The 57,671-nt window shown below is 48.9% G+C and carries 46 protein-coding genes and 1 tRNA gene (2 of these 47 cut by a window edge); 14 read left to right on the top strand and 33 right to left on the bottom strand.

The window, feature by feature from the left end; translation table 11 throughout:
* From ACYVFD_RS24680 to corA, 6 genes are all read right to left on the bottom strand, one after another.
* On the bottom strand, nt 1-436 hold the beginning of the coding sequence (locus ACYVFD_RS24680) for a sugar ABC transporter substrate-binding protein (RefSeq protein WP_461093177.1). Its footprint begins 512 nt before the window's first position; the window shows 436 of its 948 coding nt (coding positions 1-436); the start codon lies at nt 434-436; its stop codon lies beyond the left edge, outside the window.
* 34 nt (nt 437-470) lie between these two features.
* Entirely contained in the window at nt 471-1,460 is a 990-nt protein-coding gene (locus ACYVFD_RS24675) for an ABC transporter permease (RefSeq protein WP_461093176.1), read from the bottom strand.
* 23 nt (nt 1,461-1,483) lie between these two features.
* A complete protein-coding gene (locus ACYVFD_RS24670) occupies nt 1,484-2,983 on the bottom strand; it encodes a sugar ABC transporter ATP-binding protein (protein ID WP_461093175.1) in 1,500 nt (499 codons plus the stop codon).
* Between the two features lie 38 nt (nt 2,984-3,021).
* On the bottom strand, nt 3,022-4,083 hold the full coding sequence (locus ACYVFD_RS24665; RefSeq protein ID WP_461093174.1) for an aldose 1-epimerase family protein: 1,062 nt from the start codon (nt 4,081-4,083) through the stop codon (nt 3,022-3,024).
* A 540-nt stretch (nt 4,084-4,623) separates the two neighbouring features.
* Nucleotides 4,624-7,128: a bifunctional UDP-N-acetylmuramoyl-tripeptide:D-alanyl-D-alanine ligase/alanine racemase gene (locus tag ACYVFD_RS24660; RefSeq protein ID WP_461093173.1), complete on the bottom strand. Its 2,505-nt coding sequence runs from the start codon at nt 7,126-7,128 to the stop codon at nt 4,624-4,626.
* A gap of 87 nt (nt 7,129-7,215) precedes the next feature.
* Complete coding sequence (gene corA / locus ACYVFD_RS24655; protein ID WP_461093172.1) at nt 7,216-8,364, bottom strand: magnesium/cobalt transporter CorA; 1,149 nt, start codon at nt 8,362-8,364, stop codon at nt 7,216-7,218.
* A gap of 105 nt (nt 8,365-8,469) precedes the next feature.
* On the opposite strand from corA, the gene ACYVFD_RS24650 reads away from it, so the two are divergent.
* Entirely contained in the window at nt 8,470-9,663 is a 1,194-nt protein-coding gene (locus tag ACYVFD_RS24650; RefSeq protein ID WP_461093171.1) for a hypothetical protein, read from the top strand.
* Nucleotides 9,664-9,860: 197 nt separating this feature from the next.
* On the opposite strand, the gene ACYVFD_RS24645 is transcribed toward ACYVFD_RS24650, so the two are convergent.
* The 3 genes from ACYVFD_RS24645 to ACYVFD_RS24635 all read right to left on the bottom strand — a co-directional run bounded on the left by ACYVFD_RS24645 (nt 9,861) and on the right by ACYVFD_RS24635 (nt 13,259).
* A complete protein-coding gene (locus tag ACYVFD_RS24645) occupies nt 9,861-11,297 on the bottom strand; it encodes a S41 family peptidase (protein WP_461093170.1) in 1,437 nt (478 codons plus the stop codon).
* Between the two features lie 101 nt (nt 11,298-11,398).
* A complete protein-coding gene (locus ACYVFD_RS24640) occupies nt 11,399-12,229 on the bottom strand; it encodes a LytR/AlgR family response regulator transcription factor (RefSeq protein WP_461093169.1) in 831 nt (276 codons plus the stop codon).
* Nucleotides 12,210-13,259 carry a sensor histidine kinase gene (locus ACYVFD_RS24635; protein WP_461093168.1) on the bottom strand — a complete coding sequence of 350 codons (1,050 nt, stop codon included), beginning with the start codon at nt 13,257-13,259 and terminating at the stop codon, nt 12,210-12,212. The genes ACYVFD_RS24640 and ACYVFD_RS24635 overlap by 20 nt, the downstream gene beginning before the upstream one ends.
* 166 nt (nt 13,260-13,425) lie before the next feature.
* On the opposite strand from ACYVFD_RS24635, the gene ACYVFD_RS24630 reads away from it, so the two are divergent.
* The gene (locus ACYVFD_RS24630; RefSeq protein ID WP_461093167.1) at nt 13,426-14,052 is read left to right on the top strand and encodes a DNA-3-methyladenine glycosylase family protein; all 627 of its coding nucleotides are present in this window, start codon (nt 13,426-13,428) and stop codon (nt 14,050-14,052) included.
* A 69-nt stretch (nt 14,053-14,121) separates the two neighbouring features.
* Here the strand turns inward: ACYVFD_RS24630 and ACYVFD_RS24625 are convergent, their stop codons facing one another.
* From ACYVFD_RS24625 to ACYVFD_RS24610, 4 genes are all read right to left on the bottom strand, one after another.
* Nucleotides 14,122-14,934, bottom strand: a complete 813-nt coding sequence (locus ACYVFD_RS24625) for an SDR family NAD(P)-dependent oxidoreductase (RefSeq protein ID WP_461093166.1) — start codon at nt 14,932-14,934, stop codon at nt 14,122-14,124.
* Between the two features lie 104 nt (nt 14,935-15,038).
* On the bottom strand, nt 15,039-15,422 hold the full coding sequence (locus tag ACYVFD_RS24620) for a hypothetical protein (RefSeq protein ID WP_461093165.1): 384 nt from the start codon (nt 15,420-15,422) through the stop codon (nt 15,039-15,041).
* A gap of 52 nt (nt 15,423-15,474) precedes the next feature.
* On the bottom strand, nt 15,475-18,795 hold the full coding sequence (locus ACYVFD_RS24615) for a glycosyl hydrolase (protein ID WP_461093164.1): 3,321 nt from the start codon (nt 18,793-18,795) through the stop codon (nt 15,475-15,477).
* A gap of 91 nt (nt 18,796-18,886) precedes the next feature.
* A complete protein-coding gene (locus tag ACYVFD_RS24610; RefSeq protein ID WP_461093163.1) occupies nt 18,887-22,333 on the bottom strand; it encodes a ThuA domain-containing protein in 3,447 nt (1,148 codons plus the stop codon).
* A 144-nt stretch (nt 22,334-22,477) separates the two neighbouring features.
* On the opposite strand from ACYVFD_RS24610, the gene uidA reads away from it, so the two are divergent.
* Both uidA and ACYVFD_RS24600 read left to right on the top strand, forming a co-directional pair.
* Nucleotides 22,478-24,343: a beta-glucuronidase gene (uidA, locus tag ACYVFD_RS24605; protein WP_461093162.1), complete on the top strand. Its 1,866-nt coding sequence runs from the start codon at nt 22,478-22,480 to the stop codon at nt 24,341-24,343.
* Between the two features lie 127 nt (nt 24,344-24,470).
* A complete protein-coding gene (locus ACYVFD_RS24600) occupies nt 24,471-25,196 on the top strand; it encodes an NUDIX hydrolase (protein ID WP_461093161.1) in 726 nt (241 codons plus the stop codon).
* Nucleotides 25,197-25,261: 65 nt separating this feature from the next.
* On the opposite strand, the gene ACYVFD_RS24595 is transcribed toward ACYVFD_RS24600, so the two are convergent.
* From ACYVFD_RS24595 to purL, 7 genes are all read right to left on the bottom strand, one after another.
* Nucleotides 25,262-25,711: a hypothetical protein gene (locus ACYVFD_RS24595; protein ID WP_461093160.1), complete on the bottom strand. Its 450-nt coding sequence runs from the start codon at nt 25,709-25,711 to the stop codon at nt 25,262-25,264.
* A 148-nt stretch (nt 25,712-25,859) separates the two neighbouring features.
* Entirely contained in the window at nt 25,860-27,254 is a 1,395-nt protein-coding gene (locus tag ACYVFD_RS24590) for a DUF4403 family protein (RefSeq protein ID WP_461093159.1), read from the bottom strand.
* Between the two features lie 52 nt (nt 27,255-27,306).
* Nucleotides 27,307-27,465, bottom strand: coding sequence for a FeoB-associated Cys-rich membrane protein (locus ACYVFD_RS24585; protein ID WP_461093158.1), 159 nt, complete (start codon nt 27,463-27,465; stop codon nt 27,307-27,309).
* 96 nt (nt 27,466-27,561) lie between these two features.
* On the bottom strand, nt 27,562-28,098 hold the full coding sequence (locus ACYVFD_RS24580) for a YfiT family bacillithiol transferase (protein ID WP_461093157.1): 537 nt from the start codon (nt 28,096-28,098) through the stop codon (nt 27,562-27,564).
* Nucleotides 28,099-28,331: 233 nt separating this feature from the next.
* Nucleotides 28,332-29,132 carry an inositol monophosphatase family protein gene (locus ACYVFD_RS24575; RefSeq protein ID WP_461093156.1) on the bottom strand — a complete coding sequence of 267 codons (801 nt, stop codon included), beginning with the start codon at nt 29,130-29,132 and terminating at the stop codon, nt 28,332-28,334.
* Between the two features lie 70 nt (nt 29,133-29,202).
* The gene (locus tag ACYVFD_RS24570; protein ID WP_461093155.1) at nt 29,203-29,814 is read right to left on the bottom strand and encodes a Uma2 family endonuclease; all 612 of its coding nucleotides are present in this window, start codon (nt 29,812-29,814) and stop codon (nt 29,203-29,205) included.
* 20 nt (nt 29,815-29,834) lie between these two features.
* On the bottom strand, nt 29,835-32,078 hold the full coding sequence (purL, locus tag ACYVFD_RS24565; protein ID WP_461093154.1) for a phosphoribosylformylglycinamidine synthase subunit PurL: 2,244 nt from the start codon (nt 32,076-32,078) through the stop codon (nt 29,835-29,837).
* A gap of 175 nt (nt 32,079-32,253) precedes the next feature.
* Here purL and ACYVFD_RS24560 point away from each other — a divergent pair.
* From ACYVFD_RS24560 to ACYVFD_RS24545, 4 genes are all read left to right on the top strand, one after another.
* Nucleotides 32,254-32,338, top strand: a tRNA-Ser gene (locus ACYVFD_RS24560).
* A gap of 53 nt (nt 32,339-32,391) precedes the next feature.
* The gene (locus ACYVFD_RS24555; RefSeq protein WP_461093153.1) at nt 32,392-32,625 is read left to right on the top strand and encodes a DUF433 domain-containing protein; all 234 of its coding nucleotides are present in this window, start codon (nt 32,392-32,394) and stop codon (nt 32,623-32,625) included.
* Complete coding sequence (locus tag ACYVFD_RS24550; RefSeq protein WP_461093152.1) at nt 32,622-32,975, top strand: DUF5615 family PIN-like protein; 354 nt, start codon at nt 32,622-32,624, stop codon at nt 32,973-32,975. The genes ACYVFD_RS24555 and ACYVFD_RS24550 overlap by 4 nt, the downstream gene beginning before the upstream one ends.
* A 285-nt stretch (nt 32,976-33,260) precedes the next feature.
* Nucleotides 33,261-34,853, top strand: coding sequence for an ATP-dependent nuclease (locus ACYVFD_RS24545; protein ID WP_461093151.1), 1,593 nt, complete (start codon nt 33,261-33,263; stop codon nt 34,851-34,853).
* A gap of 392 nt (nt 34,854-35,245) precedes the next feature.
* On the opposite strand, the gene ACYVFD_RS24540 is transcribed toward ACYVFD_RS24545, so the two are convergent.
* Both ACYVFD_RS24540 and ACYVFD_RS24535 read right to left on the bottom strand, forming a co-directional pair.
* Nucleotides 35,246-35,515, bottom strand: coding sequence for a hypothetical protein (locus ACYVFD_RS24540; protein WP_461093150.1), 270 nt, complete (start codon nt 35,513-35,515; stop codon nt 35,246-35,248).
* 208 nt (nt 35,516-35,723) lie between these two features.
* On the bottom strand, nt 35,724-36,092 hold the full coding sequence (locus ACYVFD_RS24535) for a VOC family protein (RefSeq protein ID WP_461093149.1): 369 nt from the start codon (nt 36,090-36,092) through the stop codon (nt 35,724-35,726).
* 98 nt (nt 36,093-36,190) lie between these two features.
* On the opposite strand from ACYVFD_RS24535, the gene ACYVFD_RS24530 reads away from it, so the two are divergent.
* From ACYVFD_RS24530 to ACYVFD_RS24520, 3 genes are all read left to right on the top strand, one after another.
* Complete coding sequence (locus ACYVFD_RS24530) at nt 36,191-36,790, top strand: MarR family winged helix-turn-helix transcriptional regulator (RefSeq protein WP_461093148.1); 600 nt, start codon at nt 36,191-36,193, stop codon at nt 36,788-36,790.
* A 186-nt stretch (nt 36,791-36,976) separates the two neighbouring features.
* A complete protein-coding gene (locus ACYVFD_RS24525) occupies nt 36,977-37,984 on the top strand; it encodes an SDR family oxidoreductase (protein WP_461093147.1) in 1,008 nt (335 codons plus the stop codon).
* An 11-nt stretch (nt 37,985-37,995) separates the two neighbouring features.
* Entirely contained in the window at nt 37,996-38,778 is a 783-nt protein-coding gene (locus ACYVFD_RS24520) for a DUF2490 domain-containing protein (RefSeq protein ID WP_461093146.1), read from the top strand.
* A gap of 220 nt (nt 38,779-38,998) precedes the next feature.
* Here the strand turns inward: ACYVFD_RS24520 and ACYVFD_RS24515 are convergent, their stop codons facing one another.
* Complete coding sequence (locus ACYVFD_RS24515; RefSeq protein WP_461093145.1) at nt 38,999-39,823, bottom strand: class I SAM-dependent methyltransferase; 825 nt, start codon at nt 39,821-39,823, stop codon at nt 38,999-39,001.
* A gap of 784 nt (nt 39,824-40,607) precedes the next feature.
* Between ACYVFD_RS24515 and ACYVFD_RS24510 the strand changes: the two genes are divergently transcribed.
* Nucleotides 40,608-41,402, top strand: a complete 795-nt coding sequence (locus tag ACYVFD_RS24510) for a hypothetical protein (protein WP_461093144.1) — start codon at nt 40,608-40,610, stop codon at nt 41,400-41,402.
* Between the two features lie 21 nt (nt 41,403-41,423).
* On the opposite strand, the gene ACYVFD_RS24505 is transcribed toward ACYVFD_RS24510, so the two are convergent.
* The 3 genes from ACYVFD_RS24505 to ACYVFD_RS24495 are packed head-to-tail and all read right to left on the bottom strand — an operon-like array spanning nt 41,424 to nt 42,141.
* Entirely contained in the window at nt 41,424-41,585 is a 162-nt protein-coding gene (locus tag ACYVFD_RS24505) for a nuclear transport factor 2 family protein (RefSeq protein ID WP_461093143.1), read from the bottom strand.
* Between the two features lie 14 nt (nt 41,586-41,599).
* Entirely contained in the window at nt 41,600-41,776 is a 177-nt protein-coding gene (locus ACYVFD_RS24500; RefSeq protein WP_461093142.1) for a hypothetical protein, read from the bottom strand.
* 47 nt (nt 41,777-41,823) lie between these two features.
* Nucleotides 41,824-42,141: a hypothetical protein gene (locus tag ACYVFD_RS24495; RefSeq protein ID WP_461093141.1), complete on the bottom strand. Its 318-nt coding sequence runs from the start codon at nt 42,139-42,141 to the stop codon at nt 41,824-41,826.
* A gap of 410 nt (nt 42,142-42,551) precedes the next feature.
* Here ACYVFD_RS24495 and ACYVFD_RS24490 point away from each other — a divergent pair, with 410 nt between their 5' ends.
* Nucleotides 42,552-46,757 carry a hybrid sensor histidine kinase/response regulator gene (locus tag ACYVFD_RS24490; protein ID WP_461093140.1) on the top strand — a complete coding sequence of 1,402 codons (4,206 nt, stop codon included), beginning with the start codon at nt 42,552-42,554 and terminating at the stop codon, nt 46,755-46,757.
* A 158-nt stretch (nt 46,758-46,915) separates the two neighbouring features.
* Here the strand turns inward: ACYVFD_RS24490 and ACYVFD_RS24485 are convergent, their stop codons facing one another.
* A complete protein-coding gene (locus ACYVFD_RS24485; RefSeq protein WP_461093139.1) occupies nt 46,916-47,617 on the bottom strand; it encodes an SDR family NAD(P)-dependent oxidoreductase in 702 nt (233 codons plus the stop codon).
* A 400-nt stretch (nt 47,618-48,017) separates the two neighbouring features.
* Between ACYVFD_RS24485 and ACYVFD_RS24480 the strand changes: the two genes are divergently transcribed.
* Nucleotides 48,018-49,700 (top strand): YceI family protein, encoded by a 1,683-nt coding sequence (locus tag ACYVFD_RS24480; protein ID WP_461093138.1) that lies wholly within the window; start codon nt 48,018-48,020, stop codon nt 49,698-49,700.
* Here ACYVFD_RS24480 and ACYVFD_RS24475 read toward each other — a convergent pair.
* The 6 genes from ACYVFD_RS24475 to ACYVFD_RS24450 form a co-directional block, all read right to left on the bottom strand.
* Entirely contained in the window at nt 49,669-50,277 is a 609-nt protein-coding gene (locus tag ACYVFD_RS24475) for a hypothetical protein (protein WP_461093137.1), read from the bottom strand. The two genes, ACYVFD_RS24480 and ACYVFD_RS24475, sit on opposite strands and share 32 nt — an antisense overlap.
* Nucleotides 50,274-51,560 carry an MFS transporter gene (locus ACYVFD_RS24470; RefSeq protein ID WP_461093136.1) on the bottom strand — a complete coding sequence of 429 codons (1,287 nt, stop codon included), beginning with the start codon at nt 51,558-51,560 and terminating at the stop codon, nt 50,274-50,276. The genes ACYVFD_RS24475 and ACYVFD_RS24470 overlap by 4 nt, the downstream gene beginning before the upstream one ends.
* A 4-nt stretch (nt 51,561-51,564) precedes the next feature.
* Nucleotides 51,565-52,680 (bottom strand): Kelch repeat-containing protein, encoded by a 1,116-nt coding sequence (locus ACYVFD_RS24465; protein ID WP_461093135.1) that lies wholly within the window; start codon nt 52,678-52,680, stop codon nt 51,565-51,567.
* A 36-nt stretch (nt 52,681-52,716) separates the two neighbouring features.
* Nucleotides 52,717-53,649, bottom strand: coding sequence for a dihydrodipicolinate synthase family protein (locus tag ACYVFD_RS24460; RefSeq protein WP_461093134.1), 933 nt, complete (start codon nt 53,647-53,649; stop codon nt 52,717-52,719).
* 263 nt (nt 53,650-53,912) lie between these two features.
* Nucleotides 53,913-55,316, bottom strand: a complete 1,404-nt coding sequence (locus tag ACYVFD_RS24455; protein WP_461093133.1) for a RagB/SusD family nutrient uptake outer membrane protein — start codon at nt 55,314-55,316, stop codon at nt 53,913-53,915.
* 18 nt (nt 55,317-55,334) lie between these two features.
* Nucleotides 55,335-57,671 carry the 3' portion of a SusC/RagA family TonB-linked outer membrane protein gene (locus tag ACYVFD_RS24450; protein ID WP_461093132.1) on the bottom strand. It continues 1,008 nt past the right edge of the window, so only the last 2,337 of its 3,345 coding nucleotides appear in the window; its start codon lies off the right edge, out of view; the stop codon is at nt 55,335-55,337.

The following is a 57,671-nucleotide window of genomic DNA, read 5'->3' as shown; positions in this document are numbered from 1 at the left end:
CAATCCGGGCCGACTCCACATCGTCGGACCCGACAAAGGCCGATGGCTTGGTACTGGTCTCCGAATTGACGTTGATAATCGGGATATTAGCGGCTAATGCTTTAGCGACGGCGGGTGAACTGGCCTCTACTTCGCAGGGATTCATAATGATCGCGTCGACATGCTGAGCGATGAAGCTTTCGACCTGTTCCACTTGCTTCAGGGCCGACCGTTCGGCATCGACTGTAATTAAATCAACCCCATCAGCTTCGGCCTTCTTCGCCATTTCATCGTGGACATTGACGATAAACTCATTCTGCATACTGAGCATCGTGGCACCAATGACTAGCTTTTTTCCTTCACTCCCCTGACCTTTTTCGCTCGTAGACGATTGATTACAGGCCCATAAAAGGCTAACCAGGCTGAGTGCAATTGCTATTGACGAAATCTGTTTCATCGTAAGTTAGGCTACGTATTCGTAAGGTTCAGAATTAACGACTCGGTTGATTGATACTGTCCAGCACAACAGCGCCGATGATAATGATGCCCATCACCACCTGCTGGTAATAGGATGTTACGTTGAGCAAATCAAGGCCGTTGCTGATTACCCCGATCAGGAGTGCACCCAATAGAGTTCCCGTCATGGTGCCCGTTCCGCCCGAGGTACTGGTACCACCGATGATGGCTGCCGCAATAGCATCGAGTTCAAAACCTGCGCCCGCATTCGGCTGCCCCGTGGTGATGCGCGAGGTCAGCAAAATACCAGCCAGAGCCGCCAGGCCACCACTAAGCATATAAACAGCCATTTTTATGGTGCTCAACTCAATACCAGAGGCACGGGCTGCCTGTTCGTTGCCTCCTACGGCATACATGTAACGGCCTAACACAGTTTTTCTAAGTACGACAGTACAGGCAATAAAGGCTATAATCAGAATGATAATCAACGTAGGTACGCCCAGAATTTTACCTCCACCAATATAATTGAACGTATCGGACAGATTAGAAACCGGACGGCCCTTGCTTAAGATCAGGGCTAGTCCACGCCCAATGGTCATAGTTCCTAGCGTTACGATAAACGGCGGCACCTTACTGCGGGTCACAACAAACCCATTGAAAGCGCCGAAGAGCAGACCTGCCAATAGCCCAACCCCTATCGGCACGATTACCGGATAGCTGTCAGGATGGGCAAATAGGGCAGCTACCACGCCAGTAACAGCCACAATCGACCCAATCGACAAATCGATACCGCCCGTAATGATGACGAATGTAACCCCAAATGCCAGCAGCGCGTTGATGGAAACCTGCGTCACAATGATCATCAGGTTCTGAATAGTCAGAAACCGTGGGGTAACCAGGGAAAGTGCCAGACAAATAGCCACAAATGCGATCAGTAGGCCGTACTTGCGAACTTCCTGAAGACGTACCAGTAATTTGTATGACCCGCTATCCTTATCGAAATAGCTGTTGAGGTTATTTTCCATGTAAACGTATAAAAGGTGGGCAATCAAACCTGCATCGCATACTGCATTATCGTTTCCTGAGAAGCCTCCTGGGCCGACAACTCGGCCGTCTTCTTTCCCTTCGCCATCACCAGTATTCGGTCACTTAGTCCAAGGAGTTCGGGTAACTCGGACGAGATCAGGATAATGGCTTTACCCGCTTCTTTCAACTGACGAATGAGTTTATATATTTCGGCCTTGGCCCCAATATCGATACCTCGGGTTGGTTCATCAAGAATAATGATTGATGGCGATGAAAGCAATAGTTTGCCGATGACTACTTTTTGTTGATTTCCTCCGCTCAGAAACGTCACGAATTGCTCAGGGCCGGACGCTTTTATTTGCAGATCACGAATCATATCAACTGCGGCCACAGATTCGCTATCGGCCCGGATTATTCCCCCTTTTGCGTGAGCTGATAAGTTGGCTAGTGTAATATTCTCGCGCACCGATAGTCGGGGAATAAACCCGAACCCTTTCCGGTCTTCGCTCACGTAACCAATTCCATGTCGAATGGCCTGGCGTGGTGATTTGATAGTGACAGGCTTGCCCTCGATATAAATTTGGCCACTGTCGGGTTGATCCAGGCCAAAAATAGTCCGGGCAACTTCGGTTCGGCCAGCACCCATCAATCCACCGATACCCAATACCTCGCCTTCATGCACCGCAAAACTGATATTGACAAACTCCCCATGCCGACATAACTGACTCACCGACAGAACCTCTTTACCCCGATGGGACACCGAAGCCGGAAATAAGCTTTCTATTTTCCGGCCAACCATCATTGTAATCAGGGTGTCCATATCCAGTTCAGCAGCAGGTCGGGTACCAATGTATTTTCCGTCACGCAGTACCGAAATGGTATTGGCCAGGGCGGCTATTTCCTCCATCTTGTGCGAAATGTAAATAATGGCTACGCCTTTGGCCGTGAGGTCTTTTATCAGCCTGAAAAGTGTGGCGACTTCCTTATCCGACAGGGCCGAAGTTGGCTCGTCCATAATGATCACCTTCGCCTTATTGGAAATAGCCTTCGCAATTTCGACCATCTGGGTTTGCGCTACGCTCAGGTGTTTCATTTTAACAGTAGGGTCGATATTCATATCCATCTCCTGAAGCAGATCCCTTGCCCGTTCGCTGAGATTTCGATCATTCAGCCAGCTAAATAAGCGGCCGTTCATTTCCCGTCCCAGGAAAATATTCTGGGCAACGGTAAGTTCCGGGACAATCAGCATTTCCTGGTGAATCATCGAGATGCCTTTTTTCATGACGTCCCGAACATGGCCAGCCGTCAGCGCATTGCCTTCGAAAATAATGTCTCCTGAATCGGCGGGTAGCAGGCCAATCAGGATTTTCATTAAGGTCGACTTCCCGGCCCCATTCTCACCCATCAGGGCATGTACTTCTCCTTTACGCACGTCTAACTGAACCTGATCGAGCGCTTTTACGCCAGAAAACGATTTTGTCAAACCTCGTACCTGAAGAATGTAGTCAGAATTGGGGTTCATAGGGTTGATAATCCTATCCTAATGATGTTTTCATTAGTTTATTCGAATCGGTTTAAAAATTCCTTAATCTGATCGGGTTGGACCAGCACTTCCAGTTCTAGTGTGTATGACCGTTTTTCGCCAGGTTCTAAAAAAATCAGCGTTTGTTGCTCCCGCGCTTTTGCCTGACCAATTGGCGGGTGGGTACTGGGTTCCATACCCGTTACATATTCGCCTTTTCCCCAGTGCTGCCAGTTGATCAGCCAGGGCAACTCGGCTTTCTGAAACCGCATCGCTACGGCTATACCCAACTTAGGGTTGTACAGCCCGGCTGAGCACTGTCCTGCCGGATCGGGCGTAGCATCAATAAACGCAACGGCTTCGCCCGTACCGCTATGGTTATCGAGCGGTGCCGGGCAGGTTCGAAAATCGTATCCATCCTGGAAGATTTCGCCATTCATACCACCCTCACGGGCCTGCCATTGCCCCTTCCAGATCAGCTTTGTTCCTTCGTCGACTAGTGGCCAGCCAAAGTTGACATGGTAGAGCAGCATATGGGGAGCTGGTGTATTCGCCCGGTTTACAACTTCATCATGAATACGGATAACGGGCTGGCCTAGTGTTCCCGATATGGTTCTTGTCAGCTCCAGACTGGGGCCAAACACCCTAGTTTCCATCATCCGTCCGGTAATGCTCATATCCAGTTTACCCATAACCGGATCGGGCTGACTGATCGATTCAATAGTAGCCGGAATATTGCTGATCTGCCCATGTAATCCCCGTTCACCATAAGCATCCTGTTCGGGTCCACCCACATGAGAGAGGCCGCAGGTAGTTAGCAAGCCACCGTTGAAGGTTCGCAACCAATCCAACCCTCGTTCGGTAAATGGCTGGGGTGTTGTTATGCCGGAGTGACTTAGCCAGGCCAGACTATGCTGATTATAAAACGCATCGGCAATATCCATAGCCCGGTCGAGAACCAGTTTATACCGGAGGCCGGTTCCGGTATTGATCCAGGCAATTCGGGTACCCAGACCCGAGCCATTATCAAGCACTGAGGTCTCGATACCACCAATCTGTGCGGGGTTCGAGACTTTATTATACCAGGGTTGTGGTATCAAAACGAATGGTAGTTAAGGTGTAAGCGACGTTGAAACGAATAATCATAACGATCATACTTACGAAATGCCAATAGCGTAAATGAACCACCTGGCATTAGTAGGCATGATAGGTAACTGTTCTACTAAGAGGATTCAATCTGATTATTCTACTGAGAATTAAGTGAGGGCAAACAGAGGATTAACCCGGCTCTTTCCTGCAAGACACTCACCGTCAGCACTAAGCAGAGATGGCCGTCTCGGCCAAACGAGCAGATTTTAGCCGATCTGTATGCTGAAATCGTGATGGTATGAATTCCCTATCTCACATAAACCGAAAAAGCCCGTTCGAAGGGCTTTCATGGACATCGAGTGTACGAATCGTACCAGTGAAGCCGTTTAAGCTTTCTAACTTACGGTAAACTGGATCGTTTTTTTGTCATTCCGACGATAGGAGGAATCTCAGGCTTGATTAGTGAGGAAGTTTGAGATTCCTCCTATCGTCGGAATGACAAAAAAACGATCATTTTCAGTTTATTCTAAAAGACACAAACAGCCTCATTATCAGTTTCCTTCCTTGAAAAATACCCGCTTAACCCGTTCGCTGATCCCCGTCAGTATTTCATAAGGAATTGTTTCCATCTGCTGAGCGAGGTCAGTTATGGGAAGTTCAGTACCAAAGATTGTGACTTCATCACCTTCGTTTGCCTGCGCCTTCGTCACATCGATCATGGTCATATCCATACACACGTTACCGACGGTTGGGCAGCGGGTTCCATTGACCCATACTTCTCCCCGACCGTTACCCAGCCGCCGGTCAAATCCGTCGGCATACCCAATCGCAATGGTCGCAATATGGGCATCATGATCCAGTACGCCACGACGACTATAGCCGATTGATTCGCCCGCCCGTACCGTTTTGATCTGGCTGATCACCGACCGCAGGGTTCCTACCGTCTGCAAGGCTGACTGATCGGTACCACTCGCTTCCACCCCATACAGGCCAATCCCCAACCGGACCATATCCAGTCGATAGTCGGGGAAACGAACGATGCCTGCCGAATTCAACAGATGGCGGGCAGGTCGGTAACCTAATTCGGCCTCCAATGCTTCGGTACAGCGTAAAAAGGTTTCGTATTGCCGCTTCGAGAACGAATTGAACTGGGCATCATCCGATCCTACCAAATGACTGAACACGGTTGCCACCTGCATAGCTGGATGTTGCTTAATATACTGGCCGACGGTAGCTATCTCCCCTTCCAGAAATCCCAGCCGATGCATTCCGGTGTCGATTTTTAAGTGTATGGGGCAGAGGGCAGAGGGCAGAGGGGAGTGTCCAGGTTCTTTTTCCCCCTGTCCTCTGCCTTCTGCAAGCCATTGACCCCATTCCCGCAACAGACGCATGCTGTAGATCTCGGGCTCAAGCTGGTATTCGAGCAGAGTTGAAAAGGTTTCGGGAGCCGGATTCATGACCATAATCGGCAAATGAACACCCTGTTGCCGGAGCGATACCCCTTCATCCGCGTAGGCTACTCCCAGGTAATCGACCCGGTGAAACTGGAGCAACTGAGCCACTTCGGCACTGCCACTTCCGTAGGCAAACGCTTTCACCATGACCATGATTTTGGTGTCGGCGCCAACTTTTCCCCGGTAAAAATTCAGGTTATGCGTCAGGGCATCCAGGTTGATTTCGAGCACTGTGCCATGTACCTTTCGCTCCAGACGGGCCACAATTCGTTCGAAAGAGAAGGGTCTAGCCCCTTTTACCAATACCGTGCTGTCGCGCAGATCATAAAATGGAAACTGGGAGAGAAAGGCATTCGTGTCTGGATAAAATCGACTATTGTCGGCAAAAAATGGTGCATTTCGGCTAACGACCGGACCGATCCCGACAAACTGGGATACCCCGTGCGTTTGCATCAAGTTACCCACCAACGCATAGAGTTCATTTTCGGGTTGGCCCGACTGCAACACATCCGACAGAATGACGACACGACGGGTACGGGTACTTTGTTGATTCAGATACTGTAACGCCAGTTGCAATCCGGCCACGTCGTTGTTGTATGAATCATCGATCAGAATGCTATTGTTGATACCCTCTTTTTGCTCCAGCCGCATCGAAACGGGCCGAAGTCGATTCAGGCGAAGCTGTAGCTCATCAACTGACCAGGTCCGTAACTGGAGCATCGTGACCAGGCAATGAATCAGGTTTTCGACCGAAGCCGGATCGGTAAACGGCAGCCTTAGCGTAAGCGTCTGGTCAGCTTTTGTCAGATGCAGCTGATCGGCCTGGACGGTTGCCTGATAGACAGCTTTCCGACCTGTCAATGACCAGGTAATCAGTCGCATATCGGGGTTTACGGCTTTCAACAACATGTTTACCTCTTCATCAATTTCGGAATAATCCGCCGAATAGATCAGGGTTTCGGCATGGATAAACAGTCGAAGTTTCTCGGCAATCTTTTGTTTCCGGGTTCGGAATCCTTCATCGTGTGCGGTACCGATATTGGTAAAGATGCCGATCGTTGGATGAATAATAGTTTCCAACGCTTTCATTTCGTGTGCTTTAGAGATACCGGCCTCAAAAACCCCCAGGGTGTGGTTTTCGGCCAGTTCATGCACCGACAGGGGTACACCTAGCTGGGAGTTATAACTCTTCGGGCTTTTGGCAATGACAAATCCCTGACTCGATGAGCCACCTTCGAGTAACTGTGCCAGCCATTCTTTCACAATGGTTTTGCCGTTGCTGCCTGTTATTCCAATAACCGGAATGTGAAATTGCCGCCGATGCTCGGCAGCCAGCGTTTGCAGCGTTTGCAGGCTACTGTCGACCTCCACAAACGTTGCTTCGGCATAAGCGAGCCATTCGGCCCGGCGCTCGGGTGTTAAAGCCGACCGCTCGACCACGAACTGACGAACACCTTTCTGGTATAATTCACCGATGTAATCGTGCCCATCGTGATGTTCACCCTGAATGGCAAAAAAAACGGCATCTACAGCGCTGCCCGTCACCTGCCTCGAATCGGTTAGCCACTGTTTATTGGTCAATTGAAATAACTTCGTTTTCATACTTTTTTACTAATTCGGTCATCGTCAGAGATAGATTAATCCGCATAATGCTTCTGACTATATACGACCATCTAATGACCTATTTGACTACATCCAGCCACGTCGTCGGAAATAGACGACCATACCAATCGTAACGGTTATCATAACACCCCACACCACAAAATACCCATTTCGTGAATGTAGTTCAGGCATATTGTCGAAATTCATACCATACACGCCTACGATGAACGTTAACGGCATGAAAACGGATGAAATAACGGTCAGCGTTTTCATGACAGTGTTCATGCGGTTGCTCACAATGGAATAATAGACGTCCATCATGCCCGAAATCAATTCGCGATAGGAATCCAGCGTTTCAATAACCTGAGTCATATGGTCGGCCAGGTCGCGCAGGTAAGGCAATGTATTATGCTGAATCAGGTCGGATTCTTCCCGCAACAAGGTGTTGGCAATATCGCGCACAGGATAAATGGTCCGCCGGATTATCGAAAGTTCTCGCTTGAGGGTGTAGAGGAAACCCAATGTTTGCTGCGAAACACGCTCCTGTACAAGCTGTTCCTCCAGTTCGTCCATCTTTTCCCCAATTCGTTCGGTAATCAGGAAATAATGGTCTACGATAACGTCCATGAGCGCATACAGCAGGTAATCGGCTCCGTTGCGTCGGGTTTTGCCCGAGGAAGCCTTAATGCGCTCAATGACGGGGTCAAAAATATCTTTCGTTCGCTCTTCCTGAAACGAAATCAGGTAATTCTTGCCCAACACCAGGCTCACATGCTCGACATCGATCTCCTGCTTTTGCCGACTATGATGCAGCATTTTCAGGGTTATAAACACGACTGGGCTAATTGGGCTTTTCAGTTTAACCCCATCGCTATTCTGTTTGTCCCCATCACCGTTGGTCGTCTGGGCATCGTAGGTGTCGATTTTGGGCTTCTGATCCGTATTCAATACATCTTCGAGCAATAACGGATGTAAATGATACTGTTGCCCCAGAGCGGCCACCACCTTTGGTTCGTGAATACCATCGACATCAATCCAGTTGATATAGGGTGTTGCCAAACCCGGTAGTCGGCAGGCGCTCAGCTTGCTGTTCTCATCAATCTGATAGTCAGTGGCATTGTATTCAATACGCTTGATTTTTGTCGCGTGTTCAATTTCAACGCCTACATAGGTAAGCGTTCCCGGCGATGTGCCCAGCAATTTTTCAGCCGAACGGTTGCGTCGACGTTTCGACATAGATTTTTCAGACAGCTCTCCAAACGGTCAGCTTTATTTTGGTGTCAAAGATAAACCAACTACTCACTGCGTTGTCAACTGTTTAAAAATTCGTACTTTACCGTTATGCTACGCCCTTTTCTGTTTCTCCTGATCGCGGCCTTCGTTGCTGCCTGTAGCAGTGGCAAAACGGCGTTTCGGCATGGCCATTATGATCTGGCGGTTCAACGAGCATCGCACCGGCTTCTGCAACGACCTGGCCTGAGTAAACGCGGCCATCGACTGGCCGCTGATGTCATCAAACAAGGCTTTCTAAAAGCTTACGAGCAGCACCAGTCTACCATACGAAAACTTTCCGGACTGACGAATCCTGATGCCTTTCGCTGGGAACAGGTATATAAAGAATATGAACAGCTACAATCTCTGACCGACAATGCCCGTCGGGCGTATAACTCCTCCTGCGCGGGCTGTGCAGACTGGCTGGCTTCGTACCCGGTTTCTTACCAGACCCAACAGAGCTATACGCGCCAACTGGCAGCCGCCGATCGGTATGACGTAGCAGAACAGGCGTTTGCCTATCGGGAAGAGAACCGCTTAGCCGCAAAGGATGCTTACCTGAATTATTTGAAAGCCATCGAATGGGTACCTGATTACCGACAGGCTCGGGCCAAAGCCGCCGAAGCGCTCGACTTTGCCATCCTTCGGGTCGTTATTGACCCTCTGAGCCCATCGCGTGAATTAAGCCGAAGCGATAATCAGGAGTTGAAGGAGCTGGTTTTCAGGAAAGTTAGCCAGAACACAGAGCCGTCAAAATTTGTGCGCCTTTATCCGATCAATGAGTTGGCTGTCGAGCTGATACTGGGCGATGGTTTCCCGATCCATCAGGCCGTGCAAATGCAGGTTACCGATTATAGGCCTTACCGCGAAGACGTTACAGCATCGTCGACTACGGTGTATAGCAACCAGTTGTATAAAGTGGGCGAAAAGAAAATCAACGACTCGACCAAAGTTGACATCATGCAGAAAGTGAGCGGTACGTTAACCACTCACCTACGCACAATAACCAGTAGACTTAGCTTAGGGATGCGGGCCATCGACGCGCAAACCGGGAAGGTGATTTGGGAAGACCCCATTAGCGAAAGTCGTAGCTGGCAAACCGAATGGCAAGAATTTTCAGGTGACAATCGGGCCCTGAATGGCCAGTCGCTAAAAAGTGCCGACCCTTTTCCACCCTCACGCTGGCAACTGTACAGCAGCATGCGGGATGAACTAGTCGATGATATAGCCCGACAATTACAGACACGCTATCGGCGAGATTAACTAACCGCCTACGTGATTCCACTTTTGTCAGCGCTGCTTTCTGGCTCTTTCTGTGATTCCTGTGGTGTCAGATGTGAGCATCTGACACCGTGAGGTTTCTCAAAACCTAGTGTATCGTTCGGTTTTGAGAAACCTCACGGTGTCGGTTTTAGAAACCGACACCACGCTAATCTATTCGTTTATTATCCCTATTTAGTTCATTCCACTTTCGTCAGCGCAGGTTTCTGGTTCTGGATGTATTTTAAGGCATAGTCCATAATTCGGTCCCGCTGTGTTAGTATATCCTCCACCGTAGGCTCTACCAGATGGTCGGGAATGATACCCCGATCGGTGTAGGGATACGCTGACACATTAGCCATGTTGAACCCAAACATGCCGATACCCAGGTCAATTTTTGAGTTTGGCAATTGCGTAATGGCAAATATCCCGCTGCTGTTCAGCTTATACCCTCCCCCGCTTTCCTGTCCGATAAATACCGCCCGCTTGTCGGCATGGATTCTGGCCGATAGTTCCGTCGTTACCGAAAAACTAGTGCCGTTGAGTAGGACATACAATTTACCGGCATAGGCACCCGCTTTGGGTTTGGTCGTATGTAATCCCTTGTGATGGGTAAACACATACGCATCACCCCGTTTTTTGACGACCATAAACTTGGCCATTCGGTAAAGTTTCGAGGACCAGGCTGGAAATGAAAAGCCTTTTTTCTGCCGCACGCTAATATGATCGTAGTACCGGAAGGGATGCTGGGCCAGATAACTGTACAGTTCAACACCCCACGATTCCTCTCCGCCTTCATTATTGCGCAGGTCAAGCACCAGATGCTGGATACCCTGCCGCTTAATTTCCCGAAACGACTCCGCCAGAAACGCCTTGTAATCCTGTTCTTTTTTAGCTCCCCAAAACCGTTCGATAGTCATTACGGCGGTCTGCTTATCGGGGAACGTTAGGCGATATGGCAATTGTGGTTTGCCTTTGTGTTGCTCGACATACGTTTTAATCGTTTGTTCCGTAACGGGGGCCAGGGTTACGGTTTGCGTTTCAGAGCCGAGTCGGTAAGCAACGTCGAAGGTGTCGGGCGCTCCGATAAACGTGGCGTAATAGCCAGAGAAGAAGTTGTTCAGGTCTTCCAGCTTACCCCCGATGCGATCTCCGTCAGCATAGGTCATATTGGGCAACAGGGTTTGAACGATACGCGCCATTGACTTTCCATTAATCGACATCACTTCCGCTCCGTTTGGCACCGAACCGGTCCCATAATTACCAACAATCCAGGCTTTTTCGCCAAGGAAATACAATTTAAGAGGAAACAACTTGTCGGTAGAAAACGGATAATGTTCATCCCGGCCCGACACGATCCATTTGATATGTCCATCCCGCAGCGCAACCAGTAAAGGAACCATAGTCACGTAAAACGCCTGCTGCGTCATGGGGCTATGCAACTGCGAAGCCGTAGCGGCAAACAGGGAATCGAAACGCGACTTTGGCGTATAACGATACATTTCGGGGTGGGCTTCGGCTAAGGCCGTTCGAAAACGTATGAAGTCCGTCTGGAGTTGTTCGGGCGTAAGCAATTGCGCCAGAACGGGTAGGCGAAGCAGGAAAATGAGTAGGCTGAGGTGCAGGATTCGGTTCATTAGTCGTTGTGTTTAATGGTGGAACAAAACTGGCGCGAACCGGTCGTTCTCAAAAGAAACCCGCAACCGAACAGCGCATTTTACCGCCCGAATCGTCGGTTTCATTCACCCAACCACCGCTTCAACTCCCCAGCTTTATCCCGACTGACTACGACCTCATCGTCAAAATTAGGTTGCAGGCTCACCTTGAGTTTTCCATTGAAATACAAATGCACCTTATCGACGGCTTCCAGTTCGGCAATCACCTGTCGATTGAGTCGAAAAAAACGCTGCGGATCAAGCATCTGCGCCAGTTCATCGATGGTGTAATCAACGAGCCATTCGTGATTGTCGCGGGTTTTCAGAAACGACAGTTTGTTCCGGCTGAAGAAATAAGCGATCTCATTGACACTGACCGAAAATAATCGCTGCCCCTGTTTGATCAGGAAACGGTCCCGGAAAGCCGTTGGCAGGGGCCGAAGGGCCACATAGGTCGATACCATAGACGTTTCGGATACCTGCCGAAATTGCTTAAGAAGATTCGCCAACGATGACTCCAATGCCGCATTGGTAACGGTCCCGGTCTGGCTAAGTACCTGGCGCAATCCGTGAAGCTTGGCAAGCGCCTGCCGTACATCCTCTTCTTTAATGGGTTTAAGCAGGTAGTCGATGCTGTTGACCTTGAAGGCTTTGATGGCGTATTCGTCGTAGGCTGTCGTAAAAATCACCGGACTGCTTATAGCTACCTGATTAAATATCTCGAAACTCTGACCGTCGGCCAGTTCAATATCCATAAAAATCAGGTCGGGATGTGGGTTAGTACGTAGCCAGTCTACCGACTCATCGACGCTCCCGGTCATGCCCAATACGCACAAGGAAGGGTCTATATCGAGTAAGAGCCGTTGCAGTTTCCGGGCGGTCGGTTCTTCGTCTTCAATGATGAGAATAGTCATAGCGCGCTTCCTGAATAAGTGGAACAGTAACCTGAAAACAATCGTCCGATTGGTTAATCACCACATCGGGTTGCCCCAGCAGTCGATATTTGGTAATGATATTGGAGAGCCCTGTCCGGTTGGAGGGGACTATGTTCTGTTTTCGGCGAACGGTATTTTTGACAATAAGATGTGCATTTTCGTCGGTGTAAATCTGAATCAGCAGCGGTTTGCCAGGCAAAGCTGCGTTATGCTTCACGGCATTTTCAACCAGCAGCTGCAAGGTTAACGGCGGAATAAGCAAGGTGTAAAAACGCGCTTCGACGGTAATATCCAGTTCTACACTACGACCAAAACGCATTTGCAACAGGTGGAAATAAGCTCGAATAAACTGGAGTTCGGTAACCAGTGGGGTAAGCAGTTGTTCGTTCGTTTGCAGTACATACCGATACACCGATGCCAGCTCTTCGATGAACCGCTCGGCCTGCTTCGGGTTTTCGACTACCAGTGACGAAAGCGCACTGAGGCTATTGAACAGAAAATGCGGATTGATCTGGGCTTTCAGTGAATCGAGCTGGCTCTGGAGCGCTTCTTTCTTGAGCTGCTCGGCTTCGTAATACGTTACCCACCATTGTCGATACAGGTAACGGGCTTCGTAAATGGTTGCCAATGGTATTACAAACAACAACGGAATCAGGGTATTGACCCAATAGGCTCGCTCCGACATGGGATATCCCCAGAACTGGGTTCGATCATAGAAATAGACGATGGCGATCCGCTGAATGACCATCGTCACGACAAACCAAAGCACCTGAATGGCTATGCGCTGGCTGGTCTGGTTTAAGCGCGGATACCGTTTACGAGCCTGTAAAATACCCAGCCGGGCAACCTCCCACACCAATACACACTCCACCAGACTTACTCCCAAGGCAAACCCTCGGCTAATGTGCCGGGCATCATTGTCGGGCTGAAAAAAGATAAAGTTCGAGACGATTGAGATGAGCGGCACGCCGACCAGACGCAACCAGCGATCGTTCAGTTTTTCCATCATCCGTAAATATCTTTCAACAGACTTTACTACGAAAGAAAAACCCTACTGAACTGTTGAGAAATGCACCCAGACCGTCGGAATTTCGCGCTTCAATCAGCCTCCATGCTGTACCTTTGTGTATAGATATTCTCCTTGATTTGGCCCACTCCATCTGGGCATTCTGGCTATGCAACCGATCGAACCCGCTATCCTAACCCACCTTGCTCAGGACCCGACGATGGCCCGGCTGATTGCCGAGACACCCAATCCGAAAATTTTCAATGAGTATGCCGACGATGTCTATCTGGCTTTGCTGGAAAGCATTGTGTCGCAACAGATTTCGGTAAAAGCGGCTGATGCTATTTTTGCCCGGTTCTGTGCCCTTTTCCCCGACAAGTACCCACAGGCGGATGCACTCCTTTTGAAAACAACGGAGGAGTTGCGCAGTGCCGGACTATCATCCCAGAAAATCAACTATCTGCAAAGTGTAGCTGAATTTTCGCTGACGAATTCCCTGGCCCGAACGCATCTCGACACCATGACCGATGAGGCCATTGTCCAGTACTTAATACCGATCAAAGGGGTTGGTCGGTGGACGGTGGAAATGCTGCTGATGTTCGTTCTGGACCGGCCCGATGTGTTTCCCATCGACGATCTGGTGATTCGACAGCGGATGCTTCTGGCCTATCCTGAACAAACACAGGGACTTACTGGCCGGGCACTTTACAAAGTACTACACGAAATAGCGGATTCCTGGCGTCCGTACCGCACCACGGCAAGTCGGTATCTGTGGCGCTGGAAACCAGGGAAGTAAATGAATAATGGATAATGCGCGTAAGGACTACCCTTATTCATTATTCATTATTCATGTACTTGCGTTCTATCAGCCGTTCAGAATCGACTTCATTTTCTTCTGGATGAAATCGGTGGCGTATTGGGGATTGAAGCGATAGAGTAGATCCAGAAATCGGGCATCACTTCCAACAGTTACGCGGAACTTGTTCTTTTCAATTGCGCCCAAAATTATCTCAGCCGCTTTGGGTGCAGGCAACGGCTTTATGCTCGAATTGCTTTTTTGATTACTGCTAGGTTTCGGTTTACCCAATCCCGAGTTTTCGGTAATGTTGGTGGCAATAGCACCCGGAAAGACAACCGTTACCCGGACGTTCGTATCAACCAGTTCGGCATATAATCCTTCAGTAAATAACTTGACAGCCGCTTTGGCGGCCCCATAGATCGTTTGGCCCGGTACGGGTAGAAAGCCCCCCATGCTCGATACATTCACAATATGCGCTTCAGGGCGTTGTAGAAACAGGGGTAGGAAAGCTCTGGTCAGGTAAACTGTACCGTAAAAATTCACATTCATGACCCGCTCAATATCGGTATTCGCAAGGTCTTTGACGTGTTTAAACGGCTGAATGATCCCCGCATTATTGATCAGACCATCGACCGCACCAAAATGACCGATTACGTCCCTGGGCAAAGCGTCTACTTTTCCTATGTCGGTAATATCCAGCGTAAAACCTTTGAATCGATCGTCTCCTACACCGGCAATGGACTGTGTTTCCTGTAATGCACTGGCATGGATGTCGATACCTGCTACATTGGCTCCTCTCCTTAGTAATTGCAGGGCCAGTTCGCGACCGATGCCGCTTCCAGCTCCTGTTAAAACAAACGTTTTGCCCGTTATCTGCATCGTTTTCAGTAGTTGATTTGTGAATGGACGAAAAAGAAGATGCCACGAGAATGGTGATTTACCCCGCCCGTGGCATCTGCTGTCTGTATTCCTTTAGCTTGATATTACGGCTTTACGCGCAAGGCAGTCGAATCAAACATGCCCATGAGTGAGCCTTTCAGATGATCGTCATCGACTTTATCAAGGTTTACATTTATATCCATTCCCTGGGCTACAAAGTAGATAGTCAGCTTATTGGCTTCTTCTTCAATTTTGGAAATGGGGATCGCTTCGGGACGTTTGCCGGTTGGATCTTTCAATTCACCGGTTAGTTTACCGTCTTTTCTAACGAGCTCGGTTACCATTTTGGCATCACCATCGGGGGTTCCCATTACGGTAATTTCCCACTTTCCGGCAAAAAAGTCGGTTGGTGGAGTTGCTGCCTGCGAAAAGCCTTTAACGGAGACGAACAGAAAGAAAAGGAACAGGATTGTGCTTACTTTTTTCATACTTGGATTGGTTTTAACGTAAATAAAAATTTTAGGGTTGAGCACTTCTTTATCATTTCACGGCCGCCGTAGCGGATGCACTTGTTGCCGTCAGCACGCGAACGGGGCCCAGCAAACCGGATGGCAGTAACGGCGAATCGGGTCGGTAGAAAGGCATGGTCGTGAACGTAACTTTGCTTTTGACACCCGGCTGCGCATCGCCAATCAAGCGATTTACCCACAGGTTCGTGACGTTTACCTGTACCGTATTGCGTCCTGCTTTCAGCGCGTCGGTGATGTCGATGCGGAACGGTTTTTTCCAGACCGTACCTACGTTTTTGCCGTTCACCATCACCTCGGCAATATTTTTCACCTCACCTAGTTCAAGGATGTATGACTTGCCTTTCGTGAAAGCGGGTAATTCAAAGGTATTTTCGTAGGCGGCTGTTCCCGAGAAATACTTGATGCCTGAATCAGCATTCTCAGATAATGAAGCCAACGTATTCATAGTCGCCTGGGCAGGTGCGCCCCGACCTTCCTGGAAGCGAACGGTCCAGGGACTCTCGATGCGGGCTACCTGCGCTTCGGTCACCGCTGGTTTAGTGTAGGAAGCCACCGTTGCCTTGTCGTGGAAAACGATGAAGTAAGCATCCCACGACTCGAACTTTAGCGGTACGATGGTCCGGCCGTCTTTGATCTGATAGGATACTTTCTCGACTTTGCCCGTTTCGGGGTGCCATAATTCCGGCACCTTGCCCGTCACACGGAAGCTAACCGTGGCTTCGTTAGTTGTTTCGCTCCGATTGTCGAGCCAGTACAGATCTGTATCGGCTGTTTGGCGATGCACATACAGAATCGGTGCCTTTGCACCCGAAATATCTGCATCTTTAGCCACATTAATTTTTACCAGCTTAGCCGCAATCGGTCCGGTCGATACATTCGGGTTGTTCCAGATTTGTGTTGCCAGCGCCGTAAACTCAGCGGCATTGTCGGTCAGGCTGGGCGTACGCTGTGGTTTTGCGCCCACTACATGCATACCCGCTTTGACCAGTTCGCCCAGCTTTTTAAGTACGGGCAGGGTCATGGTCTGCGCTGTCGAATCAAGAACGAGCAGCCGATATTGCTGACCGCTGGGGGCCGTGATTTTACCATCCTGCATCCGAAGGGCCTCCTTCAACACTGTCGAATTGGCAAAGTCGAACGCATATCCTGGAATGGTCGGTAATTTTTGCGCGAAAGCCTGTGTGATGTTGTTGTTTTCGCCGTAATAGTAGAGCACATCCACAACGGGTTTGCCCTGCTGGAGCAGAAAACAGCTACGCCCCAGATAACCCGTCCACGCTTTTGCCTGCTCGGCCCATGTTTCCTGACGGGTGAAATACTGCCCGAAAGGCCCTAGCGAAAAACCGGGTTTTTTGTCGTCGAGGGGTTGGTGCACGGATGTATGAATAACAAACCGGTTCAGGCCCGATGCCATTTCCAGGTCGGCGGTACGTTTGAGTTTTTCGGGATGCCAGCTAAAGCCATTCTGAACAGAGGTCATCGACTCGGCGGCTACCAGATTTTGCCCGTAGATGTGGGCCACCGAAGCAGCCTCCCGAATATCGGCCTCACTACGGACCTCTTCGTCGCTCCCCCCGGCCAGACTACCCGGCGTCCACATGGCCGACATCGGAATATCGGCCTTGCGCTTTACATCCATGCCGTCGGCCAGATAGATACGGCCGTTTTCGTGCGACTCCGTGTAGCGCTTCATGCCACGGGCGTGCAGGGCATCGCCAATGACTTCGTAATGGCTTTCAACAATCAGTTCGCCGATGGTTTTGCGGAAGTCCCATAAGAATTTTTCACTCGCTTCGGCACTGCGTATGATCCGACCCGTCAGTACCGGAATCCAGGGGCGCATGTCGTAACCTCGTCGCTTCTGAAACTCCTCGGGCATGGTTTTGGTCCAGGTCATGTGCCCGGCTTCGTAACTATCCAGCACCATGTACTCAAGTCCTTTTGCTCCCAACTGGTCGCCGGTAGCATCTTTGTACATGTCCAGATAGGTGTCGATGTATTTTCTGACGGCTACTTTATCGAGCTTATCAACCTCCAGACCCGTCGCTTCGGGGGAAGCGGGGTGATTTTTGCGGCCGGTGATCGAATAACCTAACCGCAGCACCACCCAGTTGCCAGCCGGTGGCGTCCAGTTCAGCGTACCATCGGCACTCATTTTTGACGTCAGATCAACGACATCGTCGGTCGGAATGGCATCGGCATTGGGTTGTACCAGCGAGTGCGTACTTTCTTTCCAGGCGCTAAAGCCAGCTTTTTGCTCAAAAAGATCTACGCGGTCGGTGTTGTGCAGCACCAGCTCGGCTACGGGTACACCCTGCGGCTTACCGGGTTCCGAACGACCACCCATCATAGCGGCAAACGGATTGCCTTCCGGCTTTTCGGTCTTAAACGTAAACCGGAAATACTTACCTGTGGCTGGCAAAATAGCCATGGTGCTTTGGGGTACCGTACTACCCCGGATGATGACCACATCCCGGAAGTTAACCCCATCGTCGCTTACTTTCAGCGTTCGGTTGTCGGGCATTCCCCGGAATTCGGCCAGTTCACCTGCTGCGGGAGCGCCCACAATGGTAAACGCCTTGAACGTTTGCGGACTGTCGAACTCGTACTGAATCCACATATCCTGTCCTACTTCCATCGGCGGCAGCATGGTCGTTTTCGCCAGATCACCATCCGTCAGATCGGCCAGGTTGAACTGCCCTCCGCTCGACGTTATTTTCGGATTGAAGGCACTCAGGGGCTTTTCGGCTGCAGGCAGGCGGTAAGCAACAACGACCGCATCGGCATAATAAGTTGGCGCGTCCTCCGACGACTGGCTGAGAATTCTATCGGGAACCAGCGCTACATTCTGAAATTTGCCCGTAGCGTTCGGTGGCTGGGGTAGCTTGCCCGAAAAGGCTTGTCCACCCGTTACCCGCGTTTCCGACCAGACGTACTTTTTCATAGCGTCGCTGGCCGGGACCCACGGGCCACCTGTTACGCTCCAGCCTGGCGAACCGGCAATGGCCATTTCGAGCCCGAGTTTTTTGGCCAGATCGGTCGTGTGTTTGAAGGCGTCTTTCCATTCGGGGGTCATGAACACCAGTTTTTTGGGCGTTACGGCGGGTGTCATCAGGCTTGCATCGAAGTTCTGAAAACCACCGATACCCACACGCTTCATCCATTCAAGGTCTTTGGTGATGCCTTCTTTGGTAATGTTGCCGTTCATCCAGTGCCACCAGACACGGGGTTTGGCAGCGTTGGGCGGTGACTGAAAACCCGTTTGCAGGGTCGAAGGCTGCGCCAGTACGAAGGCCGGAAGCATCCAGGCCAGAAAGGTTAACTTTTTCATGGTAAGAAAGGGTAAAGGATTGAGGATTCGTCTCAGATCATTTCTGAAGCAACCTAATAACCTGAGACGAATCCTCTTTCATAGACTTACCTCATTGAGCACCCGGCGTAAGAACCGCTTCGACACCCATCACCACCATTAGACTTCCGGCCGCTTTAGAAGGATTGACGAACACCAGATACACATCGTGCGGCTTGTTGTCGACAGGAGCCGGTAGCTTAACCGGAACACTCAATTGATTTGGCTTGAAGTCCATTTTATCGGACGGCTCCAGCATGGCCGATTCGCCGATGAGCTTACCCGTTGGGCTATCCAGGTGGGCTTCTACCTTACCCCCAACAGCATTGAGTTGAGGCTTGGGCGCTGTGGCCATGACGCGAAACTCCGATACACCGGCCAGATCGACCTGTTTCATACCCATATACGCGCCCGATTTGGATGGAATAGCGAGATTATTACCACCGAACGCCATTTTATTGACGTTGTCGTAAGTGTCGAAACCATGTGCGTCCAGCATGGCATTGCGGAGCATAAACGTCTGTTCCGACCGGAGCGAAGGCAGCCCTTTAGCCCCTTTGTCTTCGTAAGACGCCCGAACAATGTATACACCTTTGCCCTTATCGCCCGCCGGAATTTTGGCGGTGTAGTTGCCCTTGGCAGGCAATGAGTTGGTAGCAGACTCGCTCGACAGGCTCAGTACGTACTTCACCATTTCGGAAGCATCAGTGGCCGATAGCTGCGGATGTGCCGACATCGGGGTTTCGCCCCACACACCTGCCCCACCGGCAATTACTTTCTTGGTCAGCCGCTCCAGCGCCGAGTTATCGCCTTTATATTTTTTCGCTACGTCAGCATAAGCTGGTCCAATGGACTTCTTGTTGATGCTGTGGCAGGCCTTACAGTCGCTGCCTTCAAGCAGTTTTTTACCAGTTGCCAGTAAGGCACCCGCATCGGCCGACCGGTGCCCCTGGGCAATGGCAACCTTATCGAACCCTTCGGGCAGGTAATCAATATTGACGGCTACGCGCTCAGGATCAATGCCTTTACCCAACGTACCATCTTCTTTGTCGCTCACCTTAACATCGTAAGCGAATGGCTTATTGGCTACGTAGAACGACTTGTTGGCACCCGGCATATCCAGACTCAGAACGGGCGCTTCGTTGCCCACCGTAATGTCCATCGACTGCGAAGCGGTACCGCCTTTACCATCATTCACGGTCAGTGTGGCTTTGTAAACGCCCACTTTATCCAGCGTCAGGTTCGCGTCGGGGGTGTTGACCACTTTGCTGTAGCCATTTTTCGACGTAATCTTCCAGGAATAGGTCAGGGCATCGCCGTCGGCGTCTTCAGTGCCTTTCGAACTCAGTTTCAGCGCCAGTGGTGCCGAACCGCCCATTTTGTTAGCAACCGCCTGTATCTGCGGTTTGCGGTTGCCGCCGTTATACTCAATCCGAATCAGCCGGGCGTCGTCGTTGGCCGTAAACCAGCCCGAACCATATTCGAGCATATAGAGGTCACCGTTATCGGCAAATTCCATATCCATCGGGTTGCTGAATTTGTAGCTTGGCATAAACCGCTCCATCGATACGTAGTTGCCTTCCCGGTCCATCGTGACGGCCATAATCCAGCCGCGCATCCAGTCGTAGGTAATCAGTTTATCGTTGTAGTAATTCGGGAATGCATGGGGTGCATTTTTGAAGTCTTCGCTGTAAAACACCGGCCCGGCCATGGCATTCCGGCCACCGGCACCCACCAGCGGAAACTCCGGCGATGCGTCGTATGGATACCAGATAAACGCCTTTTGCGCGGGAGGCAGCACCTTCAAACCCGTGTTGTTGGGCGAGTTGTTCGTAGGAGCGTTGGCGTCCCACTTTTCACCCGACTTACTGGCGGCAAAATCGTATTTGTTATAGGCTTTGTTGTCGCCCACAAAATGCGGCCAGCCGAAGTTGCCGGCTTTACGAGCCTGCCCCACTTCATCATGTCCGGCAGGTCCACGGTTCGGATCAGGTTTGGCAGCATCGGGCCCCACTTCGCCCCAATACAGGTAGCCCGTTTTCTTGTCGACCGAGATACGGAACGGGTTGCGGTGCCCCATCGTGTAAATTTCCGGGCGGGTCTGGGCGGTGCCTTTGGCGAACAGGTTACCGTCGGGAATGGTGTAGGTGCCGTTCGCTTCGGGATGGATACGGATAATTTTACCCCGCAGGTCGTTCGTATTGGCCGACGATTTCTGGGCATCCCACGGACCGCGACCTTCGCGTTCGTCGCTGGGGCTGTAGCCGTTCGACGCGTGCGGATTGGTGTTGTCGCCCGTCGACAGATACAGGTTTCCGGCTTTATCCCAGGCAATAGAACCTCCCGTATGGCAGCACTCTTCACGTTGGGTCGGTACGTCGAGCATAACTTTCTTCGACGCCATGTCCAGTTCATCACCTTTCAGTTCGAAGCGGGCCAGTACGTTTTTCGATTCCTCGGGAACCGAATAGTAGAGGTAAATCCAGTGGTTCTGGGCAAAGTTCGGGTCTTTGTTCAGGCCAAGCAGCCCATCTTCCCCCATCGACTCCTTACCTTCCTTACTCACGTATTTGGTGCTGACCGGAATTTTGGTGATCGTCTTGAGTTCTTTGGTTTTGGTATTGTACAAACGAACCTCGCCTTTGCGCTGAATAAACAGGATTCGCCCGTCGCCCAGTACGCTCAGTTCCATCGGCTCGTCCAGTTTTTCGGCCAGCACTACTTTCGAGAAACGGTTTTCTTCCGGCCGGGCTTTGGCAAAGTTTAGCGGCTTCGGATTGTCGCCACCCGTAGTGTACTGAATACCCGACCAGAGGTGATTCAAAAACAGCGGTTCCGAAAAGGTTTCGTCGGTATGGCCCATGGCGGTGTAAAAAGCGCGTCCACCGTCGAACTCCTGATACCAGCTCATGGGGTGATTGTCACCATTTTTGCCACCCTGATAGGTCTTTTCGTCGATTTTAAGCACGACGTTGATCTTGGGCGAAATATTCTTAAAGCTGTAAAACTCGTCGGTGCGATCAAACTCATCCGGCATACCTTTGGTAGCCCAGTGGTTTTTCATGGCCACGATGAATTTCCCTTTCTGCACATTATTGGGCATGGGGTGATCCAGAAAATAAGCCCCCGCCAGATTACCATACCACGGCCATTCATACTCGGTATCGGTGGCCGCGTGAATTCCGACGTAGCCGCCCCCCGCCTGAATGTATCGCTCAAACGCACTTTGCTGCTCATTATTGAGGATATCGCCTGTGGTGTTCAGAAATACGACGGTATTGTACTTTTTTAGATTGGCTTCGTTGAACTGGCTGGCATCCTCCGTGAAGTTCACACCAAAGCTCTTTTCACCGGCCATCTTCGCCAACGCTTTCTTGCCTGCTTCAATGGACTGGTGCCGGAAAGCGGCCGTTTTGCTGAAGACAAGAACGTTAAGTTTAGGTGTTTGAGCAAAAGCCGCATGCATCAATAGCCATAAACCGCAAAGTATGGCACTGATCCTTAGAGAGTTTACTTTCATAAAGTACTGGGGATTTTTACTGTTGTCGGGCAAATGTAAAAAATAAAAATTATTATTGTCTAAAATTTAGACAATAAATTTTATCCAACTCAATATATTTGCAGTGCTATGTTTTTTTAAGCAGTTCCAGCCCATCCTACGATCATGAAAGCGAAATACTTGTTTACATTTCTGTTTATTACGAGCCTGACTTCCTGTCTGGCTCAGTCAGCTGCTCCGCCTGACCCGATGCGAATAGCTTTGTTTCCGCAGCAGAACGACGTTCGGAATACATTGAACCTGTCGGGTATGTGGCAATTCAAAAAAGACTCGCTCGGTGTCGGCGAAAAGGAAGGCTGGCAAAATGGCCTGAACGGGTCTCGTTCCATTGCTGTTCCGGGTAGCTGGAACGAACAGTTTACCGATAGTCGTGATTACCTGGGACTGGCCTGGTACGAGAAGCAAACCTATGTGCCCAGCACCTGGAAAGGGCAGCGTATTTTTATCCGCATTGGCTCGGCAACCTATGCGGCCAAACTCTGGATCAACGGAAAGCTCGTTGGCCAGCACGAGGGAGGCAATCTGCCATTTGCCTTCGAAATCGGCTCATTTATTACTTGGGGCGCTTCAAACCGCATTTCGATTCAGGTGGAAAACCTCCTTAAACCGAGCCGGGTACCTGCGGGTAACGTAACGGGTGGCCCCTTTACGAACTTCCCCAAGTCGAACTACGATTTCTTTCCGTTTGCCGGTCTGCACCGCGATGTGTGGCTGTATTCGGTACCCAGCGTGGCTTCGATCAGAGACATTACCCTGAAAACCGATTTTGCAAACACCACTGGGCGAGTGGAAGTAAAGGTGGAAACCGAAGGAAAAGCCCCGAAAGGATCGGTGATAATCTCCGGCAATGGCAAGCGTTTCGAAACGCCCATTACCCTGACTGGCAATACAGCGACAGCGACCATTTCGATTCCGGACGTACGGCTTTGGTCGCCCGATGATCCCTATTTATACCAGGTGGAAGTAAAGCTTGGGGATGCCAAAACAACACTGGACCGCTATGCGCTGGAAACGGGCGTACGAACCATCAGCACCAATGATAAACAATTGCTGCTCAACGGTAAGCCGATCTTTCTGACTGGCTTTGGCAAGCACGAAGACTTCCCCATCTTTGGCCGGGGCGTTGCCAATCCGGTCATCGTCAAGGATTTTTCGCTGATGAAATGGGTGGGTGCCAATTCCTTTCGTACGTCACATTATCCATACGATGAAGAGTACATGCGCATGGCCGACCGGGAAGGATTTCTGGTGATTGATGAAATTCCGGCTGTGGGCCTGTATTTTCACGGCGATACAACCGAACTGGCCCAGCGGCAGGCTATGTGCAAACAGTATATCAATGAGTTGATTACCCGCGATAAGAACCATCCGTCGGTCATTATGTGGTGTGTAGCCAACGAGCCGTTTCCGCGCGATGTGAGCGTGACGGGCGGACCCGCCGGACGCGAGGCTACGCCCCAGAGCATTGTCCTGTTCAAAGAGCTGTTTGCGACGGTCAAACAAAAAGATCAGACTCGACTGGCTACGCTGGTGGGGGTGATGGGTGGTCCAATGGAGTGGATTGGTCTGGCGGATGTTATCTGTATCAATCGGTACTATGGCTGGTATACCCACGCGGGCGATCTGGCCGGAGCGGCCAAACTGCTGGCGATGGAGTCCGACGCCATTCATAAGCGCTTCAATAAACCGATCATTTTTACCGAGTTCGGAGCCGATACATATCCGGGTATGCATGCCGACGAACCCGAAATGTATACTGAAGAGTTTCAGACCAATTACCTGAAGCTATACCTTGATTTCGCCCAGTCGCGCGATTACATAACCGGGATGCAGGTATGGGCCTTTTCGGATTTCAAAACCGGACAGGGTATCATTCGGTTTGGCGGCATGAATTACAAAGGCGTGTTTACCCGTGACCGGAAGCCCAAAGCAGCGGCCCATTACCTGCGGTCGCGCTGGGCGAAGAAGTAGCGTTGGTTTAGGATTTGCGGTTGGCTAACGCAGGAATTACCGGCGCGTTAGCCAACCGTAAACCGAACCACGTAAACCGAATACCGTAAACCCTATTACTTTTGCTTAACCAACCCACCAACACACCATGCATTCACCCAGCGAACAAGACTACATACAACAGCTTTCCATTGACTGTGTCATCTTTGGTTATCAGAATAAACAGATTCATGTTTTAGTGCCTAAGCTTAATTTCAGGGGTGATTTCTGGGCATTGCCAAGCGGATTTATATATCAGCATGAAGGAATCGATCAGGCGGCCCGCCGGATTCTGGAAGATCGGACAGGTATTAAAGATATCTACCTGGAACAGTTCAGGGTGTTTGGCGATGCCCCACGAACCAATCTTCCGTTTCTGGAACGGTTGATTCAGCTCAATGAGGACAAGCTGGGGGGGCAGGGATTTAACCGGAAAGAGTTCGACTGGTTCACCCGGCGCTTCGTATCCATTGGCTATTATGCCCTGGTCGATATTAACAAAGTGATAGCCCGAAAAATTGATCTTGATGAATCCATCGACTGGTATCCAATCAAGAAATTGCCCACGATGATTATGGACCATCATGACATGGTGGGGCAGGCGCTTGAAACGCTTCGGCTTAATCTAGACCAAAAACTGATTGCCTTTAACCTGCTGCCCGAGACCTTTACAATGAAGGAAGTGCAGGAACTCTACGAAGCTATTTACGACAAACCCTTTGCCCGCAATAATTTTCAGAAGAAAATACTGGATATGAATGTATTGGAACGGCTGGAGAAGAAGTTTACCGGTGCCGCCAACAAAGCGCCTTACTTATACCGGTTTCTGAAATAAGTCATCAACAGGACCTTCCCTTAAAGCAGCCAGGTTTACAGACAAAACCACTAAATTACTTATCACTAATTCACTTTATAGAATTCGTAAGCAGGTCCATCCATCGCCCTACCCAAATCTAAATACATTCGCTTCTGATTCATATATAAGCCAGGATTACGAACATACCAATTGTCTTCTCTGGGTTGAGCATTGGTGTTAATTCCCAGACTGCTACCACCCTTAACTAACTCAAAATCAACCTTATCAATTTGATTGCCGTCTTCCAAAACTCGAATCTGACTCTCATTGATTATCAGTTTTACGTTAGGCACGGCTGGATTGGAAATCATGGCATATACCTTGATGAGCTTCCACGTACCGGGCAACCAGGCTTTTGCTTCCTGCACATCAACCGTATATTCTTTTAAGGGATCGTCTTTCGGATCGAGAATAGGCCCGACTTCAGTTGTTTTTGTACAACCTACGATTCCCAACGCCACCAAGAGCCAAATGCCTACTATACTAGCCTTCATCGTTCAACCGATTAGTTCACCTTTGGAACCTATGAACCAGTGCGCCATATCAGCACCTATCGCTGCATGAGTAACTGGTCCCTTTCCTCTACGTAGAGTCCTTTGAACGCTGAACGGTTGTAAGGGTGTTCATATAACAGTTGTTTTCTTACAACTTCTTCACTTTTACAGCTACTCTGGATTTCACCTTGATCAGTACCTGAACGCCTTCGGGCCGAACGACGATTCGTTGGGGAATGAGCCGGAACGTGTCAATATCCAGATCCGTTTTTTGACCGACTTTAGCATGGGCAAAAGCGGTTTCGATTTTCTCGGGAATGGTTGAGATAGGATGACGCAGTGGAACAACCATAGCGGATTGAATGGTATCCCGGAGATTATCGTGCAGCAACCAGTCGGCCGTAGCAAACAGCTGCTCTTTTGTATCGACGTCAAAATCAACGTCCCGCATGCGTAAGGTATTGGTCAGCGTATCATAGACAGGCGTACCATGAAAATACAAGGTTCCGTGAACAGCCCCGCCAACGTCTGTCTTTAGAATCAGTTTACGTCCACTGCCGTAGAGTGTCGCATTTTTAATTTTTACATTCCCGCCTACCAGACTCAGTTTTTCCTTATCGAGTGTCCGCGTTAACACCTGATTGATGTCAGTATACGGAATCATAGCCAGCACCTCCAGTCGCGCCGATTTGGGCAGCACATTCCGTCGTAAAAGCCGGGGCAAATGTTCCAGCGAATCCATCGTCGGTCGTGGGCCTAGTCGTGTATCGACTCGGAACGCTATTTGAATGGGCACGGTAATCTGTGTGGCATTGCCAAATACCGGAGCGACAGCAATACTAAACGGCCGGGGAATCAACCAGATATTTTCGGGCTTTTTGGCTACCCGCAACGGTTTCTGCATATCGCGCCAGACTTTACTCACCTGCTTGTCGAGCCGGATACTTCTGTGAACGGCCCGATCAATGGCCTGCTCAATATCGGCTTTTCGCTTATCCAGAATACTTTCTGCAATTTTCTGCACGCTCACTTTTATCCCCAACAGCCGGACGGTTGGCTTTTGGGTCCAGTGATATTCTTCAAATCGGGAATTGGTGAGCAAATGCCAGTTAGGCCCTACCCCAACCGGGCTGGTGAAATTAACCGCCAGCGCACACAATCGACGGCTTTTCCGGTTGGCGCTTTTCCGTAAACCAATTGGATTACTGTACCATACTTGCAAGGGGGCCGAGAAATATACCCGTCGATTCTGATACTTGATCTGAACGGGCCCTGTCCGCTCCACCCGCAAATGCCAGGCTTCACCTTTTCGCCCCTGGAAGGTTTCTTCGGTAACCAGTGTGGTAGAAAGGGCTTTGTTTACCTTCGCTTCTAAATCACGAATATTAAATGTCAGGCTCCCGGCCATATACGACACGGGATCTTCAATGGCGGGCTCAAACTCTTCGGCAGCAGGCGCATCCGGGCGGACGCGTTTACAACCCTGCAAACCCGCTATAAAAATGAGGAGTACAAAAAAACCGATGATTCGCTGAGCGTTCATAGCATCAACAAAACCATCGGATGACCAAATTGTTAAGCCCGTTGGGCTATATTCACTTTTCGGTTAACTGAATGCCCGTTTTTGGTTCAACGGCACATCCGCATCCTTTGCCGCATCCAGCCTGTTTGGAAGCAAAAAAACTACGATAAGCACGTCGACCCAGATAGGCCAGCGCAACGGCAAAAACCAGAAAAATAATCAGTTCCTGCATATATCAATGAGTAATGAACAATGTAAAATGTATACTGAACAATAGTTGCACCTACCAAGACCATTGTTCAGTATACATTACTCATTATACATTTTTTCACGCCCATCCGTTCCGTTGGGCGAGCCTATACGCATGTTGGTAATGGTGTTCGCCATGCCAGGCATAATTCGCGATCACCTCCCGCATAGTAACTTCCCGCTTACTACCCGGATGAAAATAGGTCCGTTGCAGATCGGCATCGGAGAGCGAGGCTAAGATGGTAACCCAACGCTGATGCAGATTACGAAGGATAACCAGCGAGGGAGCAATATCCAGTTTAGAGTCGGGTAGTTTAGCCCACTCACCTTCTTCGTAGGGGGAAATGGTCGGATTCGACTCGGTCAGAGCCAGTTTCGTCCGAACGTAGGCATTGATGTGACTATCGGCGATGTGGTGTACCAGTTGGCGAATTGTCCAGCCATCGGGTCGGTAAGGGGTATCGAGTCGATCATCGCCCCACTTGCCAACGAGTTCGGTTAGCTTAATCGGCAGTTCATCAATGGCAGCCAGTTGCTGTTGGGTATCGTCGGCGGAATACGTTTTTCCGTAAACGAAATCGCCAATGGGGTAACGGAGTGTATCGAGGTCTTGCATAGGATTTTGGCAGGCCATCCGGCCAAATTTCATTAGCGTGTCAGCGCAAATATCACGGTATTAGGATGGTTTCCCTCATCCGATTTGCAAAACCTGACTAGTCCGGTGAAAGTTTAATTTTTGTTTCAAGTATGAGGTTTCAGGTTGGCTGATTCAGAGTTGCTTTTGCACCGTCTGCTAATAGTCAGCTAACTCGAAGCCTGAAACTTGAAACAAAAATTAACCCTGCAACATTATACCCAATACGCCTGAATAGCCTGAATCAGTTCGGGATGGACACCACAAGCGGCTACAACATCGCCTTCAAACAGAAAATCATCGCCCCCGCTAAAGTTCGTAACGACACCACCGGCTTCTTGAACCAGCAATACTCCGGCGGCCATATCCCACGAATTCAGATTGTATTCGTAAAAGGCTTCGAATCGCCCACAGGCTACATACGCCAGGTCGATAGCGGCCGAACCCATCCGACGCAACCCGTGCGTGCGTTGCATGAGCGATTCCAGAATATGCAGATACCGTTGCATCTGATCGAATCGAAAGTACGGAAAACCGGTAGCGATCAGGCTCTCGCCCAACGTTGTGGCCGGTGACACCGAAATTTTGGACTCGTTGCAATACGCTCCTCCCCCCTGCCAGGCCGAAAAACACTCGTCGCGGTTTGGGTCGTAGACGACTCCGGCAATGGGCGTTTTTCCCTGCGCCAGGCCGATACTAACCGAAAAAACGGGTAGCCCATGAATGAAATTCGCGGTACCATCCAGCGGGTCGATGATCCAGTTGAGGGCACTTTGGTCGGCTGCCTGACCCGTTGTTCCTTCTTCGGTGATGAATCCGGCTTCGGGCAGTAGTCGGCTCAGCTTATCGACCAGTTGTTTTTCGGTTTCTTTATCGACATACGAAACCAGGTTATTCAAGCCTTTGTATTCAATGGATTCCCGCTGAAACTTTTGTCGCTCCTGAATCAGAAACGCGCCAGCTTCGGTGGCAATCCGGCAAATTTCGCGAGTTAACGCTGCTAAATCCTGAGTCATTATCCGTAATGCGGGTGGTAACCCGCGTTTATACAGTAAAAAAAGCGGGTTACCACCCGCTCTGCACCTATTACTCGTCAGTGGTTAGTTCGTCGGCTTCAGGAACAATCTCTATACCATCGTAAATATCCCTGACTCGCAATTCGGCATTCAGTCGCGACAAAACGATCAGTTCATCTGGATGTTCATAAAGCGTATTGATCCAATCGGCTGTTTCCTCAATACGGCTGAATAACTCAACTGTTGTTGAATACTGATCGACCAGCATATAATACCAAAGCGAAGGCATTTTGCGGTAGTCTCGCCATTTATCTCCCCTATCCCGGTGCGCGGTCGATTTCGATAACACTTCAACCAATAGTCGGGGTTGGCGAATAACCAGATTATTACCCCGAAGATCAAACGGATGACAGGTGACTACCACGTCAGGATACGGCATATGGCCTCCAGCGCGGACATCTACTTTCGTATCTTCAGTAAATACCCTACATCCATTGCCCTTTACCTGGCTTTTCAACAAGTCTTTGACGTTGTCAATTAACAAGTTATAATTAACCGTCCCACCTGTCATGGCGTAAATCGCACCATTATAAAATTCATGACGTACCTCGCTCTTCTCTTCCAGAGCGAGGTACTCATCTACAGTATACCGATGCGACGATTTGGACAGATCAGCAATCATACCTGAATCGTTTACTTTACTTACTTCATAATTTCGCCTAATGCATTGTCATATAGCCCTTTCGCATCGAAAACCGTCATGATCGTTGCTTCGTCGATGCTTAACTCACTGTCGGTAACGGTACCAAGGAATCGGAACGGCAGGATGCTGTCTTCCAGGTAGCCAACAACGTGCTGCTGCTGATCGGGTGAAACCGAAATGACCACCCGGCTCTGGCTCTCGCCAAACAGGAATGCATCAGTGCGGTGCCGGGTATCAGTTTCGATGGCGAACCCTTTATGACCAGCCATCGCCGACTCGGCCAGCGTAATGAACAGTCCGCCGTCCGACACATCGTGTGCCGACTGAAGCCAGCCGTTGCGAATCATCGTTTTGATGCCTTCCTGAACACGCCATTCGGTTTCAAAATCGAAATCGGGTGCGGGCGACGCTTTGATGCCCCGGTACGAATACAGGTATTCCGACGAAGCAATATCGTTGGTCGAAGGGCCGACCAGGTAGATCAGATCACCCGTAGCTTTGAAATTCAGCGTTGTTTGATGTGCTGGGTTCTCCATAAGTCCAAGCATACCAATAGTAGGCGTTGGGAAAACAGGCCCATCGTCGGAGCTTTGGTTATAGAAGCTCACGTTACCACCCGTTACCGGCGTACTGAACCGACGGCAGGCTTCGCCCATGCCCTGTACAGCTTCGACAAAATGCCAGTACACTTCCGGCACGTAGGGATTACCGAAATTAAGGTTATTGGTCACGGCCAGCGGCTCACCACCCGTACAAACAATGTTCCGACAGGCTTCGGCCACAGCAATCATGGCTCCCTGACGCGGGTTGGCGTTTACATACCGGCTATTACAATCGACCGTGATCACGATGGATTTATCGGTTTCGGGCAATCCCGGTCCTTTTACGCGAACGACGGCGGCATCAGACGGTGCATTAGTGCTGCGGTTGGCCGTACCGACCATCGAGTCGTATTGCTCATATACCCACTTACGCGAGCAGATGTTCGGGTGCGACAGCAGGTGTTTGGCAACTTCTTTGATGTCCGATGGGTCAACATCGTCTATGTCCGACGGGTCAAATTTGGCATATTCCTTAATATAAGCTGGTTCTTTATACTCGCGATGGTATTGCGGGGCACCTCCCCCCAGCACCAGATCATAGGCTGGTACATCGGCTACGAGTTCGCCATAACGGTAGAAATGCAGCCGTTGGGTATCCGTTACTTCGCCAATCTGGGCGCAGTTCAAATCCCACTTATCGAAAATAGCCTGAATGACAGACTCTTTGCCTTTCTCAATAACCACCAGCATCCGCTCCTGCGACTCCGACAGCAGAATTTCGAACGGAGCCATGTTGGCCTGGCGGGTAGGCACTTTATCGAGGTCGATGATCATACCGTGTTCGCCTTTGGCACTCATCTCCGACGTAGAACAGATAATACCAGCCGCGCCCATGTCCTGAATCCCGATTACGTAGCCGGTAGCGATGATTTCGAGGGTAGCTTCGAGCAGGAGTTTTTCCATGAATGGGTCCCCTACCTGCACAGCCGGCAGTTTATCGGTCGATGCGGCCGTAATATCCTCCGACGCAAAGGTAGCACCGTGGATACCGTCTTTACCCGTAGCCGAACCCACAATAAATACCGGATTACCAACGCCATAGCTGGTTGCCTTGGCCACCTTTCCGACTTCGACAATACCCGCCGAAAACGCGTTGACCAGTGGATTGGTGTTGTAGCACTCATCGAAATAAATTTCCCCACCCACGGTTGGAATACCGAACGCATTGCCATAATCACCGATGCCTTTGACTACGCCCCGCAGCAAGCGCCGGGTTTTAGGCAGGCTCAGATCGCCAAAGCGGAGTGAGTTAAGCTGGGCAATAGGCCGGGCACCCATCGTAAAAATATCCCGGTTGATACCACCTACGCCCGTAGCTGCGCCCTGGTAGGGTTCCAGTGCCGACGGATGATTGTGCGATTCAATCTTAAAGGAACAGGCCAGCCCATCGCCAATATCGACCAGACCGGCATTTTCCTCACCGGCTTTGGCCAGCATCCGGTCCGAATCGCGCGGCAGGGTTTTAAGCCAGACGATGGAATTCTTGTAAGAACAGTGTTCCGACCACATCACCGAGAAGATACTCAGTTCGGTAAAATTGGGTCTGCGACCCAGAATCTGGGCAATGCGATCAAATTCATCCGGTAACAGGCCCAATTTCCGGGCGGTCTCAACAGTAGGGAGCGTTTCGAGGGTATCCATAAAGAGCGAAAGAGTGAAAGAGCGAAAGAGCGGTTTTAAGAAGGCGGTTACGTTCCGCTCATTCACTCTTTCGCTCTTTCACTCTTTAAATCTGGCCCAAAATTAGGCTTTTTGCCCAAAATTGCCCCGGTATGGGTTGACAAATCTCAAAAGGCTTGTATATTTGCACCCAGAAAGAGAGATGGCAGAGTGGTCGATTGCGTCGGTCTTGAAAACCGAAGACTGTAACAGGTCCGGGGGTTCGAATCCCTCTCTCTCTGCTCAACAAAAACGAAAGCACTCACAATCAATGATTTGAGTGCTTTTTTTGATTATGGAAAATCTACTGAATCGAATCACAACTGATCCGGATATTTGCCATGGCAAACCCGTTATTCGTGGGTTGCGATATCCGGTCGAAACCATGCTGGAACTCATGGCATCAGGTATGACTCATCAGGAAATTCTGGCCGATTACGAGGACTTAGATCAACAGGATTTATTGGCTTGCCTGCTTTTTGCTGCTCAACTGACTAAGGTCAAGCACATTAGTCGGTTAGTAGCGTGAAGTTTTTAATAGATGCCCAATTGCCAAAATCGCTGGCTATTTTCATGCGTGAGCATGGGTTTGATACAATTCATACTCTAGAATTACCGAGCCGGAATGCGACAAGAGACAGTGAAATCCGGCTCCTATCAATGAATGAACAGCGTGTTGTCATTTCCAAGGACGCTGATTTCTATGACAGTTATACGAGCAAGCAAGAACCTTACAAACTTGTTTATCTGACAGTTGGTAACTTGAGCAACAAAGAGCTAGTTTCTTTATTCGCGAAAAATATCACCCATTTAGTAGCAATTTTAGAACGAAGCTCTGTGGTAGAAATGAACCAGCATTTTCTAATCACCCTGTTTTAGAATTACCTTCATAAGACATGTCAGAGCGGCCGAATGCGTCGGTCTTGAAACCGAAGACTGTAACAGGTCCGGGTTCGAATCCCTCTCTCTGCTCAACAAAAGAAAAAAATCACTCACAATCAACGATTTGAGTGATTTTTTTCTTTTCATTTGTATCCGAATTTGTAACCGACTTTACAGTTTAAGATAGGACACATGAGTTTCATTCTCTAATCAACACAGTAAATTCTCGTTATGCCAGAAAAAAAATAGCCTTTATACCTAATTAGTTTTTAATTATATTTTATGTATATAAGTCAGCTGACAATAGAGAATATAAGGTGTTTTGGAGGAGCACATTCCATAGAAGCTTCAAAAGGTATTAATTTAATTGTGGGGCATAATAATTCAGGGAAGTCCACAATATTAAAATCAATATATCATTTACAAGGGTATAGCTTTTCAAGCCAAGATAGAACAATTGACTCCCCTTACAGCATCATAACTATAAAATTAGAAACAAATAAAAATTATTATTTCTTCAACAATTTCCCAAACAATCCTTATACAACTGAAAATATTGAAGATGTTAAAGTGATTTTCAAGATTTTACATTCTCAAGGTAGAGATGAAATAAGGCGTAGTATTAACATGTTTGACAAAGCAAATCCTTCCAATAGGTTAGAGGTAAATTTTGATCCTTATGTAAGACTAGCCAATAGAAATTTAATTTACCCTTATTTTTCAAGCCGAAAAGTAATTAATTATAGCAAATCAATCCTTCGGACAGAGAGGGAAAAAGTAGATGGTAATTTAACAAACCTTTTTGCCAAAATTGATTCATTAACATCTTCAAATAAAAATAAATCTATTCTATATCGTGAAGCTTGCGAAAATATACTGGGCCTTTACATTGGTACAGAACAAGACGAAGAAGGTAAATATGCGGCCTATTCTGTAGATGATGATAGAAGCATCCCACTAACCTCCATGGGGGATGGTGTTCCGCATATATTAGGCTTAATTACTGACTTATGTATTGCAGAAGATAAAATATTTTTAATCGAAGAGCCAGAAAACGATATTCACCCGAAAGCATTAAAAGCTCTTTTAAAGCTCGTTGAAGAGAAAAGTGATACTAATCAATTTTTTATTTCAACGCATTCAAATGTTGTTGTTCGGTATTTAGGTGCTAATCATCAAACAAAAATCTTTCAAAGCATTCCTAACAATAACTTTTCCCAGCCTATAAAAATACCCCGCTCGATTATCAAAGAAGTATCTGATGACCCTAAAGAGAGATTAAAAGTTCTTGAAGATTTGGGTTACGATGTTTTTGATTATGCTCTTTGGAAAGGATGGTTATTCTTAGAAGAGGCATCAGCAGAAACTATAATAAATGAGATTCTGATACCAAATTTTGCGAAAGATCTTCAAAATAAAATTAAAACTTTTTCAACAAGAGGATTTGATGGAATCAGCGAAAAGTTCAAAAATTTTAGCAATCTTTTTATTTATTCACATTTAGATTCACTCTATAAAAATAGAGCATGGGTAATAATTGATGCCGGAGAGAGTGAAAGGAAAGAAATAGAAAAATTAAAAAGTTATTTTCCAGACTGGGAGGCAAATAAACAATTCAGACAACTCAGCAAACATAACTTTGAAGAATATTATCCCGAATACTTCTCAGAAAAGATCAATGAAATTATCAATTTAGATGCAACATCATTGAACAACGAAAAGAAGCGAACTTTAAAAATTGAAGCTAAAAAGCAGCTTTTGGAGGATGTAAGAGCCTGGCACAAAACTGATCCGACAGCCGCAAAATCAGCTTTTGAAAAATCAGCAGTGGAAATTATTGAAATTCTCAGGCAGATTGAAGCAACACTTAAATAATAACATACACTTTATCATAAAAAAAGCCCTATAGAAAGTGCTATCAGTGCTCATAAACCTGTAGTTAAATTTCTGTCAAAGTGTGATTCTTCTTTTTCTCCTAGCAGCTTTCGCACATCGATAACAGCAGAAAGCCGAATCCATTCGAATGCTTTCATACTTTGTGTTACATTGTAAATACACCTTTTGATAGTAGACTCGATCGCGCCGACGTTCTGCACGGATGTATTTGAAATTACGCACTGGTTTGGGTTTTTCTTCTGTATTCATGTAGTGCGATTGATTCTGGTTACCCAGTTTATTGGCTCTATCAGGCGTTTTCCTAGCTTCGCTCTAAAACAACAAAAAAGCCACAGATGGCTGTGGCTTGTGAACTCGTTACGATTAAAGCACTATTTGCCTTTTGGCTCAATGTCATTGAAATCGTACTTAAACCGGCGGGGTTGCCCTATGTAGCTAGGTAATACCACGAATTGGCCTGTCTTGGTATCCAGAATAATACTTTCCCGTTCGCTGGCCACGGCTTGAAACCGGCGCGTATCGAGAATGCCCGGTTCTGGTTGGCCCGACGGGGTGAAATTAGCCAGTAACAGGATGCCGGTTAGGGTCAGCGCACCCAGAAAAAACGAACGTAAGTCGATTGAAAAATGAATAGTTTTCATAGCTGACGAATTAGAAGTAAGGGAAAGCGCAAAGCTATTCAGAGGATAACAATCTGGTATATTAAATTTTTGCTAGGGTAGTACTCCTTTAATCGTACCCGCTGCCCATACCCTGTTTGATGTTATGATACAAACTTAGGTTCTCAAAGGATTGACTTTCTACCACAACAAGGATGATAATTCGTCAACCTTCCAGTCATTTCCCATCTTATCGTTGCTTATTCATCCAAAACCGCAGGATATTGCCGTCAGGATCGTTGAAGCTAGCTATATAAGCTCCCTCCCCTAAGTCCATGATGGGATGAAGCAATTGAATCCCGTGAGTATTAACAAATTCGTCTATATCATCCACCGCAAAGGATAGGACCGTATTGACGTTCGCTTGCGCACGCACCTTTTGTTTGAGCACCGCATAATGAATCCCCTTGTAGTCACATTCCCAATGTTCAGGTGTATTGCCATGCCGATTTAACGCTAGAGGAATACCCAGAACATCGCGATAAAAGGTGGCCAGCCGCTCCGGTTGGGCAGAGGACATGATGATTCCAGTCAATCCGTTTACTTGTAATGAATTCATATTTATATCATTTATGATGTTTTCTTAGCAAATGTATATCATAAATGATTATATAGATCACACATGATGTTTATTTTTAATTTTACATCAAAAATGATATGATGAACAAGGCTGTTGAATTGCTCAATTTGTGGGCCATCTATGAGCAAGAAAACCCCAAGGCTGATTTAGCCCAGTTTTGTCAAGCGTACTTACTGAGTCTGCAGTCCAAGGCCAGTTTAGCTACTTTTTGGCAATCTCCTGCTCCCCCAGATAAGGCTAGTTTATTGATCAAATTAATGGGTCGGGTTTCTAAGTTGCACACGCTTCAGGCCCTGGCCGCTTTTAAAGATGCTGGCCTTAACAGCTTCGATGAGTTTCTGTATCTGAGTTCAATAGCTTATATGGCCAATCCAAAGAAGACCGATGTTATTTCGGCTCACTTCAACGAGTTGTCGTCGGGCTTACTGATTCTTGACCGGCTTAAAAAATCGGGCCTGATCCTGGAACAGGGCGATGCGCTTGACAAGCGGACTAAACGGTTAAACATCACAACTAAAGGACAAACGCAATTAGCGGCCTGTTACCAGAAATTGAACCAGGTAAACCAGCAGTGCTTTGACGAACTGACTGAAGAACAATTAGATTTAGTTATTCAAGTGTTGCAACCCGTTGAGGCTACCCTGGCTCAGCAATGGATGGAAGCTAAACTAAAATAAGAATGTGGCTATCTCATGGGGGTGATTGCTCTGATCTACCCGAGCATCTGGGAGCACCATAGGCCCATAAACAAGTTTGTGACTATAAAATCTAACCATAGCGTTCGGCAATTAGTTAGCAGTTATATTCTACAGATAAGCTATAGAATTAACTCATAATTCTACTCAACGGTAGTAAGCAACCCTATGAACGATAACCAATTGAGCAGGCGCCAGATTATTGGCGGGCTGGGAAGTGGCTTAGCCGCTTCTGTACTCACAACGCCCGGAGTAGCGATGTCAAACTCAACAAACGCCATGTCAATGCCACCAGTTACGCTTGTCGATCCAACCACGAAATATCCCAAGCCTCCTTTTAATACGCCTATGCAACCCTGGCCGGGGTTGGCCAGCAAAATGAATCCCCGGCCCGATCATGGAGAAACAAGCTATAAAGGATCAGGCCGTCTGGCAGGTCGGAAAGCATTGATCACGGGAGGAGATTCGGGAATGGGACGGGCTGCGGCTATTGCCTATGCCCGCGAAGGAGCCGACGTGGCGATCAATTACCTCCCTGCCGAGGAGCCCGATGCCAAAGAAGTAATTGATTTGATCAAAAAAGAAGGACGGAAAGCGATTGCCATTCCCGGCGATATCCGAGATGAAGCTTTCTGCAAGCGGCTAGTCGATGAAGCGGTAAAGGCTCTTGGCGGTCTGGATATTCTGGTCAGCAATGCAGCCCGACAGCAACAGCGTGAATCCATTTTGGACCTCACTTCTGAAGATTTCGACGCTACCATGAAAACGAACATCTACGCGCCTTTCTGGATTATCAAAGCGGCTTTGCCACATATGCCAGCCGGATCAGCTATTATCGGAACAACCTCCGAACAAGCGTATGATCCTTCGCCTAACCTGTATGACTATGCTCAGACCAAGGCGGCTACCATGAATTTTGTTAAGTCACTGGCTAAACAGCTTGGGCCTAAAGGGATTCGGGTAAACGGGGTAGCACCAGGCCCTATCTGGACACCCTTGCAACCCAGTGGTGGGGCCACGGCGGAAAAATTAAAAAACTTTGGCGGTAATACGGCACTTGGACGGCCTGGACAACCTGCCGAACTAGCGTCCATTTATGTGCAACTGGCTGCCAATGATGGGAGCTATGCTACAGGTCAGGTATATGGAGCCGCTGGTGGTAATGGGCAACCTTAATGGGTAGCCGTATGCAACAGTTTATCTATCTACTCATTTCACTCTATTTATCAGTATTAAATTGCTTTGGGCAAACACCCCGGTTGACTGATGCTAACGCCTTGGGATGGTTCGTTTATACGGGAGATCATCAGATTGGACCAAAATGGGCAATCCATACCGAATATCAGTGGTGTCGGGCGGGCAAGCGGTTAGAAGCTCCCCAGCAACACCTGGCACGGCTGGGTCTAGTTCACACCCTAACGGATCGGCTGACGGTATCTGGAGGATATACCTATTTTCAAAGTCATCGGTATGGCGAGTACCCCGAAGTGATGGGCCGCCCAGAACCAGAAAACCGTATTTATGAAGATATTACCCTGAAAGACCAGCTAGGCCGTTTAGAGCTTGAACAGCGCATCCGGCTGGAGCAACGTTGGTTAGGCTCACGGGATCAAACCGGAGAAGGTCCCGTGCAGAAGTGGGACTATCAACACCGCATTCGCTATCAACTAGCTGTGGCGTTTCCGCTCCAGGGACCTACGATTGATGATGGGGAGTGGTACCTGAATGCTTTTGATGAGCTGTTTATTGGTTTTGGGAAAAATGTGGGTGACAATGTATTTAATCAAAACCGACTCTCGGGCGGGCTGGGTTATCAATTTACAGATAACGCCAAATTGGAACTGAACTACCTCTATCAGATCCGTCAACACGCTGATCCTGATCCAGTAGTCAAGCGGTCTGTGGTCGAGCTTAATCAGGGTTTTCGGTTGAATGTTGTTTACAACCTGGATTTTACTCGGGTTCCATAGGTGTCTCGTGCTGAGTACCCCGGCTACTAAAGAAGTTGATTATAACCGGGTCTCAAGAAGGAGCGTTTTTTGAGATCCGGTTATAATCAGGCACAGGATTAAATGGGAAAATCAATCTGTCAGATGAAGTCATGATTCGCCAATTACCCGCTAAGCGAAAGACCTACCTATATAGCTTCATTAGTTTTAGCCCGTCTCTTACAAGCTATCCAGAATGATATTAACCTTTATACGCGACAATAATATCCTGAAAGGTGGTTGCTTTTTCTCGGCCGCACCAGTGACCTGGATAAATTGACGTTGGACCAGTTAGTCCATGTTGCGCTAAGGTAGCTACTACCCACGATTCGTCGAAAGCAGTTCCTAAATCAGGGTCGAGTAGGTTAAAAATGTATCGACCTTCTAATTCATATTGGAAATTGTATTGACTATGTTTTCCGGCCATGAGCCTCCGCGACTCCTCATTGAGTAAGAAAAAAGTAGCAAAACAACGGCCACCCGGTTTAAGCACACGACTGATTTCAGCAATATACTGCGCGGTTTCCCGAACGGGCATATGAGTAAATACGGATGTTAAAAAGACGAAGTCAAAGCGATTATCTTCAAACGGAAATCGGTATTCATGAGCTTGATACTGCCCATTGGGATGGTAGTGGCTGTTATAAACATCGGCTAATTGGAAATGAAAATTGGGGAATCGGGGAGCTATTCTGTGTTGACACCAGTCAATACCCTGTTTGACAATGTCAAAGCCTTCATAGCTACCAGGCGAAGTTAAATAGTTAGTCAAGGGGACGGCCATTCTGCCAATTCCGCAGCCTATATCCAAAACAGTCTCTTCAGGTTTCAACCCACCCAGTTGGATAAAATACTGCTTGAACTCCTGCCCCACTGCTCGAAAATCACCCGCACCAATAAAGATCTTAGAACGAGGGGGTGTTAGTTTGTCCCGTAAACCAAAAAGTAACTCACTATAATCAATAACACCTGTGTAAGCTTGTTTAAGTGGCTTTTTTAATGACTGGGGAAGTAGTTGACGTAGCATAATAAACTTGAAAATTATCGGTGTGACGTATACTTAGTGTCCATGATCCCTTTTAATCAGCAAGCGGTCATCGGGAGGAATCCATGCCATAGGTGATCTTTGGCCTCTTAACAGTCGATCCAACTCCCTATTTTTCAACCACTGGCTTGATTTTATGCTGTAGTCCTTCCGTGGAAGTGGCCAGTTGGTCTCCTGGAGGAGAGGCTAATGAAGCGAAGGGTTTAGAATGGTCCTTCACCTACCCAATGCAGTAATCAAGACACACGCGAGCCAGACCTAAACTGGCGTCCTCCGTCTGATCATCCATCCGGCCCCATTCGTAGCATGGGTTACCTTAAATCGGAAACCAGGGCTCCGACCCAGTCTACAAATTTCCCTTTCAGGACTAACCAACCGGGGTTAAATCCTCGGCCAATTTCCTGTACTGAACGTAGGTCAAAATCAAGGTATTTTCTTGCAATGAATCTACCGCTAAAGCCTCTGGCGTAAGTGGCTGCATCTCCTTGCCAATCACTTCGTCAACCGTGAACGGTAGGGATAGCCGTCTTGGGCTGAATTGGTTGAAATCATTTCCTTCAGTCAGCCAACGAGGCTTATGATCTTAGTCAATGGATGGTACATCAAAGCTGGTTGATCAAAATCTATTATTGGATGATGCAAATCATCCATTGACATGAACTTAATCAGCACACTAGATGCTCCTGAATTGAATCGGCCAACTGTTCTTCTACTGTTCCTTTTTTGTAAAACAGGCTTATAACCAGGTTGCCCTACTTGGCTGTACATGGCATGGCTGCTGAGGCAATTGTATCCATTCAAATCATGCTACTTCCTGACGCTGCTCATTTTAGCGAACGAATTACAGAGAGACTTTTGGGTATTGGTTATTACAGGGTCACAACGTACCGGTTGCGATACGATTGATACTGGTGGAGAAGATATTCATTCAGGATTTTGCCATGTGGCCGATTTACGGGAGCAATTGATGAAAACACTAATCAGAAGAATCGGTATTACCGGAGTAGTCATAGCGATAGTCTGGACGATCCTTACCATATGGGCTGAAAGTGCTGGACCGAAACGAAGCTGGAAGTTGGGAAGTCCGACGGCTCAAAAAAAAGTGTTGATAGTCTATGACCCTGATCCCTTCTACAATTTGGATCAACAGATAAGTTGCTCGTTTGGGCAGGCCCTAGCCGATCATGGTCTTTCCGTATGGATTGCCAGCGTAGCAGCGATAGACACAAATACCCAGTTCGTTGACAGCTACGTGTTTTGTGCTAATACCTACAATTGGCGTCCTGATTGGGTTGTTAGTGGTTTTATCCGACAGCTTGATGGATTAGCCGGTAAGCCCGTGGTAGCGATTACCCTAGGAGCGGGATCAACAGAAGCTTCTCAAAAAGCTTTAGAGAAAGCAATAGAAGAAAAGAAGGGTATGTTACTGGATTCGCGCTGTTTCTGGGCCGCCAAACCGAATGATGAAACCCGTATAAACGAATCGAATAGCCAGGTTGCGGTTTCCATGGCTTATGAATGGGGAGAAAAAATAGCCGAACAGATTAAGCATCAAAGGTAAAGCCCTTGAAGGTTTCTACTTCTATGCTTTAATGACAAACGCTTTCAATTGAGCCATCTTGCCGTCCCGAAATTGCCAAACATCGCAGTAGGAATAGGTAGCTGCCTCACCAGTTTCATCGTTGAGATGGATTCGACCAATGGCTGTAACAAAATCGCCCTCCGCTATGAAATGGTCAACCATAAATTGAGGAGGTTCTATCTACGTAAGCAGTAGCCATCCATTGCCGAGCCAATATCATTCGGCAGCCCTACCCGTCCCACAGCCGTTATGCCTGCGACAAAAGTTCGTTTCTCCGCGAATCCTGCATGGTGCTGCCCCAAAATCATCAGCGTTCCGCCATGGGTTTTGCTCACAATCGTATAACAGCTCATTGCGGGTTGAGAGCCAGGCTAAGGGGCGGCTTGTCGAACGTAACCGGTTACTCCTCGTCGGTCAACGATTTACCGGTAACCATGTAGTACAAGTCCGACTCGGAGAGTTTAGAGAAAGACCCCGTTTTGCCCTGATGCACCGGTGCAACCTGATAGAGAGGATTGTCCATCGACTCGGTCGACAGCTTCTGGATGGCGTAGGTGCGCACCTGGTCAGCACCCATGGTTAAATCGACCTCGAACAACAGGGGGTCTTCCGTGATAATGGTTAGGCGACTCACGCATGCATTGGTGTTGGACATGACGGGCGTCTGTTCTCGATAAGCCGTTGACAGGTAGCGAAGGATCGGGCTCTGGTTTTCCATAGTGGGACTAATATAGTCAGTAAAGTCTTGGGTGGGTAGCAAATAAGGGAGCTGAATCTAAAACCTAGTGGGTTTATAAAGAGGGGTTGATGAGAGAGGGAGTCCTTCTGCCCATCGCCTTAAGAAATTAAGACAGAGCCCTGCTCGTCTAATGCACTGATGTCCAAGCCGATACCCAGCACCCAACTCAACACGCTTGCCCCGCCCTCCCGAACGACACCTATGATCAGAATACTACTAAAAACTCTAAAAACTAGCCAATGACTGTAGATAGAGATTTAGCGTATACGCTGTTTTTTGTCGACACTAGATCCGAAGTCAGAGCTGGCGATTGTAACTCATATTAAAATATATTAATAAAATTGTACTATATTTACAAATAGTTATCTATTATGTAACCTTAAAATAGAATGCTATTCCGAATTAGTTTACTTGTTCTCCTTAGGTTTTATCTTTCCTTTCCCGCCTGGGCGCAGCATCAACCGGTTCGTTTCACCCACTTAACGACGAATGATGGATTATCCCAAAATACGGTAACCTGCATTTTGCAAGACCATCGGGGGTATATGTGGTTTGGCACCCAGGATGGACTTAATAAATTTGACGGCTACACCTATACGCTCTACCGCAATGACCCACGGAACCCGTCTAGTATCGGACATAGCTATATTCATACTCTTTTTGAGGATAGACAGGGACGACTTTGGGTCGGTACTGATGATGGGGGCTTGAGCCTATTTGATCCGAATACCGATGGGTTTACTAATTTCAAATACGATCCCGCCAGTAAAAATAGCCTCAGCCATAATAAAGTCCAGGCCATTACCCAGGATGTTCAGGGCTACCTGTGGATCGGTACGGAAGGGGGCGGCTTAAATCGATTTAATCCGGCCACGGGCTCTTTTACCCAGTATACGCATCAGCCATCCAATCCGGCCAGCTTAAGTGATAACTTTATCCGTACTCTTTGCCTTGATCGAACCGGTGCCTTGTGGATCGGAACGGCTGATCATGGGGTAGATCAATTTAATCCGGCCACGGGCTCCTTCACCCACTATAGCCATAACCCGGCCGATAGGCACTCCCTGAGTCACAATCAGGTCAATACCTGTTATGTCGATTCAAAAGGACAACTGTGGGTAGGCACCGAAGGAGGTGGATTAAATCGATTTCACGCGTCCACAGGCACGTTTATACACTACCGACAATCCGCCCCTAAGCCTTATCAACTCACTCATGATGATGTGGTGGCGCTGGTCGAAGATAAAGAACATAACCTATGGATCGGTACCCGCAATGGGGGCATCAATGTACTTCATCCCCAAGGGCAGTTTACCTATTTTACCTATAATGAAGCCGATAGTGATGGGCTCAATAATGGCTCTATCTATGCCCTGTTTCGAGATCGTACGGGAACGATGTGGGTGGGTACGTATGCGGGTGGTATCAATAAGCTGGACGCAGCCCCGCAAAACTTTCGACTGTATGAACGGAGTCCGGCCAATACCAACCGTCTGACCAACCCTAATATTCTAGCCATTCGGGAAGATCGGCAGGGCAATCTATGGCTGGGTACCGATGGCGGTGGTTTAAATGTGTTACGAAAGGGACAGAGCGTTTTTCAGGCATACAGGCACTCCAGCTCACCCACCAGCCTGGGTAGCGATTATGTGCTGACGCTTCAGGAAGACGCTCAGCAGCTATGGGTGGGTTGTTTCAAAGGAGGCCTATGCCTGTTGGACAGGGCCAGGGGCACGTTTCAGGCCAAAGGGAACTTCAACAAACTCAGTATTAGTGCCATCTTACCGGCCCGAAACGGGCTTTTCTGGTTAGGTACGTTTGAGGAAGGGCTCATCCAGTATAATCCCAAAACCGGGGCGGTTGTGCGTTACCCGCCTAATTCGGACCGGACGGATCAACTCAACTGCCCCATCATTACGACCTTATGGGAAGATCAGCAGGGAGCAATCTGGATTGGTACGGAAGGGGGCGGCATCAATATCTTTCATCCTACCACGCATACGTTCACCCACTATCAGCATGAGGAGAAAAAGCTTACTAGTTTAAGTAGTAACTTAGTAACGGCGATATTTGCGAGTTCAACCGGCCAGCTCTGGATCGGCACGCATGGTGGATTAAATCGGTTTGATGCCCAATCGCAAACGTTTACCAGCTTTCGCCAGTCAGATGGTTTGCCCAATGAGGTTATTCAGGGCATTCTGGAAGATGATCGGGGCATGCTCTGGCTAAGTACCAACAAAGGCTTGACCTCCTTTAACCCCAAGACGCATACCTTCCATAGCTTTGATGCCAGTGATGGCTTACAGGGCCGTTCCTTTAACCGAATGGCCAGTTTTAAAAGTCAGAGTGGACAACTATTTTTCGGTGGTTCAGCGGGTCTCAACAGTTTTTATCCGGATCGTATTCGCTATAACCCAGCCATTCCACCGGTCTACATTACGGACTTGCAGATTTTTAATAAGTCCGTGCACGTACAGGATAAGAACTCCCCCTTAACGAAGCCTATTGATGAGACCCACGAGTTGACCCTATCCTATAAGCAGTCGGTGATCTCCTTTGGTTTTGCCGCTCTCAATTATACCATGCCGGCCAGTAATCAATATGCCTATACCCTGGAAGGCTTTGATCAGGGCTGGATTCGGGCGGGTACCCAGCGCTCAGCAACCTACACCAATTTGGATCCAGGCGACTACGTGTTCCGGGTTAAAGCCTCCAATAACGACGGAGTCTGGAATTCGGTAGGTGCCTCCCTCACCCTGCATATTATTCCGCCCTTCTGGCAAACCTGGTGGTTTAGAACGCTACTGGTTCTTCTAGGACTAGGCAGTGTCTACGGGCTTTACCGGCTGCGCGTTAGTCGCTTAAAGCAACGACAGATTTTCTTACAACAGCAGATTCGGGAGCGTACCCAGGAAGTCAACCAGCAGAAACATGAATTGCTGGAGCAAGCTCAACACTTACAGATCCTGAACGAACAGTTACAGCAGCAGTCGGCGCAGGAGCAGCAGGCCCGCCAGGAAGCAGAGTTGGCCAATAAAGCTAAAAGTGTCTTTCTGGCTACGATGAGCCATGAAATTCGTACACCCATGAATGGGGTCATCGGCATGACGTCCCTGCTGGAAGAAACACCCCTTTCGGATGAGCAGCGGGAATATACCGATACCATTCGGAGTTGTGGCGAAAGTTTATTAGGGGTCATTAATGACATCCTTGATTTTTCCAAGATTGAATCCGGTCACCTGGAACTTGAACAGCAGGACATCAACCTGAGGAATTGTATTGAGGAGGTGCTGGACATGTTTGCCGGCAAAGCAGCCCAGATTGGCTTGGATCTGATTTATCAAATCGATCCCCAAGTGCCTTCCCAGATCATGGGTGACAGTTTGCGTCTGCGACAGATTCTGATCAATCTGGTAGGTAATGCGATTAAATTTACCCACCAGGGGGAAATCCTCATCAGCGTCCATTGCGCGGCCCGATGGGGCGAGGAGGCCATCGAATTAGCCTTTTCGGTACGCGATACGGGGATTGGCATTCCCCCCGATAAAATCGATCGGCTCTTCAAAGCCTTTTCTCAGGTCGATTCATCCCATACCCGTCAGTACGGCGGAACGGGCTTGGGTTTGGTAATCAGTCAGCGGCTGATCGCGCTTATGGGTGGGGATATTCAGGTAGAAAGTGAAGTAGGGAAAGGCACTGTATTTCTGTTTACTATCCGAAGCCAGGTCAGTCATCAACTTACCCAGCACTATATGTATGCTCATTTGGCTGACCAGGCGGGCAAGGCCGTATTACTGGTGGATGATAACCAGACTAACCGGACCATTTTGAAGACGCAACTTGAGTACATGCAGTTGCAGCCTACTGTGGCTAGCTCAGGCCAGCAGGCGCTGGACATTCTGCGACAGGGGCACTCATATAGTTTGGTCATCACGGATCGACAGATGCCCCAGATGGATGGCATTGAGCTGGCTCAACACATAAAAACCATGCATCCCGACCTCCCCATCATTCTGCTCAGCTCCATGGGAGACGAGAGCCGAAAAATGCATGCGGACTTATTTTCGGCCATATTGACCAAACCCATCCACCAGCAACCCTTTGTCCAGTTGATTCAGCAGGCCCTGCAGGCGAAACCCATCGTGGCCCGTCCGGCCGCCAACCGCCAAGAGCCTATCTACACGCAGGACTTTGCTCAGCAATTTCCGTTGCGTATCCTGATTGCGGAAGATGCGCCGGTCAACGTGAAGCTACTGGTTCGGGTACTTAATAAATTAGGCTATTCCCCAGCTGTGGCTAGTAATGGATACGAAGTACTGGAAAGTTTACCGCAGGGCTTTGATTTAATCCTGATGGACGTTCAGATGCCGGAGATGGATGGCCTGGAAGCCACGCGCAGGATTCGGCAGCAGTCCATCGATCAGCCCTGGATTATTGCTTTGACGGCGAATGCCATGCAGGAAGACCGGCAGCTTTGTTTAGAGGCAGGCATGAATGACTACATCACCAAACCACCCGCTATGGCTTTATTAAAGCAGTCACTCCAGCAGGTAAGCCTTACCCGTCACCCAGGCAAACTGCTGGCCGAGAAGTAATGAGCCAAAGTACGAAACGACAAGCTAAACCCTGTTTCGGTAAACGCCCGAAATGCGGGTACGTCAATCTTTCTTCATCTCAGGTGGGAGTGTATTTTGAGACTGCAAGTTTTTAATGACTGTCGACTCCGGTTAGTGGCGCCCGAAATCGGCTACCTTTATTTTAGGCTTCCCATCCCCCCATCGACGCCGATGACTTGCCCCGTGATCCAATTGGCCTGGTCAGAAAGCAGATAGGCCGCCATGTTGGCAATGTCGTCCGGGGTACCTACCCGGCTCAGAGGATGACGCTTGTTGGCAGCCTCGCGCCGTTCGTCGGTATTAAGCAGTTTTTGCGCCAGCGGGGTATTGATCAGCGAAGGAGCAACCGCATTGACCCGAATCTGGATCGGGGCAAATTCAGCAGCCAGGGATTTGACCATCCCCTCCACGGCCGACTTGGCAATCGACACCGACGAATGCAGGCCCATCCCCAGTTTAGCCGCTACGGTACTAAATAACACGATACTGCTGCCTTTAGCCTGTTTTAAGGCCGGAAAAGCTGCGTGAACAGCCGAAATCGCCCCGAGTACGTTGACGTCTAAATCCTGACGATAGTCGTCGAGGGTGAGCCGCTGGAAGGTTTTTAGATTAATTGTGCCCGGACAGTACACCAAGCCGTGCAGCACATCGGGGAGTTGATTAAGCGCATCGGCTGCGGGGCTCTGGGTGACATCCCAAGTCATATGGGTGGAGCTAATGCCCAGGGGTGCTCGCCGTCCGGCCGTAAATAGGGCAACTCCCTGGGTTTGCAAATGAGTAGCCAACGCATGACCGATTCCCGAGCTGGCTCCGACAATCAGTATATTTTTCTTGTTCATAAGCATGACGGTTTAGGGTCATCTATTTAAAGGCGTGTGGAATCAGAAAGTTTAGCAACAGTCAAAAAACTAGAGGTATATGGGTGCAAAATGGCTATAAATTAAGATCCGCAGTTATGGTCCTGCTTTTGCTATACCCATACAAAATCACCTGATCGTCTACAGTCAAGTGTGAGTGGGACTCAATCGCATAGTTTGAGCTTTTTATGACACTGGCGTCGATCTTTATCCATTCCAATCGCTCCTGGTAAGGTTCGTTAAGTATATATAGAAACCTAACGCAACTTTTACGTTTCGTTAACATTCTTTTACCAGCCCACCAATACATCTTAGCACTTAGACGGGTAGGTTTGTGGCCCACCGCAGTGGTTGACAGGCGTTGGTTGAAAAAAGAAAACGTATGAACTACACCCGTGTATATGCTCTGTTTTTGATGTTTGTTTTCTGCACTTCCTGTGGGCAAAACCAAACAAACCTGCCACAAGATGACATCAAGACCGAAATTAAAGATATAGGGCCTAACATAATGGTTCGAAATATAAAAAAAGGCAGAAATGGCACCATTTTGATGGCTGGACCCAACAACGCATCATTTGGGGATGTGTTTCGATACGACCCTTCCAGGGCCGGGGAAAAATCGTTTATTAACCTGACCAGTAAACTAGGTCAACACATATTCTGGGATGTCCTGGAAGATCGACAAGGAAATAGTTGGTTCGCTACTACTGATTCAGGCGTCTATTATGACAATGGCAAATCCATTCAACATTTCACGACCACTCAGGGACTTGCCAGTAATCGAGTTACGTCTATTTATGAAGATAAAGCCGGCATTATCTGGTTCGGCACTGCAGGTGGAGTAAGTCGTTACGATCCCAGCCAGGCAGTCGGGAAATCGTTTCAAAATTTTACATCCCCGAACGCCCCACTGTTTTATAAAGAAGGACAATGGAATCATGATATTCATACAATCCTTGAAGATAAAACCGGGAAATTGTGGGTTGGTACAAGGGGCGACGCCTTTGTTTATGACGGGAAAAAATTTACCACGTTAACCCATAAAGGCGAACCTTTTCTCGACGTTTGGGCCATACTGGAAGATAGCAAAGGGGTTATTTGGCTCAGCGGTTACAATGGCTTTAAAGGAGGCCATCGACCCGGTGGCCTCTATCGCTATGACGGCAGTGGCTTTACCAAGGTATCAGAACGAGGTGCCTATGCTATCATCCAGGATATAAAAGGAAACATCTGGACTACTGGCCCGGTAAATCCTGCTAACTGGACGGTCCAGGCACTTTCCCGGTATGATGCAAAGTCCTTATATAGCAATGAGCCTACGGTAACCGAAATAAAGTCAGGAAGGGCATTTCTGGGGCTTTTGGCAGCTACCGATGGCAGTATTTGGTTTGGCGATGCGACCGGCGTATATCGGTATGATGGAAAGACCATCACGGACTTTTATAATAAAGAGGGTCAGAAAAAATATAGCATCGATACGAAGCAAAGTGTTGTCGTCTGGAAAGGGTCCAGGCTACTTGGTGGATGGGAAGGCACTACGTTTCTTGGTGATGGTACCAGCACGGGAAATGTCGATATAAAAAAAGGAGAATTATTGATCGAATCGGATCGCCTAAGCGACCGTCATCTGGTAGGTGGCACCATTGAAGTCGACATGAATACCATTGAAAATTTTGTTGATCAACGTTCACTCAATCAATTACCTGCCTTTTTTGATGTCAAAAAATTCCCTGTTTCTACGTTCGCCATTACGAAGGTTGAAACAGGGAATGATGCAAATAAACGAGTTCCAACTGATGGAAGTATAAGAGTTAATGAAGGAAATATAAAAGTGACAGGCAACCTGACCCTTGAAGGTATCACGAAGGCCGTTACGTTTCCAGCCAAACTGCTTTTTAAGGACGGCATGGACGGCACTGTCGAGATGAATGGCACGCTCATCATTGATCGAACCGATTGGGGTATCGATTATGGATCAGAAAAGCACTTTTATCAGTCGGGTGATGCCATTTTGGACGAGGTTAAACTCCTAATCAAAGTCGTAGCGAAAAAAGTAAATAGGTAGCAGGGTTAAGTAAAGGCAGTCGACTTGTGAATGGGCTAAATTCGGTTTGTACTTCTAAGTACAAAGTAAGTAGTTCACCCTCCGCTGATACGCGCTCTATTGGCAAAGTCCCCTCACCCACCGTTTTAGGTAAGAGCAGCGCTACCAAATTACCTGTTTTGCTATCGAGCCCATAGATGCCGAAATAGTTATCATCACCGGTAGAGGTCGTCAGCGCATAAGTCAAGTCAGGTGTATAGAGATAGCCATCTACGTTGACCTGAAACCCACCCAGGGCCTGCGTAGTAGATTGAGCCGGAGTTGCCTGAGTGGTTCCAGGTGAAGTTGGGGTTGTGTTTGTGGTTTGAGTCGGCATCACATCGTCAGACTTTTTGCGGCATGAGCACAGACAAAGGAGAGAAGACACTGTGAGTAGGATAACCAGATTAGCCGTTTTCATGACGGGCTGATCACGCTGAATAACCATGCCCGACTGCCAACTATCAGCTAACCGAAGTTGCCCATGCGCCAGATTTCCAAACAATCCGGCGATGAATGCAAGCGCCCAGCCAATTTCTCCGGATACACTACGCTTCATGACTGGATAACCTGGCTTTTCGCAGGTTCGTCTACTGATACGTAGTCGATGGCTTTGGGTTTGAGTCCAATCAGTTGCATAATCAGTGCCCCCACGACAATAATGGCCAACCAGGCAAAACTGGAACCCAGACCACCGGCATCCGTCGATTTACCCATCCAATCGGTTACCAGTGCGCCCGCAAAAACACCCGTCATGTTCATCAGTCCATAAGCAGTTGCCCGGCGACTCGCTGGCACAAACTGACAGAGAATAGGCATGTTGTTGGCATCGAACATCCCAAAACCGATCCCAAAACACAGTGCGGCTCCCAGTACGTGAACCAGCGAGCTACCATAGCCCAGTAGCATCAGGGCGGGAATGGTCAGCGCAAGTCCCATCGCACTGGTGTAGATACGCCCCCGCAGATTGGTTTGCACCCACCGATCAGATAGAATTCCGCCCAGAATGACGCCCAGAAAGGAAGAAACGGCAATGCTGATGGTTGAGAGTGGACCCGCACGGGTCATGTCGATGTCCAAATTCGTTGCAAACAAAGTTGGTAACCAGTTTTTGGTTGCCCAGCCTGGTAAACTGGGAATGGCATAAATCAGGAGAATAACCCAGAACGATGGATTACGGAGTAATATACCCAAGCTTTTCCAGGGTGAATCCGCTCTTTTAACCGTTACGGTCTCTGACTGAGAGGAATGAGAACCCCGACTCGTTTCTCGAAGAAAAAGACTTAAGACTACTGCATAAACCAGCCCCGCCAGGCCAAATACCTGAAAGGCAAGTTGCCAGGAGTAGGTACCAGCCAATGTAGCGCCGAACCCCCCAAGTGCCTGACCTGCGTATAGGCCTGTCATGTGGATACCCACCGCCAGTGAACGTGTACGGGAGGTATGATAATCAGCTATCAGGGCCAGGCCGGCCGGAATGTACAAAGCCTCGCTAATTCCCATGATGGCACGCAGGCCGTACAACTGAGTAAACGTAGTGGTATATCCCATCGAGAATGTAACACCCGACCAGACCGCCAAACTGCCGACAATCAGCCATTTTCGGCTGAAACGATCCGCAATCAGGCCAGATACTGGACTCATCAGCCCGTAAATCCAGAGAAAAATAGCCATAAGCCGGCCGAAATTAGTAGCCGATTGCAGCGCCTGAATATCCACCTGCATGGATGGGCGCATGGTCGCCAGCATCTGCCGATCCATATAATTTAACATCGCTACTACCCAGAGCAGTCCCACGACGACCCAAGTATAGGTTTGGCTATTTGTTGTCGACTTGCCCACAGGCTCAGGGATTAACAGGGGTGATTGTTCGAATAGCAGATGTGCGGATACCAGGTGAAATTTCGCCGGAGGGTAGGACAAAAGAGGCTCCCCAGCGAACAGCCGTGGTCGTAACTGGTGCCGAAAAAGGCATTTGACCGACAACTGACCATTGCTGTGTATCGGTTCGGTATTGCCAAATTTCCCTTCGAAACCCGGGATGATTGGCTTGCAAATCGTTTCGCTGCGCTACCCACGTTGCCTGTTCAGGATGGTTCGGTTCTTGCCTGATCCGGTTGTTTAGCGCTTCAATTTGGCGGAGTCGTTCCCCATCGTCACCACCAAAGAGCAGGAGTCGATTGTCTCCTAAGTTAGCGACTACATGGGCCGCAACGGCAACTGGCAAGTCAGGTAGCCGTGTCCATGTGTTCTGCCTGGGAAAATACTGGTACATATCACCTAAAACCGTTGTCTGGTTAGCAATTGTTTGACGCCCGCCCAAGACAAACAGGCTGGGAGTTTCGGATTGTGCTAATGCAACCAGTGCCATAAAAGCCCGAGCAGGTCCTGGTAGTTCGGCACGGGATTGCCAGCCAGTTTTCGGATTCAGCAGATTTAATACAAACAAACTTCTGACTACGCCCTGACTCGATTCTCCACCAAACACGTATAGATCGTCGCCCAAAACAGCCGCCGACAAATTCGCTAATGGCTGGGGTAAATTGGGTAACGAGTCGATACGTATTTTTTGAGACGTAGTATCCCAGGTCAGCGAGAAAACGTCTGTATACAGTTTTTCAGCGTTATTACCGCCCAGGCAAATCAGCTTCTCCTTCCAGACCGCCGACCCACCATAAGCTACAGGGCTTTTTAAGTTACCAGCCTGCCGCCAGTGCGTCGACTGGCCGGGCTGCGGGAGTACATAAATGGCGGATTGCCAGGCTTTCACCCCGTTCTGCCACGGGTAGCCATCGGGGAAGTTAGCGCCACCCGCCAGTAGTAAGGCCCCCTGACTGATACCTGCAAAAGCACCTGCTACGCCTGGATTCGGCCTACCGCTTATGTCGGGCAAGTTCGGCAGTTGATCATACCGAAATGAGGTCTGTGCCTTTGTGATTTGATGAGCTACTAGACTGATCATGAGCCATAAGGTTATAGGCCAGTTTTTCATTTTATCTCAGACCATTACCGGCATCTGCGACGCCTGCGCATAAAAATCGATAGCCTGCAAGTCAGTTAGAAAAGCCTGATACTGCTCGTCCGTCATGTTTGAAACCGGCAATCTGAACTGACCGCAATCCAGCCCAATCGCGCGCATGTAGGCTTTTCCCGTCGCAATCCCCCCGTACTTACCCAGCAGCCGGACAATCGCTATGGACTGATCCTGCATGTGTTGTGCTCTGACCAGATCACCGGCATCAAAAGCCGCCATCAACTCATGATATACCGGCGCTGCATAGTTGAACGTACTGCCAACTGCTCCGCGCGCACCCATTGCCATAGCACCCAGAAAAATTTCGTCCCAACCCCACAGGATATCGTAGCGGCCTTCCTCGAAGAGCAGGCAACGGCGGTAATCCATCAAATCGTTATGGGTGAATTTGATACCCCGGAAATTCGGCAATCGTCCATCAATACAGGCCAGAAAATCAACCATGGGCAGATTAACGCCCGTCAGGGCGGGGATGTGGTAAAAATATAAGCCAATGTCTGGCACCGCTTCTCCAATCCCGATGCAGAACTGGGTTAGCATCTCTACGTTGGCAGGTTTAAAATAGAAGGGAGCCAGCACGGCTATGGCATCGAACTGGTGCCTGGCAGCTTCTTTTGCCAACAGTATGCTTTCGGCCTGTGAAGTACCGCCCACCAGCATGATTTTCTGCAATTCCGGCTCATCAACAGCGCCCCATGCCTGAATCAACGCCCGTTTTTCGGGATAGGAAAGCGATACGCCTTCGCCCGTCGATCCACCGACAAAGGCACCTTTCACCCCGTTTTGAACCAGTAAGCGAGCATATTGGGGAATCAGGTCGAGGTTAAGCTCTCCGTTGGGGTGCATCGGAGTAAACGGGGCCGCAACCAGACCAGTGATTTTTGAAATAGTTGTCATTTGTATGATTAATTCGGTCAGTGTAGATTTCTCCGAAGAAATCCCCGGATAAATGCCTAATTACCAACCTATTGTGAATATTTTCTAGTATACTGTCTTTATTCCCCTATAATGTCGGGATTGAGCATCCGACATTACGGTAACTAATAACCGGACGTTTGTGTCAGTTTGGGGTCGGTATTCAGCATCGAGACTGAAATGGGGAGCAGAAGTTTGTAGGTTTGCGAAGCGGGCAGATAAGCCGTGTTGATCGCTCCGAAAACCTACGCATTACCTGCCCGACGTAGCGCCCACCAGCGTTTACCTTCCCCGATAAATTCCCGCAGATACTCTTCCAGAATGGCATTCATGTTTGCTTCCAGACTACCATTGGTGTAAGCCGTAAAACCAGTGCCATAGGCTCGTGCCCGAATGGCGTTTATCTCGGCTGATGGATCGACGGCTGCTTTTGCTTTGGCTTCGGCCAGCAAAAGCAGCACATCGGCATAGCGGTAAATGGGGAAATCGTTGTCGTACAATTGTGTACCGGCGTCAACTCGCCCGATGAATTTTGTCAGTAGTATACCCGCTATCGGATTACCCGTCGTGTTACGGTACATAACCCGAAACGAAGCCCGAATCCGACTATCTTTCGGATCACTCAACCGATTGATCATGGCCTGCGACAGTCCGACTCGGCTGGCCCCCGCTACGTATGGATAGGCCGAACTGACCGTCACAGCAGGCCCAGGAGTGGGATCGAGCACTAATGTACCGGCCTGCGTAGTGTTGACCTGGAAACTCCCATAAGTACCCATCGTCGACTCGGCCTTCTCAAAGCTCAGTGCGAAAATAATTTCCTTGTTGTTGGCTTTTTTCGTGGGATCGAAAATGTCTGCATACGCCGTTTGTAAACTGAGCGTCGATAGGGCTTTGACTTCTTCCAGGGCGGTACGGGCAGTTGTAAAATCGGCTGATCCGCCCCCCATGTGTGTACCTGACCAGATGAACACATCACCTTTCAACGTCAGCGTAGCCGCCCGGTTCCAGTACACTCGTTTGGTTGTAAACGAATTGTCGCCCGCAAACCGGGTCAGCGATTGCTCCAGATCGCTTTTTATCAACTGCATTATGGCCTCTGGAGTAGACCGCTCGCGATACAGATCGCTCAGGTTATCGACCGACGTAACAGGTTCTGTGGTGATGGGAACGCTTCCCCATGTTTTCAGCAATGTATAATAGACATAGGCACGGAGTCCGTACATCTCGGCCAGATAGCGGTTCCTTATATTTTCCGCTAACGGTGCGTTGGGAAACAGCTTAATGACGGTGTTGATGCGGTCAATAAGTGTATACAGGCCCGCCCAGTTGGTAAAGGGTACGTTATTGGCACTGATGTTATGCGACCAAAGCTGTTTCAGTGTGCCATCTTCCGACTCGGTGTAAAGCCCGTCGGCCCAGAGGTCAGAACGCATCTCGCCCAACTGGAAAAACGTAGCCTGGTACGTGCGCAGGGAGGAGTAAACACCAGTATAAAGCGTCTGAGCGGCATTTGCATCCGATAACACCAGCGACTGGTTGAGCGATGTCTGCGGTACTACTTCCGACAACCGTTGCTGGCAGGAAAATAAGCTAGCCGATAAAATCAGGCAACCGGTGAGTGTAACAAAAAGTGTATGTTTTTTCATGATCGTAAAGTCGGAAGTTTACAAACTAATGGTAGCGCCTAACGTAACAGTACGAGGTAATGGGAAGCGGCCCACATCGTTGCCGCCTACTTCGGGGAACGTACCGTTGTACTTCGTGAGATAGACCAAATTGGAGCCGGTCAGAAATACGCGCAGCCCCTGAACCCGTTTGCGGCTTAGCCGTTCCAGCAGTTGAGCAGGTGCATCGTAGCTGAGCGTTAGTTCGCGTAGTGCTACGTAGTCGCCTTTTTGCCAGAAATTAGCGGGGGCCGTTGTGCTTCCACCCGCGTCGGTGAAATAGTTACGAGCATAGTTGGCCCAGTAGTAGCGAGGCAACGTACCACTTGGATTTTCCGGCGACCAGGTATTCGTGATATCAATCGGTCCGTTCTGCGAACCCTGTACCTGCGACATGCCGCGCAGATACGATTGGTTCAGGATGACAAACCCAAGCGAATAATCGAACTGCCCGAACAACGTAAAACCTTTCCAGCTCAGGTTCGACGAAAAACCACCCTGAATAGTCGGCGTGGTGCGACCGACGTACACAAAATCGCGGTAATCGAGCGAATCGTTGCGGTCGAGATCACGCCAACGGGCATCGCCTAACAATTTGATACGTTTGTTTGTATAGGGCAGATACGAATTGTAGAAATTGGCGCGGGCATCAATCTCAGCCTGTGTCGTGTAAATGCCATCGTAGACAGGCGCATAAATCTGGTCCAGTCCGATACGTTGCCCTTCCTGCAAACCGCCCACCCAGGTCAGTTGATTGGTAGCCGGATCAAACACCTGCGACGCACTTTGTCGATTCAGCGGCAAACCGTTGTTCGGCAATTTAATAGCAAAGTTCTTGATACTGTAGACGTTCGCATTGACCGACCACGACAAACCCCCTTCGCTTTTGGGGCGGATAATCTGCGTGCGAATGTCCAGCTCAATACCCCGGTTCTGTAATTGTCCGAGATTCGTTACGTAGGTGTTGTAGCCCGTCCAGGCCGGAATATTGAGCGTCGAGATTTTATCGTAGACATTACGAATAAAATAATCGGCGATGAACGTAACGCGGTTGTTGAACAGCCCCAAATCCAGACCAATGTTCAACGTACTGGCTCGTTCCCAGCGCAGATCGGTATTGGTTATTCCACTCGCAGCAAAACCGGGTTGTCCGTTATAGATACCGACGTTGGCGTATTGGGGTGTCGTTGCGTAATCGCCAATAATTGGATTGCCACTGGCATCCAGCGGATTAATGCTTCCATTTACCCCGTAACTGATACGTGGTTTAAGCACAGATACATATTGCTTCAGCGGTGAATTGGTGAAGAAATCTTCGTTATTCAGGTTCCAGCCTGCCGATACGCCCGGAAAGAAGCCGTAGCGATTCGTGATCAATTTCGACGTACCATCGTAACGCATGTTAAGCGTTAACAGGTATTTATCAGCGTAGCTGTAATTGATCCGACCGATACCCGATGCTAATCGTTGCCAGCTATTGAACGAGGAAGTTGGAACGCCAACCGCAGCCGTCGACGCCGATAGCCATGGAATAAAATCGGTAGCTGCTAAGTTGGCCGCAGCACCGTAGCTATATTGACGGTATTCATAAAACTCACCGCCACCGAGTACCGATACGGTATGCAGGCCAAAATCCTTATCGTACTGCAGAAATCCATTATAGGTATACTGACTGGTGCGCACATTGGAAAAGGACGCATTCCGAGTTGCTACCAAAGCTCCGCCCGTACCATTGATATAGGCCTTGGTGAATTGATCGTTCGTCGTGTAGCGGTAATAGCCGGATGCACTACCCAGCACTTTCAGAAAAGGAGTCAGCCGGTATTCTAGGTTCAAACCGCCTGAGTACCGCTGTTCGCCCGTGTTATTGATAAATTTATCCCGAAAATAAGCCGGGTTTCCCAACGTACTACCGTCTACACCCGGTAGCTGTTCGCCAGTGCCGTCGCGGGTCAGTCGAACAGTGGGAGCAATGCCAGTAAACCGCTGAACAATTCCACCGCCCAAACCACCACTAGCGTCGGCTGTTAGATAAGAAGGTGTACTGGATGCACTATAAGCTGCCAGATTCAATCCAATAGTCAGGTTTTTACCCACGTTCAACCCTCCGTTGAAATTCAGGTTCAGGCGCTTCAATCCCGACCCGACCAGAATACCCTGATCGCTCAGGCTACCCACACCCAGTGAGAAAGTTCCCATGTCGTTCCCGCCCGATGCATTAAGATAATGTTCGCTCAATACTCCAGACTGCATAATCAAATCTTCCAGTTGCTGCTGGGTAGTCGATCGGTACAGAATGCTGTCCTGCTGAGCCGGGTTAAATGGATTCTGATCAAC

It is taken from the genome of Spirosoma gilvum, from assembly GCF_054776815.1.
The sequence above is the reverse complement of the archived record's forward strand: the minus strand, read 5'-3'. Positions and strand labels throughout refer to the sequence as shown.

What these genes read in the sequence shown, in the direction of transcription:
- ACYVFD_RS24675 (WP_461093176.1), bottom strand. Translation starts at nt 1,460, where the DNA reads ATGGAAAATAACCTCAACAGCTATTTCGATAAGGATAGCGGGTCATAC.
- ACYVFD_RS24670 (WP_461093175.1), bottom strand. Translation starts at nt 2,983, where the DNA reads ATGAACCCCAATTCTGACTACATTCTTCAGGTACGAGGTTTGACAAAA.
- ACYVFD_RS24660 (WP_461093173.1), bottom strand. Translation starts at nt 7,128, where the DNA reads ATGAAAACGAAGTTATTTCAATTGACCAATAAACAGTGGCTAACCGAT.
- corA (WP_461093172.1), bottom strand. Translation starts at nt 8,364, where the DNA reads ATGTCGAAACGTCGACGCAACCGTTCGGCTGAAAAATTGCTGGGCACA.
- ACYVFD_RS24650 (WP_461093171.1), top strand. Translation starts at nt 8,470, where the DNA reads ATGCTACGCCCTTTTCTGTTTCTCCTGATCGCGGCCTTCGTTGCTGCC.
- ACYVFD_RS24645 (WP_461093170.1), bottom strand. Translation starts at nt 11,297, where the DNA reads ATGAACCGAATCCTGCACCTCAGCCTACTCATTTTCCTGCTTCGCCTA.
- ACYVFD_RS24640 (WP_461093169.1), bottom strand. Translation starts at nt 12,229, where the DNA reads ATGACTATTCTCATCATTGAAGACGAAGAACCGACCGCCCGGAAACTG.
- ACYVFD_RS24635 (WP_461093168.1), bottom strand. Translation starts at nt 13,259, where the DNA reads ATGATGGAAAAACTGAACGATCGCTGGTTGCGTCTGGTCGGCGTGCCG.
- ACYVFD_RS24630 (WP_461093167.1), top strand. Translation starts at nt 13,426, where the DNA reads ATGCAACCGATCGAACCCGCTATCCTAACCCACCTTGCTCAGGACCCG.
- ACYVFD_RS24625 (WP_461093166.1), bottom strand. Translation starts at nt 14,934, where the DNA reads ATGCAGATAACGGGCAAAACGTTTGTTTTAACAGGAGCTGGAAGCGGC.
- ACYVFD_RS24620 (WP_461093165.1), bottom strand. Translation starts at nt 15,422, where the DNA reads ATGAAAAAAGTAAGCACAATCCTGTTCCTTTTCTTTCTGTTCGTCTCC.
- ACYVFD_RS24615 (WP_461093164.1), bottom strand. Translation starts at nt 18,795, where the DNA reads ATGAAAAAGTTAACCTTTCTGGCCTGGATGCTTCCGGCCTTCGTACTG.
- ACYVFD_RS24610 (WP_461093163.1), bottom strand. Translation starts at nt 22,333, where the DNA reads ATGAAAGTAAACTCTCTAAGGATCAGTGCCATACTTTGCGGTTTATGG.
- uidA (WP_461093162.1), top strand. Translation starts at nt 22,478, where the DNA reads ATGAAAGCGAAATACTTGTTTACATTTCTGTTTATTACGAGCCTGACT.
- ACYVFD_RS24600 (WP_461093161.1), top strand. Translation starts at nt 24,471, where the DNA reads ATGCATTCACCCAGCGAACAAGACTACATACAACAGCTTTCCATTGAC.
- ACYVFD_RS24595 (WP_461093160.1), bottom strand. Translation starts at nt 25,711, where the DNA reads ATGAAGGCTAGTATAGTAGGCATTTGGCTCTTGGTGGCGTTGGGAATC.
- ACYVFD_RS24590 (WP_461093159.1), bottom strand. Translation starts at nt 27,254, where the DNA reads ATGAACGCTCAGCGAATCATCGGTTTTTTTGTACTCCTCATTTTTATA.
- ACYVFD_RS24585 (WP_461093158.1), bottom strand. Translation starts at nt 27,465, where the DNA reads ATGCAGGAACTGATTATTTTTCTGGTTTTTGCCGTTGCGCTGGCCTAT.
- ACYVFD_RS24580 (WP_461093157.1), bottom strand. Translation starts at nt 28,098, where the DNA reads ATGCAAGACCTCGATACACTCCGTTACCCCATTGGCGATTTCGTTTAC.
- ACYVFD_RS24575 (WP_461093156.1), bottom strand. Translation starts at nt 29,132, where the DNA reads ATGACTCAGGATTTAGCAGCGTTAACTCGCGAAATTTGCCGGATTGCC.
- ACYVFD_RS24570 (WP_461093155.1), bottom strand. Translation starts at nt 29,814, where the DNA reads ATGATTGCTGATCTGTCCAAATCGTCGCATCGGTATACTGTAGATGAG.
- purL (WP_461093154.1), bottom strand. Translation starts at nt 32,078, where the DNA reads ATGGATACCCTCGAAACGCTCCCTACTGTTGAGACCGCCCGGAAATTG.
- ACYVFD_RS24555 (WP_461093153.1), top strand. Translation starts at nt 32,392, where the DNA reads ATGGAAAATCTACTGAATCGAATCACAACTGATCCGGATATTTGCCAT.
- ACYVFD_RS24545 (WP_461093151.1), top strand. Translation starts at nt 33,261, where the DNA reads ATGTATATAAGTCAGCTGACAATAGAGAATATAAGGTGTTTTGGAGGA.
- ACYVFD_RS24540 (WP_461093150.1), bottom strand. Translation starts at nt 35,515, where the DNA reads ATGAAAACTATTCATTTTTCAATCGACTTACGTTCGTTTTTTCTGGGT.
- ACYVFD_RS24535 (WP_461093149.1), bottom strand. Translation starts at nt 36,092, where the DNA reads ATGAATTCATTACAAGTAAACGGATTGACTGGAATCATCATGTCCTCT.
- ACYVFD_RS24530 (WP_461093148.1), top strand. Translation starts at nt 36,191, where the DNA reads ATGATGAACAAGGCTGTTGAATTGCTCAATTTGTGGGCCATCTATGAG.
- ACYVFD_RS24525 (WP_461093147.1), top strand. Translation starts at nt 36,977, where the DNA reads ATGAACGATAACCAATTGAGCAGGCGCCAGATTATTGGCGGGCTGGGA.
- ACYVFD_RS24520 (WP_461093146.1), top strand. Translation starts at nt 37,996, where the DNA reads ATGCAACAGTTTATCTATCTACTCATTTCACTCTATTTATCAGTATTA.
- ACYVFD_RS24515 (WP_461093145.1), bottom strand. Translation starts at nt 39,823, where the DNA reads ATGCTACGTCAACTACTTCCCCAGTCATTAAAAAAGCCACTTAAACAA.
- ACYVFD_RS24510 (WP_461093144.1), top strand. Translation starts at nt 40,608, where the DNA reads ATGGCATGGCTGCTGAGGCAATTGTATCCATTCAAATCATGCTACTTC.
- ACYVFD_RS24505 (WP_461093143.1), bottom strand. Translation starts at nt 41,585, where the DNA reads ATGGTTGACCATTTCATAGCGGAGGGCGATTTTGTTACAGCCATTGGT.
- ACYVFD_RS24500 (WP_461093142.1), bottom strand. Translation starts at nt 41,776, where the DNA reads ATGAGCTGTTATACGATTGTGAGCAAAACCCATGGCGGAACGCTGATG.
- ACYVFD_RS24495 (WP_461093141.1), bottom strand. Translation starts at nt 42,141, where the DNA reads ATGGAAAACCAGAGCCCGATCCTTCGCTACCTGTCAACGGCTTATCGA.
- ACYVFD_RS24490 (WP_461093140.1), top strand. Translation starts at nt 42,552, where the DNA reads ATGCTATTCCGAATTAGTTTACTTGTTCTCCTTAGGTTTTATCTTTCC.
- ACYVFD_RS24485 (WP_461093139.1), bottom strand. Translation starts at nt 47,617, where the DNA reads ATGAACAAGAAAAATATACTGATTGTCGGAGCCAGCTCGGGAATCGGT.
- ACYVFD_RS24480 (WP_461093138.1), top strand. Translation starts at nt 48,018, where the DNA reads ATGAACTACACCCGTGTATATGCTCTGTTTTTGATGTTTGTTTTCTGC.
- ACYVFD_RS24475 (WP_461093137.1), bottom strand. Translation starts at nt 50,277, where the DNA reads ATGAAGCGTAGTGTATCCGGAGAAATTGGCTGGGCGCTTGCATTCATC.
- ACYVFD_RS24465 (WP_461093135.1), bottom strand. Translation starts at nt 52,680, where the DNA reads ATGATCAGTCTAGTAGCTCATCAAATCACAAAGGCACAGACCTCATTT.
- ACYVFD_RS24460 (WP_461093134.1), bottom strand. Translation starts at nt 53,649, where the DNA reads ATGACAACTATTTCAAAAATCACTGGTCTGGTTGCGGCCCCGTTTACT.
- ACYVFD_RS24455 (WP_461093133.1), bottom strand. Translation starts at nt 55,316, where the DNA reads ATGAAAAAACATACACTTTTTGTTACACTCACCGGTTGCCTGATTTTA.